Origin of the sequence: Burkholderia sp. WSM2232, from assembly GCF_000472545.1 — a bacterium.
Lineage (GTDB): Bacteria > Pseudomonadota > Gammaproteobacteria > Burkholderiales > Burkholderiaceae > Paraburkholderia.
On record NZ_AWZV01000014.1, the window covers coordinates 115343 to 172591 of the forward strand.

A 57249-nucleotide genomic window follows, 5' to 3' on the forward strand; every position below is an offset into this window, starting at 1 on the left:
TTCGGCATTGTCGGCGCGGCGGGCGCGCTCGCGGCGCCGCTTGCCGGCAAGTTCGCGGACCGGCGCGGACCGCGCGCCATCATTACGCTGTCGATTGTGCTGGTGGCAATCTCCTTCGTGATCTTCGGCGTCTCCGCCACCAGCATCACCGGGCTCGTGATTGGCGTGATCGTGCTGGACGTGGGCGTGCAGGCCGCACAGATTTCGAACCAATCGCGCATCTACGCGTTAAAGCCCGACGCGCGCAGCCGCGTGAATACCGTGTACATGGTCGCGTATTTCATTGGCGGCGCGCTCGGCTCGGGCGTGGGCGCAGCCGTGTGGCCGGTGTTCGGGTGGGTGGGCGTGAGCGTGGCGGGTCTGCTGTTCGCGGGCCTTGCCGCGTGGAATCATCTGGCGTTGCAGACGAACACGAAACAATAACGAGGCACGCGCCTAGCCGTGGCTTCGGGCATACGCGTACTCGTGCAGCGCGTCGATTACGCGGTCGAATTCGAACGACTTGTCGTAGAAGTGCCGCACGCCATACTGTTCGCAGCGTTCGCGATACGCCGGCAATGCGTGATTGGTGAGCACCGCCGCGAACACGGAGTCGATCAGCCCTTCGCGCTGCAGGTAAGCCAACACGGGCACGCCTGAACCGCGCTTGAGCTGCAGGTCGACGATGACCGCGTCGAATGCTTCGTCGCCGAGGAGCGCGATGGCTTCGTCGGCGGAATCGGCATACGCGGCCACGCGCAGCGAACCCGACGCGTCGATGGCTTCCACCAGGCTGCGGCGGATCAGCGGCGAATCTTCGATAAGCAGCACGCGCAACGGTGCGCGGCTGGCTGACTCGGCAAGGATGTTCGATTCGCTGTTCATCGGGATCTCTCGATCGTCCATTATTCGATCAAGCCGTTCTTGATCGCGTAGTAAGTGAGATCGGCATTGTTCGCCAACCGCATCTTCTCGAGCACGCGAGCCCGGTACGTGCTCACCGTTTTCACGGACAGGTGCAACTCCTCGGCGATCTGCGTGGGAATCTGCCCTGCGGCCAGCTTGCAGAAAATCTGGAACTCGCGCTCCGAGAGCGCCTCGTGCGGCCGCGCCGCCGCCGGTTTGTCAAGATTGTCGGCCAGCGTGTCGGCCACGGCCTCCGACAGATAACGATGCCCGCGCGCCACCGCACGAATCGCACGCACTATCTCGTCCGGCTCGCAGTCCTTGTTCAGATAACCGTTCGCGCCCGCGCGCAGCAGGTTGATTGCGTACTGGCTCTCCGGGTAGCCGGAGAGGATCAGCACGCCCTGCTCGGGGCGCACCTGCTTGATGACGCGCAGGGTGTCGATGCCGTTCTTGTCCGGCATCGCAATGTCGAGCAGCACGACGTCGAATGCCTGCTCGCGTACGAGGCTGATCGTCTCGTCGCCGGTCGCGGCTTCCGCCGCGACGCACATATCCGGCTCGTCGGCCACGAACTGTCTGAAACCCCCTCGGACGATCGCATGATCGTCAGCTATCAACACTCGAATCATCGGCTTAGTGTCCGTACGATGGCGTCGCCCCGAAGCAGACATTGTAATGTCGTCGCGGCGCATGTCGACGCGCCGCGGGTCCGCGCGCCGCCCCTCCCGTCCGTCCGGCCTGCAGACATCATCGCGGCCGCCGCTGCCGGCCGGCCGCTCGCCCTGCGGGGCATGCTCACTCGCGGCCCTCGAGCAGATCGGCCATGTCGTCCGCATGCTCTTCCTCGACCGCGAGGATCTCTTCGAACAGACGCCGCGTCGTGACGTCCTTCTCGCCCAGATAGCGGATGATCTCGCGATAGGTGTCGATTGCGATGCGCTCGGCGACCAGGTTCTCGCGAATCATGTCCGTCAGGTTCTCGCCTTCCTTGTACTCGGAATGCGCGCGCGTCTTCAGGCCGTCCGGCGCGAAGTCCGGCTCGCCGCCAAGCTGCACGATGCGCTCCGCAATGCGGTCGGCGTGCTCCTGCTCTTCCGCCGCGTGCTCCGCGAATTCGGCGGCCACGGCCTCGGAATTGATGCCCTTCGCCATGAAGTGATGCCGCTTGTAGCGCAGCGTGCAGACAATCTCGGTTGCGAGCGCGTCGTTGAGGAGTTTGAGCACCGTCTCGCGATTGGCGCCGTAGCTTTGCGTAACGGGACCGTCCGACATGTGCTTGCGGGCGTCGTCGCGAATCTTTTGAATGTCCATCACGAACGGGTCGCTCGAGCCGGATGCCGCGCCTTGCGCGCCAGGTGTATTCGCCATTGAGTTTCTCCTTTATCCGTATTGGGGGAATGGGCGCATCGCGAGCCGTGCCCGCGACGCGCCGTGAGGGTCACGCTCAGGTCTACGTTCGGAACACGCCGAGCAGCAGCGTGACCACGAACACGACGAGGAAGATGTAGAACAGAATCTTCGCGATTTCGGCCGCGCCTGCCGCGATGCCCGTGAAACCGAACACCGCTGCAATGATGGCGATGACGAAAAAGACGATGGCATAGTGAAGCATGGCAACTCTCCTTCTTGTTGGTATCGGCGTGAATTCTCGTACGCCTGCGTGGTGTCAGCACCGCCTCGCCCTGCCCTTGTCAGGGCGCCCGCTCAAGGCGAAAGCGAAAGGCAGAAGCGGCGCTAATCGACAATTTTTTTCGTCACCACGAAGCCGAGAACGAGGAACACCACGCACAGAATCACAAAGACGACGAACAGGAACTTCGCGATGGCCGCCGCGCCCGCAGCAATGCCGGTAAAGCCAAGAAGGCCGGCTATCACCGCGATGACGGCGAAAAACAACGCCCACTTCAGCATGATGGCTTCCTCCTGAAACAGTGAATGGGATCAGGGTTCATGCTATCCACGAGCGGCGCTGCGCGCATTCCGACGCGCTCCGGTTTTCGTGTGAGAATCCGCTTACATTGGATTACGGCAGCGTTACGCCGCGCGCATGAGCTGGGCGCCGCGCCCCCGGCCGGGCTCGCGCGAGCGCGGCGTCGAACGCTACACTGATGCCTGTCCAGGGAGCCGAACTTGTCAAACGTGCACAACGCACCTCACGCGCCCAACGCGCCCGATTTGCCGAACGACGCGCCGTATGAAATACCGCATGAAGCGGCGGGTGAGGCCGCGAGCCGTGCGCCCGGCGACGCGCCGCCGCGCCGCGCCGCCGCGCGGCTGAGCGCGTGGATGCGCACACGCAGCTGGGCCATCGCGATGACCGTGGCAATCGTGATCACGGTGGGCGGGCTCGTCATTCTGGAGACCGCGCGCGAGCGCATCGCCGCCGAGTACGAGACGGCGCTCGAAGCGCGCGACGTCACCGTGCAACTGAGCGCGCTGGCGAGCCAGCTTTCGCATTTGAGCGCGCAGCAAAGCGAGTTTCTTCTGACGAAGCGCGACGACGCCGCCCACGCGTTTTGCGCGACAGCCGCGCGCATCCGCGCAAGCGCAGAGCCGTTGCAGCGCTTTTACGTCAGTCCGAAGGCCGACAGCGCCGAGCTTGCGAGCTTCACGCAGATTCGCGCGCTGATCGACGCACGCATCGGCGCCGGCGCGGCGGCCTTGCAGCGCGCCGCGCCGCATCCGCTCGATCTCGCCGCATGCGGCAGCACGAGCGGCGCGCAAGCTGTCGACCCGGCGCTGGTCGACAGCACGCTCAGCCTGCTGCGCGACAACGAAGAGCGCCGCGCGCAGCATGCGCTCGCCGCGAGCCGCGCCGATCAGCGTATCTCCACACTGTGCGCGGCGGGACTCTCGGCGCTGAACATCGTGCTCTTCATTCTGCTGTTCCGTAACCTCGGCATTCAGATCGACAGGCAGGCACGCGTGCAGCGTCAATTGATCACGCAGCAAGGCGAACTCGATCAGCTCGTGAACGAACGCACCCGTCAACTGGAGGCGCTTGGCTGGCATTTGCAGGCCGTCAGCGAAAACGAAAAGACCCAGCTTGCGCGCGAACTGCATGACGAACTCGGGGCGATATTGACCGCGAGCAAGATGGATGTCGCGTGGGCGAACCGCAAGCTGAAGGACAGCGCCCCGGAAATCTCCGACAAACTGCGGCGCGCACTCGCCAATCTGGACCAGGGCATTGCGCTCAAGCGCCGCATCATCGAGGACATGCGTCCCACCGTGCTGGCGAACTTCGGTCTCGTGACCGCGCTGCGCACACTCGCCGACGAAGCCGCGCAGCGCAACAACTGGACACTGAACCTGCAGCTTCCCGCAGACGATATTCAACTCGACGAGCAGACGGAAATCGCGCTTTTCCGTGTCGCGCAGGAGTCGCTCACCAACGCCGCGAAATATGCCCGCGCGTCGCAGGTGTCGATTGGCCTGCGCGTCGGGGAAGGCCTCGTCACGCTCGACATTGCCGATAACGGCGTGGGCATCATGCCGGCCGATCTGAAGCGCACGCACACGCACGGGCTGCTCGGCATGCGCCAGCGCGTCGCCGCACATGGCGGGCGCTTCGACATCCGGCGCGGCGTGCCGAGCGGCACCGACATTCATGTCGTCATGCCGAGCACCAGCACCGCTGCACAGCCGGGCAGCGACGCGTCGCCCGCCACGCTGCGCACACCGATCTAGGCGTGCCGCAAAGGTGCCGGATGCGTCGCTGTAGGAGTGCGCCGACGCGAACACCAGAGCGCACCTACAACAAAATCGCAGCGCAGCCGACAGCGCCGCACACGCCCTTTTTTTACCATGCAATCAGACCGGATCGACTGGCGCAAGCCACGGTCGGCAGCTAGCAGAGCCGCTAGCGGGACACGTCAACCGATACCTTCTCGACAAGGAGAACTTCCATGAATCGACTGATCGCTTTGCTCCTCATCGCAGGCACGGCCGCGCTCGCCGGCTGCAACACGATGGCAGGTGCCGGCCAGGACATCTCCAAGGGTGGCGACGCCCTCACCAACCAGGCTGAAAAGGCAAAGTAAAGCGCCGCTGGTTGAAGCCCGTGCGCCTCGCAGGCGCAGGGCTGATCGCTGTGATGCATCATCGAGCCCGCTGCGGGAAATCGCAGCGGGCTTTTTGCTGGCCTTTTGCTGGCCTTTTGCTGGCCTTTTGCTGGCCTTTTGCTGGCCGTCTGCTGGCCGTCTGCTGGCCGTCTGCTGTGCGTCTGCTGGCCTTTTGCTGGCCTTTTGCTGGTTTGCGGCAGGCGAAGTAAGCGCGCTGGAGGTTGCCTCGAGGCGGCCTGCGCGTTGGCGATCAGCGCGCATTTCGAGAAACAGTCCGCAAAAACAAAGCGGCGACCCACTTGCGTGGATCGCCGCCCCGTCCTCCCCAGGACTTGCCGCTATGCCATGCGCTGCAATGCGCGCATGCTTGCTAGCGAACTTATGCGCCCGTCAGCGTATTCGAGAGTTCGACGCTCGGTGTGCTCGTATTGCCGTTCTGCACGATCAGCAGATGAATCTGCCCAACCGCGAGCTGACTCAACGCACCGCCGATCGGCACCGACGTAATGAGCCAGTCCGCGTTGTTCGACAATGTGAACGCCTGCGACTGGTAGATCGGCGTCTTGCTGCCCGCCGCCGTCGCGATCAGCACATACTGCCCGCCCGATACATAGATCGAATCCTGGCCGCTTGCCGGCACGGCGTTCTTGAACGCGACACCGGCCATGGTCGGCGAAACGTTGCTGATATTCGTGTTGCTGGCCTGCACGAGATAGAGGTCGAGATTCGGCGCATTGCCCGACGCATTGAAGCCGCGCACGCGTGCGCTATTGGACAACAGGCCCTTGTCGAACGGATCGTCGATCAGGCCGATGTCCGGCGTTGCCGTGCCCGGCAGCGCAAGCACCGTATATTCGTGACCCTTGGCGACGTTCGGGAAGTTGCCGCTCGCAAGCGGAGTCGTTGTGCCGGTTGCCGAGTAGGCGACGTTCGTCGAGCCAGTGTTGATGTTGGTGAAGTTCGTCACACCCTTATACGAAACATTCGTCTGTCCCGAGGGTGCGCTGCCGTTGACGAGAAAATCCACCGCGGGTCCGCCAGGAATCGCGTGTACGAAGTGGATTTGCGGATTGGTGAGGCCAAGCTCCTTGCCTATGTCGTCGGAGCCCCCGCCGCATGCGCTCAGCACGGATGCAACGGCGATCATGGCCGCCATGGTTCGAATCAGTTTCATTGTGATCACCTATCTCGATGTCGGGCTCTCGGCCCATTCATATACGGGCGCACGCTTTGGACCTCGCCATCAGAAACCGTGTTCGGCAATCGTTTGAACGGTCTCGTCGCGGCTGTCCTCGGCGTTGCATTCCCTCCTATCCCTGCGCTGCGCGGCCCTTATTCAAGGCGCGCCGCGGTCCATGTCGATGGACGCACCCAATGAGCAATGCGTGTGCCGCGACCATCGAATTGGCTTATGACGACGCGAGAATGTCTTGATGGACAATATTCCGCACGCATTAGAAGCTTTCCTCAGATGGTGGGCACGGCGACGCGGTGTATCGTTCGTGCGCACCCCATACTTACAACGGCAGCCTGTATGTCTTACCAACGCTTACTCGCTGAACTCGACCTCGGCTTTACCCGCTTGCGCAGTCGCGTGGTGATGGGCTCCATGCACACGGGCATGGAAGACCGCTTCTGGAATTATGCGAAGCTTGCCGAATACTTTCGCGAGCGCGCAAAGGGCGGCGTCGGCCTGATCATTACCGGCGGTATCTCGCCGAATCGCGAGGGTTGGCTGCTGCCGTTCGGCGGCACGCTGAACTCGGTGTTTGATCTGCGCAATCATCGGCGGCTCACGCAAGCGGTTCACGAAGAAGGCGGCAAGATCGCACTGCAGATCCTGCATGCAGGTCGCTACGGTTATCAGCCATTGGTTGTGTCCGCATCGGCTTTGAAGTCGCCCATCTCCAGGTTCAGGCCACGCGCGCTCAGTGTCAGCGGCATAGAGAAAACCGTGCGCGCTTACGCTCGCTGCGCGAGGCTCGTGCAGCGGGCAGGCTACGATGGCATCGAGATCATGGGCAGTGAAGGCTATCTGCTCAACCAGTTCCTCTGCCCGCGCACAAACCGGCGCACCGACCGTTACGGCGGCAGCATCGAGAACCGCATGCGCCTCGCGCGCGAGATCGTCGAGCGGGTGCGCGCTGTGTGCGGCGAGCGCTTCATTGTGGTGTACCGGCTCTCGCTGATCGATCTCGTGGAAGGCGGCAATACGTGGGATGAAACCGTGCAGGTTGCCCGCGCGCTCGAAGCAGCCGGCGTGACCCTGTTCAACACGGGAATCGGCTGGCATGAGGCGCGCATTCCCACCATCGTCACCTCAGTGCCGCGCGCCGCGTTCGCCGCATTGAGCGCGCGGCTCAAAGCCGCCGTCAACGTGCCGGTGATCGTGTCGAACCGCATCAATACGCCCGAGGTTGCGGAGGCGTTACTCGCCGACGGCGCGGGCGATCTGGTTTCGATGGCGAGGCCGCTGCTCGCCGATCCCGACTTCGTGCTGAAAGCCGCCGAGGGCCGCGCGCACGAAATCAACACATGTATTGCGTGCAACCAGGCTTGTCTGGACCACACATTCAGGAATCAGCGCGCGAGCTGCCTCGTCAATCCGCGCGCGGGACGCGAAACGGAACTGGTGTACCGGCCCGTTTCGAGTCCGCACAGGGTGCGCTCGGTCGCCGTGGTCGGGGCGGGGCCGGCGGGACTGTCGGCAGCCACCGTGGCGGCCTCGCGCGGGCATCGCGTGACGCTGTTCGATGTGGCCGCAACCATTGGCGGTCAGTTCAATCTTGCGATGCGTGTGCCGGGCAAGGAGGAGTTCAGCGAAACGATCCGTTATTTCCGCAGCCAGCTGGAGCGGCATGGTGTCGACGTACGGCTCGGCACGCGCGTGGACCCCGCGCTGCTCGCGGCCGGCGCCTACGACGACGTTGTGATTGCGACCGGCATCGTGCCGCGGCGGCCGGCGATTCCAGGTATCGACGCGCCCTATGTGCTGTCGTATGTCGATGTGCTGCGTGGCGCTCCGGTGGGGCGCCGCGTCGCGGTGATCGGCGCGGGCGGCATCGGCTTCGACGTGAGCGAGTTTCTGCTGCATCGCGCGGACGAGCCGCTCCCGGTGCCGCTCGACACGTGGCTCGACGAATGGGGCGTGGATCTGTCGGTGAGCGCGCGCGGCGGTCTCAAGGCACCCGCGCCCGCGCGGCCGCCGCGGCAGATCTGGCTTCTGCAGCGCAAGGCAGGCAAGCTCGGCGCGGGGCTCGGCAAGACCTCTGGTTGGGTGCATCGTGCGACGCTCGCAAGAAACGGCGTGACGATGCTCTCCGGCGTGTCCTACCTGATGATCGGGGCGACAAGCGTGGCGACAGGCGGGTCGACAAGCGGGGCGCGCGGTTTGAAGATTGCGCGCGGCGGTGTCGAAGAGTGGCTTGAAGTCGACAACATCGTGGTATGCGCGGGGCAGGAATCGCTGCGCGATCTGCATCCGGGTGAGTTTGTGCCGGGAAAATCCGCGGACCGGGGCGGCGCGCGCTACCACGTGATCGGCGGCGCGGCGCTCGCCACGGAACTGGACGCGAAACGCGCGATCCGCGAAGGCGCGGAGCTGGCAGCGCGGCTTTAGCGCGGGGGCCGTGAGCGCTCGTATGCGGACCGGGTTCTCCTGCCCGGAGAACCAGCCGCATCAGGCAAGCCCCTTCTTCCGATAGTCGAGCCAGAAAGACAGACCCACGCTCACGAGAATCACAACGGTCGCAATCACCGTGGAATGCGTGACCGGCTCGCCGAGCAGCAGCGCACCAAGCGCCACCGCCACGACCGGATTCACGTACATGCAACTGCTCGCGATGATCGGGCTCGTGTGCCGGATCAGGAAACCGTAGGCAACGTAGGCGGCCATCGTGCCTATCAGCATCAGGTAGATGAACGCCAGCACCGGCAGGAAATGCACTTCCAGCATGCGTTCGCCGGAGACCAACGCGACCATCGTCGACATAGCGCCGCCCAGGCCGATTTGCAGCGACGTGGAGAGAAACAGGTCGGACGGCAGTTTGAGGCGGCTCGCGAGATGGGCGCCGCCCGCCCAGAAGAGCGCGCCGCAGAGAATCGCGAGACTGCCCCCGGCCGATCCTGGCGCGCTGTCGCCGTGGCTCAGAATCGCGATGCCGACGAGCCCGAGCCCCACCGCGAACCACTCGCCTTTGCCGATCTTGCGCCCGGCCACCGCCGCAATCACCGTTGCAAAGAGCGGGACGGTGGCAACCATCACCGCCGCCGTACCGGTGCCGACGGTGCGCATGCCGTACGCCAGCATGCCGCTCGACAAACCGACCAGCATGGTGCCGACAAGCCCGGCATTGCGAATTTCCGCGAAGCTCGGCCATACCGGGTTGCGGCGCGCCGCGAACGCAAACAGACCCACACCCGCGAACAGATTGCGCAGGCCCGACATCAACAAAGGCGGAAACGAGCCGAGCGCGACGTGCACGGCGAGATACGTCGAGCCCCACACCAGATATACGACACCGAGCGCGAGCGCAATCTGGCCGTTGCGCGAGCGCGGCAAACGGATCGGGAAACCACGTGAAAACCAGCTTGAGAGTTCCTGCGACATACCGTCAACCCGCCCACGCCGTTCGGAATTCCCGCTGCGGGGACGGCGGACACCGCATCGGCGATGCGGTCAAACGGGCGAGGCTGGCGGACATGATGGTGGAGCGAAGGGCGATGGTTGGCTAACAGAGAAAGCCATACGGGACTGCGTAGCCGTGCCGGTCGTTGCGGCGGGTTCACGGCTCGCGCGCCGAAAATCCGCGGCGCGCAGCATCGCATTATGCAGTAGGCGCCCCTCGCGTCAGGCGAAAGAATCGTAACTTTTGGTGCGTATGCAACAAAAAGCCGGGGCCACTCCGGGCCCCGGCCTTGCACCTTCACGCGCGCCGCACCTGAAGGTCTATGCGGCGCGCATCCGGACAGGCGCGGCGCGGGGCTGGATGCCAGCTTGCCCGCGCCGCGCGCTGCCGCTGGGCTGCTTAATTGCTCATCGCGCCCGACGCCTCGTGCTTCATGCCCATCGCGTCGCCCTTTTTCATCTTGTCGTGCTTCATGGCGTCTTTTTTCATGTGGTCTTTGGACATCGCGTCTTTCGACATGCCGTCCTTCGACATCGCATCATGCGACATCGCGCCGTCGGACATGGCGCCGCTTGCCTGGGCGAATGCGCCTGCGCTGGTCAGAAATGCGAAGGCGACTGCTGCGATTGCAAACTTCTTCATGGGATCACTCCGTTTGTTGTGGATCAATTGAACCGGCTCGAGCCGGCATATTTCCGAAGCTCCTGCCATCCGGGATCGGCGAGGCGCGCGCGGCGCATGCGCGATCCGCGCGCGTCAGGAGCCTCCGAACCAGTTGTAACCCTGATCGACCCAATAGCCGCCAGGGTAGGTGTTGGTGACGAACATCTCGACGATGTGCTTGGGATTCTTGTAGCCGAGCTTGGTCGGCATGCGCAGTTTCATCGGGAAACCGTACTTCGCTGGCAGTTGCTCGCCGTCGTACGAAAAGGTGAGCAGCGTCTGCGGATGCAGCGCGGTGGGCATGTCGATGCTTTCGTAGTAGTCGTCCGCGCATTTGAAGCCGACGTATTTGGCGGTCGTATCAGCGCCGACGCGCCGCAAAAAGTCGCCGAACGGCGTGCCGCCCCAGCGGCCGATCGCGCTCCACCCTTCCACGCAGATGTGCCGCGTGATCTGCTCGGCGTGCGGCAGCGCGTACAGCTCGGGCAAAGTCCACACGCGCTGGCCGGTCACGAGGCCGCCGATCTTCAGCTTGTAGCCGGACGCGTCGACGTGCGGCACTTCGTCGATACCGTAGTACGCATTGAACGGGAATGGCCGCGTGATCTGCGCCTCCGTGTAAGTCGGCGCGAGCAGCTTCGGATCGAACAACGCAGCTTGCGCGCGATCGTTCAGGCGCGACACGGCGACGAGAAACTTGTTGACCGATTCGTCGTCGGTGAGCGAGCAGCCGGTCAGCAGCGACAGGCCGCCTAGCGACAGCAACTGCTTGCCGAACAGACGCCGCGACGGTATGGAAAGCTCGCGCCTTGCATCGATCAGAATCGACTCGCGGTCCAGCTTGCCGGCGTGCTCGCGCCGCGACGTGTCAGAGGGCTTCTTCATGATTCGGTATCCGTAATATTCGAACTTTGCGCTCGATGCGGCTCAACGTCCGCGCAACATGGCGAGCAGCGAGCGCGGCACGAGCGCGACCATCGCGAGATGCACGACAATGAACGCGGCCATCAGCGCCATCGCGCAGAAATGGACGATGCGTGCGTTGTCGTAGCCGCCCATCAGTTCGCGCAGCAGGGGGAACTGCACCGACTTCCAGATCGCGAGCCCGGATAGCACCAGCACGATCAGATCTAAAACGACGAACAGGTAGGCGAATTTCTGCACCGCGTTATAGAGCCGCAGATCGGCATGCGAGAGCTTGCCCGTCAACGCAGCGACGAAATCGCGCCACACCGCGCGCGGCGTGAGCGGCAGGAATTTGCGCACGAAGCGCCCGCTCGCGAGGTTCAGTGCAACATAGATCAAACCGTTGAACACCAGCAGCCACATTGCGGCAAAGTGCCATTGCAACGCGCCGCCGAGCCAGCCGCCGAGCGTGATTTGCGTCGGAAAACTAAACCAGGCGAAAACCGGCGACGCGTCGTAAATGCGCCAGCCGGACAGCATCATCACAATCGCGGCGAGTGCGTTCAGCCAATGCGTGATGCGCACCCATAGCGGATGAATCGCGCCGCTTGCAGGCGCGGCGGGCGGCGCGGCGCCGCGAACGATATGAGGCGTTGTCATGACAATCTCCTGTAATTCACGACGCGCTTACGGGCAGAAGGCCAGTTCGGCCACTTGCAGCACGTCGCCGGTTGCGGCGTTTTCAACGAACGCGACCACGCCGGCGCGCTCGGCATTAAGGCGGTGGTCGGCGGTATCCCCCGCATTTTCGAGGCGGATGTCGCGGCGAATCTGCGCCGTGCCGCCAACGAGCGGCACCGGCCCGATCCATTGCCGCGCGACCCTTTCGTGATGCAAGGTTGCGCCGCGGTTTTCTCCCGCGCCGACTTGCGAGCTCAGCGCGTTTTCGTACACCGCGACGTACGCATTGAGCGGGGTCGCGACGCCGGTCGCCGCGCTGTCGAAGCGAGCGGTGACATCGAATGCACCAATGCCCGGCCGCGGCTTGATAGCAAGTGCGACGTCGGCCTTTGCGGGCTCGGCAATCAGCTTGCCGACGCGACTCTGGAAACTGTCCGGCTGCGACCAGCTCCTCAACTCGCGGCCCGCCACGAAAACTTCGGGCGTGTAGACCGTGTGGCCGCCGGCAAAATTCGCAAGCATCTGCTGACGCTCGGTGAAACGGTGTTGCGAAAAGCGGTCGGTCCAACCGAGGCTGTTCCAGTAGTCGACGTGCAACGCGAGCGGCACGACGCTTTGCGTGGAACCGCTGTTTTTCCATTGGCCGAGCCACGCGTCGGCGGGCGGGCAGCTATTGCAGCCTTCGCTGCTGTAAAGCTCGACGAGCGCAACCCGATGTGCCGGGCTGTGCGCGCTGCACATGGCGCTGGCAGCGCTCGCGACACCGCTCGCACCCAGCAGCGTGAACGCGGTGACGAGTGCGGCAGCGCGCTGAAGCGGCCGGTGCCGCTGGTGCATGTGGCGCTTGCGCCGGGTGCGCGGCGTGTGTTGCGTGTGTTGCGTGTGTTGCGTGTGTTGCGTGTGTTGCGTGTGGTGCGTGTGGTGCGTGTGGTGCGTGTGGTGCGTGTGGTGCGTGTGGTGCGTGTGTTGCGTGTGCCGCGCGTACTGCGTGCAGTGCTTGAATACTGGTTGCATGGCGTGCTCCGCTCAGGATCTGCACGTTTGTCGAGGCACGCCGCCGGTTATGACACCGCTCTGCAAAATTTTTTTCGCCTCGCATTTGCCATCTGGCGCGGCGAGTGCTCGCGCTATCTCGCCGGTTTGAACCCACGTCAAAACCTACGACGGCGAAAGCTTCGCGAAGGCTGCCGAAAGACGCCGTGCTAACATGCATCTACCGTCCGCGCTGCTTCGCTATGTGGCTTCCATCATCCGGATTCGCGCGGCGCGTCGTTCACTCCATTCGATATCCAACTGCCCTTCATGCGTTTGCCGACCTCACGCTCGTTCACCCGCTTGCGCCCTTGCCGCGCAACCGGTTGCGCGCGCGTGCAGTTCGCGCCGCATGAAGCCGGCGAACGGTTGCGAACGCTTTCGCCGACAACGGCACCGCTTCCCGCCGCCCGGCACTCCGACTGACGCTGTTCGCTCTCCTGCCGAAGCCGCGTCGTCCCTCGAGGGACTGTCGGGGCGCCGGGCCGATCACATCAGCAGGATGTCCTCTCGTCGTAGAGATTGCAGCCGCCGTATAGCAGATTCGAACTGGAGTACCCGTCGTGAAAACCACCCGAAAAGCCAAGCAGTGTTACCTCACCGAACTCGACGTCGCCCGTCTTGAGAAGCACGCCGCCGCGCCGGGCGCGCCTGCCCGCTTCCAGGAAATGCTCGACGACGTGCTGGAGCGTGCCGTGATCGTCGACTCGCGCGAGATTCCCGCCAACGTGGTGACGATGAACTCGCAGGCCACGCTCGTCGACGAAGCGAGCGGCGAGCATATGACATGGACCGTCGTCTATCCGCCCGAAGCCGACTTCGCGCACGGCCGCCTGAATGTGTTTTCGCCGGTGGGCCTCGCGCTGCTAGGCGCAAAGCGCGGCGAGCACATCCGCTTCATGCCGCCAAGCGGCGACGAGAAAGTGTTGAAGCTCGAAAAAATTCTGTATCAGCCAGAAGCCGCCGAAGACTTCACGCGCTAGTCGTTCGTCGCCAACGCATGCGCCGCCCGTGCTGCACCGCGTCATGCGTGGCGGCCCGCGTCAATACAAGCATAGTCCGTAAGCGGCGCATGTAAGAGCGCTGCGCTCAAGCGGGATTCGGGCGCGCGGGCAAATCGCCGGGTCACGCCGCGCCACGCCCGCTGCGCCCGCACCGCATCGCGCATGGGTTGCCAAGCGGCGCCCGGCCGGTGTATCGTGTGCGCTGCTAACGCGGGGGTCCTGCGCAGCACGGGAGTTGGAGGTCCGTGCCATGTGGGTGAGAAATACCCTTTGAACCTGATCTGGATAATGCCAGCGCAGGGAAGCGTACGGATTTCGCACCGCAGCTCCAGGCCTTACTCCTCGCGAATTCCGACTACTTCCATCTCGTCTCCTGCTTAGCGGCCCCACATTGCATGGGACCGGACAAGGCGTGCTATCGCCCGCTCCGGGCCGACACATGGAGAACACGCATGAACGCCAATCCGAAGTTTCTTTCCGCCGACGCCCACGTCGACGAAGCCGCCGTCGCGCCGCTGCCGAATTCCCGCAAGGTCTACGTGACCGGCTCCCGTCCCGACATCCGCGTGCCGATGCGCGAAATCACCCAGGCCGATACGCCTGACAGCTTCGGCGGCGAGAAGAATCCGCCCGTCTACGTCTACGATACGTCGGGCCCGTATTCCGACCCGGACGCGAAGATCGACATTCGCGCCGGTTTGCCGGCGCTGCGTCAGCGCTGGATCGAGGAACGCGGCGACACCGAGGCGCTCACCGGCCTCACGAGCGAATACGGCCGCGAGCGCGCCGCCGACCCGGCCACCGCGGAACTGCGTTTCCAGGGCCTGCACCGTACGCCACGCCGCGCACTGCCCGGCAAGAACGTTTCGCAGATGCACTACGCGCGTAAAGGCATCATCACGCCGGAAATGGAGTACATCGCGATTCGCGAGAACCAGCGCCGCGCCGAATATCTGGAGAGCCTGAAGAAAAGCGGCCCGAACGGTGAAAAACTCGCCGCGATGATGGGCCGCCAGCATCCGGGCCAGGCGTTCGGTGCGAGCGCGTTCGGCCCGAATGGCGTGACCGAGATCACGCCCGAATTCGTGCGCGAAGAAGTGGCGCGCGGCCGCGCGATCATCCCGAACAATATCAATCACCCGGAAAGCGAGCCGATGATCATTGGCCGCAACTTCCTCGTGAAGGTGAACGCGAACATCGGCAACTCGGCGGTGACCTCTTCCATCGGCGAAGAAGTCGACAAGATGACCTGGGCGATCCGCTGGGGCGGCGACACGGTGATGGACCTGTCCACCGGCAAGCACATTCACGAAACGCGCGAGTGGATCATCCGCAATTCGCCGGTGCCGATCGGCACAGTGCCGATCTATCAGGCGCTCGAAAAGGTCAATGGCAAGGCCGAAGACCTGACGTGGGAAATTTTCCGCGACACGCTGATCGAACAGGCCGAGCAAGGCGTCGACTACTTCACGATTCACGCAGGCGTGCGTCTGCAATACGTGCCGCTCACCGCGAAGCGCATGACCGGCATTGTGTCGCGCGGCGGCTCGATCATGGCGAAGTGGTGCCTCGCGCATCACAAGGAAAGCTTCCTGTACGAGCATTTCGAAGACATCTGCGAAATCATGAAGGCGTATGACGTGGCCTTTTCGCTCGGCGACGGCCTGCGCCCCGGCTCGATCTACGACGCGAACGACGAAGCGCAGCTCGGCGAACTGAAGACGCTCGGCGAACTCACGCAGATTGCGTGGAAGCACGACGTGCAGACGATGATCGAAGGCCCCGGCCACGTGCCGATGCAACTGATCAAGGAGAACATGGACCTGCAGCTCGAATGGTGCGACGAAGCGCCCTTCTACACGCTCGGGCCGCTCACCACCGACATCGCGCCGGGCTACGACCACATCACGTCAGGGATCGGCGCGGCGATGATCGGCTGGTTCGGCACGGCCATGCTCTGCTACGTGACGCCGAAGGAGCACCTCGGCTTGCCGAACAAGGACGACGTGAAGACCGGCATCATCACGTACAAGCTCGCTGCGCATGCCGCCGACCTGGCCAAGGGTCATCCGGGCGCGCAGGTGCGCGACAACGCGCTCTCGAAGGCGCGCTTCGAGTTCCGCTGGGAAGACCAGTTCAACCTGGGCCTCGATCCGGACAAGGCGCGCGAATTCCACGACGAAACGCTGCCGAAGGATTCAGCCAAGGTCGCGCATTTCTGCTCGATGTGCGGACCGCACTTCTGCTCGATGAAGATTACCCAGGACGTGCGCGAGTTCGCCGCGCAACAGGGCGTCACCGACGACGAGGCGCTGAAAAAAGGCATGGAAGTGAAGTCGATCGAGTTCATGAAGAAGGGCGCAGAAATCTACCAGCGGCAATGATGGTGGCCGCGCACCGCGCCGGCTGCCACCGGGGTCGATGCGCGCACAACTTCCTCCCGCTCGAAGCCCGCCGCTACGGCGGGCTTTTTTTCGCCACCGGCCAGGCATGGCGCATGCTGCACCGAGAGAAACATTTGATTACGAAACCGTCAGTCTGCTGACAACCTCACACAACTCGATACTGGTTGCAGCGATAAGATCAAACCAACAATTGCATAACGACAGGCGGCTTCTAATCACAACAAAGGGAGTGAGTCATCATGAAATCGATCCGTAAAATGGGTTCGCTTGCGATGATCGTGGCGGTGGTTGCAAGCCTCTCGGCGTGCGAAGGTATGACCACGCGGCAGCGTGACACGGCAATCGGCGCAGGCGTCGGCGGCGCGGCGGGTGCGGTGATCGGCGGCAGCGCGCTGTCTACACTCGGCGGCGCGGCGGTGGGCGGCGTGATCGGCAATCAGGTCGGCAAGTAAGCCCTCGCGTATCACTTGTGTAGGCGGGCGCGGCTGCAAGACCGCGCCCGGTTTGCGGCGGTCAGGCTCAAGTTATGTGGCGTTCGTTACGTGAGGAAAACATCGCTGCATGAGAACTCGCGACGCGGCTCTAGCAGGGCTGCAATTTGGCCGCGAGTTGGCCGCGAGTTGGCCGCGAGTTGGCCGCGAGTTGGCTGCAACCCGGCTGCAACGCGGCGCAATGCGCCGTTACGGTTTTGCAATGTTTATCCCGCACCAGGGGCGTAAGCTCGTGCAATAACGTGCCGGCGAGGGCGTCGGCCACGTTGTTCGCAAATGGAGCGCGTCATGAAGTCCCGCGTCATCAATTCTCTTTTCACGAGGGGTATGCGCCTGCAGCGCATGCATTCTGCGCGATCTATCGGCCACAGCCGGCTCGTGCTGAGCGGCGTCGCGGGCGCGCTGCTGCTGTCGGGCTGCTACTACCCGTACGGCTACTATCCGGCTTACTACCCTTCCGCCTACCCGGCCTATTACGCGACGGTGCCAGCCAGCGCCGCCCAGCGCGAAGTGCCGCTCGGCACGGCAACCGATTCGTCCGGGGGGCCACAGTCAGGGTCGCAGTCGCAGCAGTCGCAGCAGTCGCCGCCGGTTCAACAAGCTCAGCAGGCTCAGCAAGCGCAGCCGCTGCCGGACGCCGCGCCACAGACGTATGTGGTCGCGCAGCCGCCAGTGCCGGTGTACGTGGCGCCCGCTTATCCCGTGTACTATCCGCGGCCAGTCTATCCGGCCTGGTACGGCTATGGCTATCCGGGCTGGTATGGCCCGGCGGTGTCCATCGGCTTCGGCTGGTCGTGGGGCGGTGGCGGGCGGGGGCGGCATCATTGAGGGGTCGAGCACGAGGCTGGTTGACTGTGCCGGTTTTTTTAGGTCGTTTTTGAAGCTCGGCTTCTCGGTAGCAGGTTTCTCGGCCCGGTTTCGTGAAGCCGACTTTCTCGGGCGGCGTCTCGGCCCGGTTTTCTGCAGCCGGTTTCCTCGGGCGGCTCCTCGGGCCGCTTTCCTGAAGCCGACTTCCTGGAAGCAGGCTTCTCAGACCCGGTCTTCTGAAGCCGACTTCCTGGGGCGGCTTCTTCAGGCCGGCATCTCCACCCCGGCTTCCTACAGTCAGCTTCCTGGCCGGCTCCCCAAGCCCCGCCTCTACGGACTGGGTTCGGCAACCAAGAGCTCGAAGCCTTTCCCTCGCGCCATCCGCCTGTCCCCTTCGGGCGCTTGCGCCCTCCTCCCGTACTTTCCCTTCTTGACGCGCGAGCCTCGCGCTCTATTCTTTGTTAGGCCTCACACAGTAAGCGCTTAAAAACCGGGCCGCCCGTTGTTTCCACCGGCGGCGCTCGTCCGTCCAGCACCAGCGACGCGTCCCGTCATTGGCAATTTCGCGTCGATTTCGAACAACAACGAAGGAGACGTGATGTTTCATCAACTGCTCACCCCTGTCGGCAATTCCCTGCCTGAGTCGTTTCTCGTCGCGGCATTGCCGATCATCGTCGTGCTGGTGCTGCTCGGCTGGGCGCGCCGGCCCGCGTGGCAGGCGTCGCTCGCGGGGCTCGTCGTCGGCCTCGCCGTCGCCATTGCCGGATGGAAGTTTCCGGTAGGGCTCGCGCTCGATTCTGTCGCGGCCGGCGCCGTGTTCGCGTGCTGGCCGGTCATGTGGATCGTGTTCACTGCGATCCTGCTCTACAACATCGCGCAGCGTTCGGGCCGCTTCGCCGCGTTTCGCACGTGGATGATCGACAACCTGCCGAACGACCGGCGCGTGGTACTGGTCGTGATCGGTTTCTCGTTCGGCGCGCTGCTCGAAGGTATTTCGGGCTTCGGCACGCCGGTCGCAATCACCAGTTCGCTGCTGATCCTGCTGGGTTTTCCGACGCTCGAGGCGCTCTCGTTCACGCTCATCTTCAACACCGCGCCGGTTGCGTTCGGCGCGCTCGGCGTGCCCATTACAGTGCTCGGTGCGGTCACGCATTTGCCGGCCGATTCGCTCGCCAAAATGGTGGGCCGCCAGTTGCCGTTTTTCGCGCTCCTTCTGCCCTTCTATGTGATCGCCGTCTACGCGGGCTTTCGCAACATGCTGCGCATCTGGCCGGTGTTGCTGGTGTCGGGCGCGAGTTTCGCGCTCACGCAGTTCGTCGCGTCGAACTACGTCAATTACAGTCTGACCGACGTGTTGTCGTCGATGGTTTCGCTGATCGTCACCATCGCGTTTCTGCGCGTATGGAAGCCGGCCGCCGACCCGGCGTTCGCGGTGAACATCGACCGGGTCAGCGACGAGCGCGGCAGAATCGGCGGCGGCCAGGGCTGGTATCCCTGGATCATTGTGTCGGTCGTCGTGATCGTCTGGACAGTGGCCAAGGTCTTTCTGATCGGCGACGTGAAAATTCCCTGGCCGGGGCTCGACAAGGCCGTGTTCATCACGTTGTACAACACGCCGTATGGCGCGATCTGGGACTTCCAGCCGCTCGCCACGGGCACCGCCATTCTGGTCGCGGCCGTCATCACCAGCCTCGTGGTCAGGCTCCGCGCGCGCGAATTCGGCGCCGCCATCGTCGATACGTGGGTGCAGACGCGCATTGCCATTCTGACGGTCGCGACCATCGTCGGACTGGCGTATCTGATGAATTACTCGGGCCTCACCTATACGCTCGGGCTCGGCGTTGCATCGGTCGGACCTTTCTTCCCGCTGGTGTCCGCGTTTCTCGGCTGGGTCGCGGTGTTTCTGTCAGGCAGCGACACATCGGGCAACGCGCTGTTCGGCAATCTGCAAGTAGTCGCGGCCCATCAGTTGAATCTCAACCCGGTGCTGATGGCAGCGACCAATTCGTCGGGCGGCGTGATGGGCAAGATGATCTCGCCGCAAAACATCTCCACGGGCGTGGCGACGACCGACCTCAAAGGCAAGGAAGGCGTGGTTTTCGCGAGAACCTTCAAGCACTCCATTCTGTTGACGGTGCTGCTCGGCATTCTCGTCTGGCTCCAGCAGAACGTGTTGCAAGGAATGATTCCACATTGAAGCCCCGGCGGCGGTGACGCGCGCGGCGGACTCGCGAGTCTGCCACGCCAGCCGTCGCGCTTCGCGGCTGCTCCGTCAGGAGTCGCAATTTTTCTCACATCAGCGTGAGAATTACTCGCTTTGCGCGTCCGACAGGGACGCTTACGATCACGTGTGTCAGACGTCCTCTCCCGGTACTTGCCGTTTCATTCGAACGTGAAACGTTTTGGGCTTTCGCGCTGTTACGATGCGCGTGGCGTCTCGACTCAACCGCGCGCGACGCCACCACAATGACCGCCAAAAACCTCTTTCAATTGTTGATTCTCGCTGCCCTATGGGGCGCGTCGTTTCTGTTTATCCGCGTGGGCGTGACCGACTTCGGCGTGGCTCCGCTGATGGCGCTGCGCGTCGGCATCGGCGCGCTATTTCTCATCGTCGTGCTCCTCGCGCGGCGTCCGTTGCAACAATCCGCGACGATTCTGCGCACACGAGCGTTTCCGCTGCTCGTAGTCGGCATTCTCAATTCGGCCGCGCCGTTCTGCCTGTTCGCTTATGCGGAAATAACGCTCTCCGCGGGCGTCACCTCGGTGATCAACGCGACCACGCCGCTGTGGGGCGGCCTGGTCGCGTTCGTCTGGCTGCGTGATCGGCTAAGCGGGCTGCGCACGCTCGGCCTCGCGATCGGTTTTCTCGGCGTGCTGATGCTGGTATGGGATCAGATCGCCGCGCCGAGCGGTTCCGGCGCCACGCCGCTCGGCACCGCTCTCGCCGCCGGCGCGGCGCTCGGTGCGACGCTGTTGTACGGCATCGCGGCAAACTATACGAAACGTTACCTGACCGGCGTCGATGCGCTCACCGTCGCCGCCGGCACCATGACCGGCGCGACTGTGGTGCTGCTGCCGCTTGCCGTGATCTACTGGCCCGCCGCGCCGGTGTCGCTGCATGCGTGGGGCGCCGTACTCGCGCTCGGCGTCGCATGCACGGGCATCGCCTACATGCTGTTCTTTCACCTGATCGCCGTAGCGGGCCCGGCGCGAGCCATCACGGTCACGTTCGTGATCCCGATCTTCGGCATTTTGTGGGGCGCGCTGTTTCTCGGCGAAGGCGTATCGGCGGGCATGCTCGAAGGCTGCGCAGTTATTCTCGTGGGTACGGCACTGGCGACCGGCGTCGTCAAGCGCTTGCCGTGGTTCGGCACGCGGCACGCAGATACCTGACCCGAGCCTGTGGCAGCCAGCGCGAAAAATAGCCCGCGCTCCAGCGGAGCGCGGGCAAAAAACCGTCGCCCTACGAGGATAGGCGACGGGGCCACCGGGCCCGCGCGTTGGACGCGTGGCCGTCGTTGGGCAGAGCATCGGCTTAATCACCGACGCTCGACTGGTTGAGCAACGTGCGCAAAAGGGGCGCTTGCGTCGGGGCTGCGGCAATCCGGCCCCTTCAAGCTAAAAGCACCTTGTATGCCAGTTATGTAAAAACCGCAGAATGTCGCGGCAACCTGTTGATCTGGCAGGGGATTGGACGGCGTGAGGAAGACTAGCGCAGGCGGCCTGCAGGGTCGCAGGAGAGTTACGTCACCCGGCGTAACGTCAGCGCAGTAACGTGACATCAAGCGGCTGCGGCCTGTGCTTTTCGCGAGACGCGCCGCGGCGCACGCCTTGCGCAGATGGATCGTGCGCAGGTGGAACGCTCTCGGGAAGGGTGCGGCCTCGAGCGAAGGCGAATCAGCGGCGGCCTGCTAGCGCGTGATTGAGCGCGGCCGGGCGGACGCCGGCAAAGGAAGGCCGGGCGTCTGCATAGGCACGCCGGGCGCCTGGGCAGGCAAGCCGCCAGGCAGCAAGCCGCAGGCGGCGCGGAGTCAACGCATCGGCCACTTCGAGCGCAGCACGCCCACCTGCCGGCCCCGCTCAAAACGCGGCTCACGCCGCTCGCGCGGTTGACGCGGGTTGAGTGCCGCGCCGCACACGAGCGCGAGAACCAGCAGGCTCGCCGCCCACATCCAGTAAGGGATCACGTCGAACATGGCCATCTCCGTCGAATGCCGGTTCGTGCCGGCATCCTGGTGACGAGCAAGACTCGTGCGCGGAATTCGCAAGCGAACGCCCGCTGCCCCGCGGTGCGAAAGCCATAAAAAAACCGCCCGGAACATCATGCTCCGGGCGGGTTCTCATACGGCCTGTCGCCGGTTTCCCAGCGACGCGCTCAGTGCAACTGGTCGGCCATCAGAGTCAGGATCTGCCTCGCCTGCGCGCTTTCGTCGATACCACCCTTGTCGTCGACCACCGCTACCCGCGTTTGATCCGGCGTGAGCGCACGCACGTTCACGCGGTACTGCTTCGCGACCTTCTCTTTCTTGCCGTGGAACACCTGGCTCCAGAAACCCTGCTCAGCCGACGACATATCCTTCGGGTCGACATAGCGCACGAAGTAGAGGCCGCGCGTCAGATCGCGGTCGTCGACAGTGAAGTTGCTGCGGTCCAGCGCGAGGCCCACCCGCAGCCAGGCGCGGTCGTAAGGTTCGCCCAGCGTCAGCTCGTTCGACGTTAGCTGCGCCGAGCCGCCCGCCGACTCGGGATCGCGCACGGGCTGCTGTGCCGCCAGCACGACGTTCTGCGCAGCCGTGGCCGCAGCCGCCGACTTCGCACCTGCGCTCGCTGCACCGGGTGCCGCCTGCGCACCCGCGGGCGAGAGCTCGGCGCTCTGCGCGCTGCCCGCCTTCGTGCGCGAATCGGCGAGTGCGAGCGCAGCCATCAGGCGCTTCAGATATTCCTGCTCGAGGCCGGGATCGTTCGGCTTGGGCTGCCACGTGCTCGAGTCGTTGTTCGTGCCGGTCAACGCTTCGCGCATGCCCTTCTGGCTGATGAACACATACGTGCCGCCGTTGGGCGCCGGCTCGAGGCGCGTGCGGTACTTGTTGCGCTCGGACGTGACGTAGCTGTTGCCCATCGCCTTCGACAACGTGCTGCGGATCAGGCCGTCGTTAATCTGCGCGTGCGTTTCGTTCCAGTCGGTCTCCATCACGCCCTTGTCGCGCTGGTCGACGACCAGCAGGAAACCCTGCTCCTGCCAGAACCGGCGAATCTGCGGCCAGGCCTGCGCCGGCGCCTTGTTGTCGATGACGAGCCAGCTTTCCGTGCCGTCGCGCTGAATGTGCATGCCGCTCACCGGCGGCACGACGGACACGGTGTTCGCCGCAGGCGCCTGCGCCTGCACCTGACGCAGCGTGGACAACGAGGTTTCGCCGCCTTGCGGGGGCAAGGAACGCTGATCGGCCGTCTCGTCGATCAGATTCGGCGGGACGGCAAGTGACACCTGCTTCGATTTCGAGTCGCTCTTGTAGTCGACCTTGGTCGGCGACGACGTGCCGCAGCCGGCGACCAGCCCGCCTGCCATCAGCATTACTGCGAACCGCTTGGTAAGACGAAGATCAGTCATGTTCGGGGAATCCTTCCGCTACGCCACGGCAAGTTTCCGTGGATCAACCCAACATTTTACCGATCCCGGCGAGCCCTGTGCAAAAACTGGGGTTTGCCCCGCCCGAGGCCCACTCTTGCGCGAGTCACTTTTAACAATCAACAACCATTCCTAATAGCTTGCCAGAGCGGCGCCAACCTCCTGTCAGGACATTGTTTTCAAAGGCTCTTTTTGAGATTCGACAGCCGCCGTTTTTGGGATGACGCAAACCCGCGAGATTGGCTCCTGGCGTGGTGAGCCAGCACGAGTGCTATCTTCAAAACGCCCTCGCAGTACGACCTGGGCGTCCTACGCAGGAGACAACGTCATGCCACAACCCGATCCTTCCCGCCTTCTGGCTGCCTCCGTAATGGCCGTCGCGACGCTATGCAGCAGCGCGAATGCTTGCGCGCAACTCGGCGCTGTGATGGTGCCCAAACCAGGCGCCAGCGCGCCGCAAAACGTGCTCAACGGCGCGCTGCGCGTGCGCACCTCGACGGATGCGGGCAACACGACCATCAACGAGTATGGGACGAGCAACGGCGAGATCGTCGCCTACACATGGCAAGGGCCGACCATGCCGGATCTGGCCGCGCTGCTCGGCAAGTACGCCGGCTCTTACCGGGCGGGCGCGGCGACTGTGGCGGCGACCGGCAATCTGCACACGTCGCGCGTCGCGCGGCCAGACGTGATCGTCGAATCGGGCGGGCCGATGCGCGGCTACGCGGGCCGCGCCTGGCTTCCCGCCGCGTTGCCGCCGGGCGTGTCGGCGGACGACCTGCACTGAGCGTCGTTCGCACCCGGCGACGCTTGTCGCGGACGCCCGCGGCGCAAGCCGCGCCCGAAGCTCCGACGCCCGCGCCGCGTTCCGCTAGCGCGCATGTCCCGGACAACCACAAAAACTATCGCCCACTGATGCCATGAAACCAAACGCCCTCCTTTGCGCCCTCTTCCTTGTCTGTGCCGCGCTCGCCGCTTGCGGCGGCGGAGGCGGCAGCGCACCGGCCGCCGCCACTGGCGCGAGCGCCCCAGGCGGCGCAGCCAGCGCCCCCGCAGCCTCCGCACCGCTTGCCGCTTCCACGCCCGGCAGCACGAGCGTCGCCCAGTCGAATACGCCAAACGTTCAGCCGATCGTCGTGCACGCCGCACCGCATCTCACGCGCAACATGCTGACCACGAGCGTCACGCTGTGTCAGCCAGGCACCGATAATTGCGCGACCATCGACAACATTCAGGTCGACACCGGCTCGCACGGCCTGCGCATTCTTGCCTCGGCGCTGCCGGCCAGCCTGCCGCTCGCCGCAGTGCCCTCGGGCGGCGGCGTGTCGGGCGAGTGCGCGGTGTTCGGCGGCGGCTACGCGTGGGGCGCCGTACGCAGCGCCGACGTGCGCATGGCCGGACAACTCGCCGCGGCGATTCCGATCCAGCTGATCGCAGATCCTTCCGTGCCGTCGGTGCCCTCGGACTGCGCGGGCTCCGGCCCGTCGATGCTCACGCTCGACACATTGCGCGCCAATGGTATTCTCGGCGTCGGCGTGTTCGCGGCCGACTGCGGCGGCGCCTGCGCGAATGCTGCCTTGCCCCGCTGGTACTACAGCTGCGACGCGAGCGGAGCTTGCCAGCCGAGCGCGCAGCCGCTCGCGCAGCAGGTGGTCAATCCCGTCAGCCGCTTCCCGCTCGACAACAACGGCGTGGTGATCGATCTGCCAGCCATCCCTGACGACGGCGCGCTTACCGTGTCCGGTTCGATGATCTTCGGCATCGGCACACAGGCGAACAACACGCTCGGCGGCGCGGGCGTACTCAAAGGCAGTCCGCAAACCGGCTACGTCAGCACGACGCAGAACGGGCAGCTCTACACGCAAAGCTATCTGGACACGGGCTCGAACGGTGTCTTCTATCGCGACACGCAACTGCCGCAGTGCGGCTACTGGTATTGCCCCGCTTCCACGCAAACAGAGAGCGCGACGATCACCGGAGCGAACGGCGCTTTTAACACGGTGACATTCAATGTCGGCAACTCGCGCGAGCTGTTTGCGTCGGCAAATAATGCTTTCAACAATCTGGCGGGACCTGCCGCGAGCAGTTTCGGCTGGGGTTTGCCGTTCTTTTTCGGCCGGCGCGTGTACACGGCGATTGCCTCGCGCATGACGTCTGCGGGACCGGGGCCGTACTACGCCTTCTGAAGGCAAGACCGCATTTGGCGTGCCGAAAATTCACAAACTCACGCATTGCGTGAATTCGATATTGGGTGGCTGCGATAATGGCCGTTCGCGGCTAACGCTTTCAGCACGATAGTTAGTCATGCGTAACTACCAACCGCCACCCAATGCAAGACGCCACCTTTTCCCTCGACGATTTCGAGCAACTGGTTTATACGCGGCAGCATAACCGCGCAACCATCCAGTTGCTCTGCGCACTTGCGCTGCTGCAGAACAAGCGCGGCCTGCTCGACGAGAGCTTCCTCGCGTCGGGCATGATCGGCCTCACGCCTGCCGAGCAACATCAGCGCTTCTGCACGCGGCTCGCCAGCGGGGCTTCCACACTATTTGCCGATCCGGCATTCACGCCGCCGGCCGAATGTTTCAAACTTTTCTTGACGTTGCACGAATGGGTTGGCTTGCTGTTTTCCGTCACACCGTTGGGCAATGCGGACCATGTGGCGCGCCACCTCAACCCGCGCGGCCCGCAAGACCGGCAGTTTCTCCCCGGCGACAGCTTTGTTGGAAAGCTCTGCATACTCTATTCGACGGAGTCCGAGTTCGAACTGGAGTTTGCTGCGCTGTGGGCGTACGACAAAGTGCTTGCCGCCTGCCTCGCGCTTGTCCTGTTCGCACCGGTTTTCAAGGGTTCGGCGAACGCCCACGTGAAGCGCGAGGCGTTGATCGAATGGCTGCCTGGCAAACTGCAAGAGATCGAAGACCTCGACGATCTGCCCACGGCCTTGCTGCATAACGCCTATATGTTCTGCAGCTACGCGCAGTCGCCTCGCCGGCATGAGATCAAGCGCGATATCAACGTGCTGGTGCGGCGCAAGCTCGCGCAACTCGGTCTGAGCGACCTGCCGGCGGCGCCTGCGCCCGGCGTGGCGAAAGCGAAGGCAAACTCAAAGACCAAGGCGAAGCGGCGCAAGAAGCCGCTCATGCTGGTGGTGCTCGAATGGTTCGGCGGCGCGCATTCTATCTACCGGACGCACTCGCGCACGCTGGAAGCTGCGCGCGAGCATTTCGAAGTGGTGGCCTTCGGCTTCGGCTATGCGCTCGACGACATTGGCCGAGCCGTCTTTGACCGTTTTATCGAACTCGAGGAGCCGGAGTACATTGGCGAATGTCTGCGCACTATTCGCGAGTTTGCCGAGCGGGAAAAGCCGGACGTGCTGTACATGCCGAGCGTCGGCATGTTCGTGATGACCATCTTCATGTCGAATCTGCGGGTCGCGCCGCTGCAGATTGCGGGGCTCGGGCACCCGGCCACCACGCATTCGGACAAAATCGACTACATCAGCGTCGAGGAAGACTATCTGGGCGATCCGGCCTGCTTCAGCGAGCGCATCATGAAGCTGCCGAAAGACGGGCAGCCGTACCGGCCCTCCGTTGCGCTGCCAGCCATTGTCCCGGCTGTCGTTCCTGGGGTCGTTCCTACTGTCGTCGCGTCCAGGGGGGCGCAGCGCGCCACGCTGCAAGTGGTCATTACCGCGAGCGCGATGAAGCTCAACCCCGCGTTTCTCGATGCATGCCGGGAAATCGGGGAGCGCGCCACATCGCCTGTCGAGTTTCATTTCATGAGCGGCGTACACCCCGGTCTGCCGCTCGACCATATGCGCGAGGTAATTGGCCGCGCGTTGCCTGGCTCCGTCGTGCATGGGTTCCATCAGTATCCGAGCTACATGGAGCGGGTCAATAGCTCGGATCTGTTCCTCAGCCCGTTTCCGTTCGGCAATACCAATGGCATCGTCGACGCGCTCACACTCGGCCTGCCTGGCGTGTGCATGCGCGGGCGCGAGGTGTTCGAGCGTATTGATAGCGCGCTCTTCCAGCGCGTGGGCATGCCGCCGTGGACAACGGCAGACGACACAGCGGGCTATATTGCGGCAGCCGTCCGCATGATCGACGGGCATGACGAACGCATAGCGTTGCGGCAGCGGTTGCTCGATACACAAGCGGTCGAGCGTTGCTTTGAAGGCCGCCCGGAAGCGTTTCCCGAAAGCGTCCTCGCCCTGATGAAAAAAACGCATAGCCGGCGTGAGGTCGAGGTAACGAGTTGAGCGTTGGGCGGCTAACAGTTGCCTGAGGGCCGACGCAGCCGTCGGCCAATTACGCTGGGTGTGGCGCCGCCGGTGCAACCGGTACTGGCGTGCGTGAGTCTGTGTTCTCGCATGGCATGGCCACGGCGGCGGCGCTCAGCCGTGGCTTCAGCCGTGACTCGCTTCGCGAGCGCGGATAATCGTTGCGTGGTGGAGCTTTGTTCGCCCGCTTTATTCGCCCGCTTTGTTCGCCCGCTTTGTTCGCCCGCTTTGTTCGCCCGCTTTGTTCGCCCGCTTTGTTCGCCCGCTTTGTTCGCCCGCTTTATTTGTCCGCTTTACTCGTCCGCTTTACTCGTCCGCTTTACTCGTCCGCTTTACTCGTCCGCTTTACTCGTCCGCTTTACTCGTCCGCTTCGCTCTCGTCTTGCCCCGACGGCGCAGCCAGCTTTGCCGGCGCAAGCCAGCTAAACGTACCGAGAACGGGGCCATGAAAGGTGCATTCGGCGGCCGCGGCTTGAACGACCTTTTTCGGCTTGTCCGACTTGGGCGCTTGCGCAGCCGCTCGGGCCTCGGAAGCCGCTGACGGCGAAGACGAAAGCGCAGAGTCCGGCTCATGCGACCCGTAAGCTCCGGAACTCGCCGTTGCTCCGGGTCTGGTTCCGGCCGATGCTTGCGTCAAAGTTCCCGCCGAATTTCCCGCCGAGCCTTCCGTCCGCGATTGCGCCGCGGTCCCCGACATTTTTCTGGCTGTCGTTGCGGCCGTTGCTCCGGCTTCGGACCCCGCCATCGTCCGCGCCGCAACGGCCGAAGCGGCACGCGCCGCCGCAACTTCGGACGCCGTCATCACATGTTCGATCGACCCCTCCACCACCACGCGCGAACCGTCGATACCAGCGCCTGTATGGCGGATCTTCAGCGTATCGGACGATGTCTCCGCCAGCTTGCTGCGCATTAACTGCTCGCACGCGTCGGAGTTCTTGTAGACAGCGGTGCAGGCCGCGAGCAGTACCGCAGCGCTCGAGACGCACGCGAGAGTGAGAATCCGAATCTTCATTGACGTTCCGTTTGTCAAACCGTCGGGAATTGTAGCCTGGGCGCGTGCACGAGCCCGTGCTTGACGCCGTCCCAATAATATGTTCCCATTGCGCACTATGTACCGCGCCCAGACCACCCTCTCGCTACTACTAGCCCGCTCTACCGGGCTAGGTCTGCTGCTGCGCGCTTCCAACTGAATCACCCGAAGCACCGCATAATTTCCCAGTAACTGACCAGCCCCGGTTCCCGACCGGCGGCCCTGCTTTACGTTTTTGTCGTCCGGTCGACTACCTGCCTGTCGAATCCACGGACGATGAAAATGTTGAAAAACCCTGCCACCAAGTACCGCTCGTTCAAGCCCATCAATTTGACGGACCGCCAGTGGCCGTCGCGCACCATTACGCGCGCACCCATCTGGATGAGCACCGACCTGCGCGACGGCAACCAGGCACTGTTCGAGCCGATGAACAGCGAGCGCAAGATGCGCATGTTCAAGACGCTGGTGCAGATCGGCTTCAAGGAAATCGAGGTCGCGTTCCCGTCGGCGTCGCAAACCGATTTCAATTTCGTGCGCGAGCTGATCGAGGGCGGCCACATTCCCGACGACGTCACGATCGAAGTGTTGACGCAGGCTCGCGACGACCTGATCGAACGCACCTTCGAATCGTTGCGTGGTGCGCCGCGCGCGATCGTCCACCTGTACAACGCAACGGCGCCGGAATTCCGCAAGATCGTGTTCGGCCTCGATCAGAACGGCGTAAAGGAACTCGCGCAAAAAGCCGCGCGCACCATGAAGCGTCTTGCCGACGCCGCGCCGCAAACGCACTTCACGCTGCAGTACAGTCCGGAAGTGTTCAGCGGCACCGAACTCGAATTCGCCAAGGAAGTCTGCGACGCCGTATTCGACATCTGGCAACCGACGCCTGAGCACAAGGCCATCGTCAACCTGCCGGCCACCGTCGAAATGGCCACCCCGAATGTGTACGCCGACCAGATCGAATGGATGCACCGCAACCTCGCCCGGCGCGATTCGCTGATCGTCTCCGTGCATCCGCATAACGACCGCGGCACGGCTGTCGCCGCCGCGGAACTCGCGGTGATGGCCGGTGCGGACCGCATCGAAGGGTGCCTGTTCGGCAACGGCGAACGCACTGGCAACGTGGACCTCGTCACGCTGGCGTTGAATCTGTATACGCAGGGCGTCGACCCGGGGCTCGACTTTTCGAACATCAACGAAGTCGCGCGCACCGCCGAAGAATGCACGCAGTTGCCGGTGCACCCCCGTCATCCATATGTCGGCGACCTGGTGTTCACGGCGTTCTCCGGCTCGCACCAGGACGCGATCAAGAAGGGCTTTGCCGCGCAGAAGCCGGACGCGCTGTGGGAAGTGCCTTATATGCCGATCGATCCGAACGACCTGGGCCGCACATACGACTCCGTGATTCGCGTGAACAGCCAGTCGGGCAAGGGCGGCATTGCGTATCTGCTCGAGCAGAGCTACGGCGTCGTGTTGCCGCGCCGCCTGCAGGTGGATTTCAGCTCGGCCGTGCAGCGCTTTACCGATACGAGCGGACAGGAAGTCACCTCGCCGCAGATCTGGGAATTGTTCCAGCAGGAATATGTGCGCACCGCCGCGCCGGTTCATTACGTCGGCCACAGCCTGTCCGAGCAGGATGGACGCGAGCGCATCAAGCTGACCGTCGACATCAACGGCGCGCGCCGCGTGTTGCACGGTGAAGGCAACGGTCCGCTGGACGCCCTCATGCACGCGCTCGACGTGCCGGTGCGCGTCCAGCACTACGAGGAGCGCGCGTTGACGCAAGGCGCGGATGCCCGCGCGGTGGCCGTCGCTGAAATGGCCGGCGCAGACGTGACCGGCAGCGCGTTCGGCGTGGGTATCGACGCCAATCTGGTGACGGCGTCGATTCGCGCGGTAATCAGCGGTGTGAACCGCGCTTATGCGCGTGCCAGCGAGGAAGCGAAGCAACGCTTCTTCGACACGGCGCTGAGCGACGAAGCAGAGCGCGCGGAAGCATGAGCCGCGGCTAGCCGGGCGGCGATGACCAGACTCGCAAAAGGGCGCTCAGTCTGAGCCACTGCGCCGCGAGTTCGAGGAAACGGTGAAACACCCCGAAAGGCTGGACCTGTGTCCGACTTCTGGGGTGCAGTTTTTTTGGCTCGCAGCATTCTTTGCTCTTTACAGCCAACCCGAGCGGCACACCTGCGCAGACGTGCCGCACGACCGACCCGGCCTTCTACTCAGTCCACGCATCAGGCAAGCTGTGCGTGAGCGTCGACACGAAACGCGCGGTCTCCTCCTGCTTCGGCCGCATGAAGACATCGCGCGACGGCCCCGACTCCACGACCACGCCATTGTTCAGAAACACCACGTCGCGCGCGATCGTCGCCGCGAGCCGCAAGTCGTGCGTCGCCATCAGCATGGTCATGCCTTCGCTCGCGAGCTGCTTGAGCACTTCCACCACTTCGGCGGCAAGGCCCGGATCGAGCGCGGAGGTCGGTTCGTCGCACAGCAACACTTCGGGCGACGGCGCCAACGCGCGCGCAATCGCCACGCGTTGCTGTTGCCCGCCCGAGAGGGTGACGGGCCACGCGTCGCCCTTATGAGCGATACCGACTTTTTCCAGTAGTTCGTCGGCGCGGGCGCGCGCTTTTTCCTTGTCCCACTTGAGCACGGTCAGCAGCCCTTCCATCACGTTCTGACGCACCGTCAGATGCGGAAACAGCTGGAAGTTCTGAAACACCATGCCGGTACGGCGCCGAATGGTGAGCACTGTTTCGCGCGACGGCCTCTCGTCCTGAGTGAAGGTGAGTTTCTGATCGCCGATTTCCAGCGAACCGGCTTCGGGAATCTCGAGCAGATTCACGCAGCGCAGCAGCGTACTTTTGCCGCTGCCCGACGGACCGATGAGCGCAGTTACGTTGCCCTGCGCCAGATGCAGATCGACCGAATCGAGCACACGGTGTCCGCTAAAGTACTTGTCGATTTTTTCCAGTCGGATCATCAGTTGCCCGCCTGAAAGAGTGCGTGACGGCCGAACTTGCGCTCGAGCCTCACCTGCGCCGACGACAGCACCGAGCTGAACAGCAGATACACGAGCGCGGCCTCGGTATACAGAATCAACGGTTCGTAGGTCACCGAAGCAATTCGCTGCGCGGCCTGGAACACCTCGGGCACGGTCAGCACGGCCGCGAGCGAGGTGTCCTTCACGAGCGCGATAAACGAGTTGGATAGCGGGGGCAGCGCGACGCGCGCCGCTTGCGGAAGAATCGCGCGGCGCAGCGCCTGCTCGCGCGTCATGCCCATCGAATACGCGGCTTCCCACTGCCCTTTCGGGATCGACTCGATCACGCCGCGTATCACCTCGGAGTTGTACGCGCCCACGTTCAGCGAAAATCCGATAATCGCCGCGGTCAACGGATCGAGCACGATGCCGACGTTCGGCAAGCCGTAGAAGATCACGAATAGTTGCACGAGCAACGGCGAGCCGCGAAAGAGCCACACGTAAAAGCGCACCGCCGCCACCGCCCACTTCGGCCCGAACAGCCGCACGAGCGCGACGATAAACGCGAGCGCAAGCCCGATAGCGAACGACGCCAGCGTGAGCGGCACCGTGAACACGAGCCCCGCATACAGCAGGGGCCACAGCGACTGCGCCATCAGATGCAACCATGCCGGCATGATTCAGACTCGCAAAAGGCGTTTACTGGGAGACGTCCTTGCCGAAGTACTTCTGCGAAATCTTCGCGTACGTGCCGTCTTTCTTCATATCCGCGAGCGCCTTGTTGATGGCCGCGACGAGCTCCGGGCTGCCCTTGCGGATCAGCACAGCGGACTTGTCGCTGCTCTCGCCCGACGTATCCAGCGCGGCGATCTTCACCTTCGCATTCGGCTTGTGCTTCTTGAAGTCGAGGAACGACAGTGAATCGTTGACGGTTGCGTCCACCCGGCCGGCGGTCAACAGGTCGATCGATTCGTTAAAGCCCTGCACCGGGATCACTTCCGCGCCGTGGGCCACCGCGATCTTGCCGAAGTTGCTGGTGAGCGTATTGGCCGACTTCTTGCCCTTCAGGTCGCCGAAGGTTTTGATGGTGGTGTTGTCCGAGCGCACGATCAGCACCGCGTGCGACGTGATGTATGGGTCCGAGAAATCGTACTTCGCCTTGCGCGCGTCCGTGACCGCGACTTCATTGATCACCGCGTCGTAGCGGTTCACGTCGAGCCCCGCGATCAGGCCGTCCCATTTGCCTTCGACGAATTGCGGCTTGACGCCCAGGCGCTGCGCGATCTGCGTGCCGATCTCCACGTCGAAGCCGGTGAGCTTGCCCGATTCATCGTGGTACGTGAACGGCGCATAAGTGCCTTCGGTGCCGATCCTGAACACGCCCGAGGACTTGATCTGCGCGAATTCATCGGCTGCGAAGACGGGGCTCGCGGCGACCGCAAGCAGCGCAACCAGAAGGATGGAACGAATCGACTTCATGAGAGGCTCCCTAAAGTGGCCAGGCCGAATGCCTGGTGTGGCCAGGCCGTATGCCTGGTCTTGTGTCGGCAGTTCCGCAGACGAGCTCGCCCGGCGGAGTGGGCGGACTGTAGCAAACGGCTTGCCTTTTTACAAAGGATCAGGTTTCCAATTCATATGCACATGCGTGCTAAGCCGCAGCCGCGGCGTTCGCCATCGCGCGAGTTTCAACTCTACAGCAGATACGAATGCGCGGCATGCATCGCAACATGGAACGTGGGCGCGGCGCCATCGGGGAAAACGCGAGACGGTTGTGCCGCGGCGAATGCGCGGCAGCGGGGCAAACGCGGCGCGGGCGTGGCCCGCCCGCGCCGCCGGTCATGCTGGCGAGACCTCTACCGCTCCACCGGATGCGGCTCTTTCAGCCTGTTGGACACCCGGATCGCATCGAAGTATGCCGGGTTGGGCGGACGCTTCTGATAACGGCCCGCGCCACGCGCTGCGCGCAACTCGCCATCGGTCCAGGCAAGCGCGCCGCGCGTGAGCGTATGCATGGCCACGCCCTGCACGGTCATTCCTTCGAAGACGTTGAAGTCCACGTTCTGATGATGCGTCTTCACCGAAATGGTCTTGCTTGCCTGCGGGTCCCACACGACGATGTCCGCATCGGCGCCCACGCGTATCGCGCCTTTGCGCGGATACAGGTTGAAGATTTGCGCGGCATTGGTGGACGTGATGCGCACGAACTCATTGGGCGTGAGACGCCCCGAGTTCACGCCGTGATGCCATAGCACGGCCATGCGGTCTTCCACACCGCCGCAGCCGTTCGGGATCTTCGTGAAGTCTTCGCGGCCCATTGCCTTCTGCGATGCGCAAAAGACGCAGTGATCGGTGGCCGTGGTATGCAGTTGCCCGGCCTGCAAGCCGCGCCAGAGTGCTTCGCGATGCTCGACTGAGCGAAACGGCGGGCTCATCACATGAGCGGCCGCGCGCGTCCAGTCGGGATCGCGATATACCGCTTCGTCTATCACCAGGTGGCCCGGCAGCACTTCGCCGAATACGCGCAGACCTTCGCTGCGCGCGCGGGAGATCGCGTCGACCGCGTCTTTAGCAGACACGTGCACGATATACACCGGCACGCCAAGCACCTGGGCAATGCGAATCGCGCGGTTGGCGGCCTCGCCTTCCACCTCCGGCGGCCGCGATAGCGGGTGAGCTTCCGGACCAGTAAAGCCCTTTGCGAGCAACTGACGCTGCAGCTGAAACACCAGCTCGCCGTTTTCCGCATGCACGGTAGGCAGCGCGCCGAGTTCCAGCGAACGCGAGAAGCTGTTCACCAGCACTTCGTCGTCGGCCATGATCGCGTTCTTGTAGGCCATGAAGTGCTTGAAGCTCGACACACCGTGCTCATGCACGAGCGTGCCCATGTCGCGGTACACCGAATCGTCCCACCAGGTAACGGCCACATGAAAGCCATAATCTGCCGACGCCTTCTCGGCCCAGCCGCGCCACTCGTTGAACGCTTCCATCAGGCTTTGTTTAGGACTCGGAATCACGAAGTCGATGATGCTCGTCGTGCCGCCCGACAATCCGGCCGCCGTGCCGGTGTAGAAATCGTCGCTCGCCGTGGTGCCCATGAACGGCAGCTCCATGTGCGTGTGCGGGTCGATGCCGCCCGGCATCACATACTGGCCGCCCGCATCGACTATCGCCGCGCCCGCCGGGGCCGCGAGGTCCGCGCCGATCTGCAGGATCGTGCCGCCGTCCTGCGGATCGGCACATAACACGTCGGCACGGTAGGTGTTTTCCGCATCGACGATCGTGCCGCCGCGAATCAGGGTCGTCATGTTCCGCCTCCTTGTGAACTTGCTTATATCGCTGCCGCCAGCGTTGTTGTCTACGCGCTCGCCACGCGCGCACTCGGTCCCTTGCTGAACTTCATCCATGCGCTATAGACGACCGACGCCAATGCAAGCCCGACAAACCATGCATACGTATAGAGCGTATTGAAGATCGACGGCACGTTGGCAAACGAAGCCGGAAAGGCGGTGTGCAGGAAACCGGGCAGATTCGGCAACACGCCAATCACGAGCGCGACCACCGCGCCAATGTTCCATCCGCCTGTATAGCTATATTCGCCGCGCTCGTCGAAGAGCTCGCGCGTATCGAGGCGCGTGCCGCGAATCAGGAAGTAGTCGACCATCAGAATGCCGGCCACCGGACCCAGCAGCGCCGAATAGCCGACGAGCCACGTGAAGATATAGCCCTGCGTGGTCGCGAGAATCTTCCACGGCATCATCACGATCGCAATGGTCGCGGTGATCATGCCGCCCGCGCGATACGAAATGCCTTTGGGCCACAGGCTCGAAAAATCATAAGCGGGGCCGACGAGATTCGCGGCCAGATTGCAGCACATGGTGTCGAGCGTGAGAATGACGAGCGCCAGCCCAACGCCGATACCAGTCATCCGGCTCGTCAGGTCGATCGGGTCCCAGATCGCCTTGCCGTAGATCACCACGGTCGCCGAAGTCACGACCACGGAGATGACCGAGAGCAAAGCCATCGGCACCGGCAAGCCGATCGACTGTCCGACCATCTGGTCGCGCTGTGTTCTCGCAAAGCGTGTGAAGTCGGGAATGTTCAGCGCAAGCGTGGCCCAGAAGCCCACCATCGCAGTGAGGCTCGGCCAGAACGTGAACCAGAACATCCCCTCTTTTTTGCCTCCCGGCACGAACTGCGACGGTGCGGAAAGCATCGAGCCGAGGCCACCCGCCTTCGAGGTCGCCCACCACACGAGCGCCACGCACATCACGATCTTGATAGGCGCCGACCAGCTTTCGAGCCAGCGGATCGAATCTGTGCCGTGCACGATGAAGTAAATCTGCAGCGCCCAGAAGAGGAGAAAACAGGCGAGCTGTCCAATGGAAATGTCGATGAACGGCAAGGCCGCGCCATGCAGCGCGTTGCCGGTCAGAATATTCAGTAGCGTATAGATCGCGCTGCCGCCCAGCCACGTCTGGATACCGTACCAGCCGCACGCCACGATGGCGCGCAGCATTGCAGGCAGCTTGGCGCCCTGGGTGCCGAACGACGAGCGCACCAGCACCGCATACGGGATGCCGTGCTTCGCGCCCGCGTGACCGATCAGCAGCATCGGCACAAGCACGATCATGTTGCCGAGCAAGACCGTCATTACCGCCTGCCACGGCGACATGCCCTGTTCGGTCAAGCCGGCGGCTAGCATGTATGACGCAATGTTCATCACCATGCCCACCCACAGCGCGGCGAAGTGATACCAGCGCCAAGTGCGCTGCGCGGTGCCGGTCGGCGCGAGGTCGTCGTTGTAAAGACTGCTGCTGTGCGCGCCGGCCGCGAATTGCGGGTCGGCGGGTTGCGCGGTCTGCTTCATCGAAAGATCTCCACTTGATCGTTGCAGCCCGCGCGGCTTCTTGCGGTGCGTCGGGCGTTAAGGAAAACACGGCTCCTGCACAAGCGCTGTGCAATGAAAAAGTGCCCTGTTTCAGGCGGCTTTTGCCGCGTGCGCCGGCTCCGTGTCTGCTTCGTGCGCTTCGCTCTGTGCCACGTCCACGCGGGCCGGATTGTTCGGATGGGTGGTCCAGTTCGCGTACTCGCCGTTATCCACGCGCTCCATCGTGATGCATTGCTCGACGGGGCACACGTGCATGCACAGATTGCAGCCCACACATTCGGAGTCCATCACTTCAAAATGCCGCACGCCAGCTTTTTCTTTTGTGATCGCCTGGTGCGCAGTGTCTTCGCACGCGATATGACATAGCCCGCATTGAATGCACTTGTCCTGATCGATGCGCGCCTTGATGCTGTAGTTGAGGTTCAGATACTTCCAGTCAGTGACGTTGGGCACCGCCCGCCCGCGGATGTCGTCGAGCGTCGCGTAGCCCTTTTCATCCATCCAGTTCGAGAGGCCGTCCGCGAGATCCGTCACGATGCGAAAGCCGTAGTGCATGGCCGCCGTGCAAACCTGCACGCTGCCGGCGCCCAGCACCATGAATTCCGCCGCATCGCGCCACGTGGAAATGCCGCCTATGCCCGAGATCGGCAGGTTCGGCGTTTGTTCGTCGCGCGCGATTTCGGCCACCATGTTGAGCGCGATCGGCTTGACCGCCGGGCCGCAGTAGCCTCCATGCGTGCCCTTGCCGTCGACCATCGGCAATGGCGACATCGCGTCGAGATCGACGGCGACAATCGAGTTGATCGTGTTGATCAACGAAACGCCGTCCGCGCCGCCCTTGTATGCCGCGCGCGACCCGAGGCGAATGTCGCTAATGTTTGGGGTGAGCTTCACGAGGCACGGCAGGCGCGTGCCTTCCTTGACCCAGCGCGTAACCATTTCGATGTATTCGGGCACCTGACCGACCGCCGAGCCCATGCCTCGTTCGCTCATGCCGTGCGGACAGCCGAAATTCAATTCCACCGCATCGGCGCCGGTGTCTTCCACTAGCGGCAATATCCATTTCCAGTCGCGCTCATTGCACGGCACCATCAGCGACACGATCATCGCCCGCTCGGGCCAGTCGCGTTTGACCTGCGCGATCTCTCGCAGATTCACTTCCAGCGGACGATCCGTAATCAGCTCGATGTTGTTGAGCCCCGCGATACGCTGACCGTTCCATTGCACGGCGCCGTAGCGCGAACTCACGTTGACCACGTGCGGGTCGAGGCCGAGCGTCTTCCACACCACGCCGCCCCAGCCTGCCTCGAACGCGCGGTTCACGTTATAGGCTTTGTCGGTCGGCGGCGCGGAAGCGAGCCAGAAGGGATTCGGCGATGAGATGCCGGCAATCGTACAGCGCAGATCGGCCATATTGGGCTCCTTGGGGACGGCTGTTTTTGTGTGACCCGTTTTATGCGACCCGCCTCTCGGGTCTTTCGCGCTACGCGGCCTTGATGCCGGTGCGTGCCAACTGCGCATGAATGGCGTCGGCTGCGAGCTTGCCGTCCTGCACCGCCTGCACCGTCAGATCGATGCCGCCGCCGGCCGCGCAATCGCCTCCGGCCCATACACCGGCGAGCGAGGTCTGCCCGTTCGCATCTACAGCGATGCGGCTGCCGTCGAGCGTCAGCAGTTCGCGATCGAGTCCGACAGTCACGAGCGTCTGCCCGATTGCCTTCAGCACCATGTCCGCTTCAATGACGAAGCGCTCCGCGTCGCCCGTGCTCATCGTTCGCTCGAACTCCACCCCCGTCACCACGCCGCCCTCTCCAAGCAGACGCACCGGCGTTGCGTGCGTGACGAGCGTGACGCCGTTGGTCTGCGCGAACCCGCGCTCCGCCCACGTCGCGCTCATCGATTCGACGCCGCGCCGGTATACCATCGTCACCGCAGTCGCGCCGAGCTTGCGGCTTTGCACCGCGGCGTCCACTGCCGTATTGCCTCCGCCTATCACGACGACGCGGCGGCCAACCGGGACGCTGCCCAGGTCGCGCGCGCTGCGAATCGCTTCGATAAAGTCCACTGCGTTCATCACGCCGGCCAGATCCTCGCCAGCCGCGCCAAGCTCACGTACCCCGGCGAGGCCGATCGCGAGAAACACCGCGTCGTATTGCTTGCGCAGCGCATCCAGTTCGACGTCGCGACCGAGCGCCGTACCGTGCCTGATCTCGATGCCGCCGACCGAGCACAGCCATTGCACTTCGCGCTGCGCGAAATCGTCGACGGTCTTATAGGCCGCAATGCCGTATTCGTTGAGCCCGCCGGCTTTCTCGTGCGGGTCGTAAATCGTCACTTCGTGGCCGCACAGCGCGAGGCGATGCGCGCAGGAAAGGCCTGCCGGGCCCGCGCCGAGCACGGCAACCCGCCGGCCGGTTGCGGGCGCGCGCGTAAAGAGCGCTTCGCCGCGCGCCATCGCCCAATCGGTTGCATGGCGTTGCAGCGCGCCAATGGCTACCGGCTTCGCATCCTGATGGTTGCGCACGCAAGCACCTTCGCAAAGAATCTCGGTGGGACACACCCGCGCGCACATGCCGCCAAGCGGATTCGCCGACAGAATGTCCACCGCTGCGCCCTTCAGATTGCCGTTGCCGATCTTGCGGATAAAGCTGGGAATGTCGATCTGCGTCGGACACGCGTTCACGCACGGTGCGTCGTAGCAGTAGTGGCAGCGGCTCGCCGCCGCCGCTGCGGCGCTCGCGTCGAGCAACGGCGCAATGTCGGAGAACTCGCAGGCAAGCTGCTCTGGCGACAGGCGCTGCGCGGCGATGTCGCCGGTTTGCTTGATGGCCATACACGTTCCTTCTGTCGATGTGAGGACGCAGCCGCGCTGGTCGGCGCTCGCGTGAACGAGGCCCGCACGGCATTTTTCTGGCACTGCGATTACTACGTCACTGCGGTAAAACGGCTAAAGCACTAACGTACCAAAGCACCAAAGCAACCGAAGAAGTACCCACTATGAAACCGGCTCGCACGCCCGCTCCAGCATAGCGTGCAGCAGGACGTTCGCGCCCGCCTCGATCCATTCGAAAGTGGCATCCTCGATTTCGTTGTGACTGATACCGTCCACGCAGGGCACGAACACCATCGACGTCGGCGCGACCTGCGCTAGGTAACACGCGTCGTGTCCCGCGCCCGACACCATGTCGCGGTGCGAATAACCGAAGCGTTCAGCCGCCGCGCGCACGGACCTCACGCAGGCTTCGTCGAACGCAACAGGAGCGTAGTAAAAGATCTGTTCGAGTTCCGTTTCGAGCCCAATGCCGCCCGCAATGCGGGCAACGCCCTCGCGCAATGCGGCATCCATTTTCGCGAGCACGGCGTCGTCGGGGTGACGGAAGTCGACGGTAAAGAACACGCGGCCCGGAATCACATTGCGCGAGTTCGGATGCACCTGCATCATGCCGACCGTCGCGCATGCGAGCGGCGCATGGTCGAGCCCAATGCGATTGACAAGATCGACAACGCGCGAGGCGCCCAGCAACGCATCGCGCCGACGCGGCATGGGTGTCGGCCCCGCATGCGCTTCCTGGCCCGTCAACGTGACCTCGTACCAGCGCTGGCCTTGCGCATCGGTGACCACGCCAATGGTTTTCTGCTCGGCTTCAAGAATCGGCCCCTGCTCGATATGCAGTTCGAACGCCGCATGCAACTGACGGCCGCCGCATGGCACATCACCCGCATAGCCAATGCGCTGCAATTCCTCGCCGATGGTCTTGCCGTCTACGTCCTTGCGCGACAAACCATACTCGAGGGAAAACACCCCCGCAAATACGCCGGACGCGACCATGGCGGGCGCAAAGCGCGAGCCTTCCTCATTGGTCCAGATCACGACTTCTATGGGATGCTCTGTTTCTATGCCGTGATCGTTCAGGCTGCGAATTACTTCCAGACCGCCCAGGACACCGTAGATGCCGTCGAAGCGGCCACCCGTCGGCTGCGAATCGGCATGCGAGCCGGTCATGACGGGCAGCGCGTCCGGGTTGCGCCCAGCGCGGCGCATGAAGACGTTGCCCATCTGGTCGATGCTGACCGTGCAGCCGGCTTCCTTCGCCCAGCTAACTATCAGGTCGCGCCCTTGCTTATCCAGGTCGGTCAGCGCGAGGCGGCATACGCCGCCTTTGGGCGTCGCGCCGATTTTCGCCATTGTCATGAGGCTGTCCCACAGCCGCCTGCCGTCGACCCGGACCGACGCCGCGTCGTCCGCACCCGCCACGAGAGCCCCCTTCGACGCGCTCTTCAGCGCTTCAGTAACCGCGTTCATTCGTCTCGCTCCTTTCGGTGAACCGACATGAAACTGGTGCATGGGCGGCGGTTGTGGGGCGTGTCCGCACGGTCGCGGTGCAAGCTCGATGCACGCGGCTGCCGCTGATACAAAGGGCAAACCCTGATGCATGTCCCGCTCTGTCAATCCTGTCCAGTTGGACAGGTTGTAGACGATTCACACCGCCAAATCAATGCTTTTCGTACGAGATGAATCAGAGCGAGAAGCGTGCCATTGCATTGCAGCACGGCCGTGGGAGACCTGAGAAATACGCGTGTGAGCGCGGCGTCCAGCGGCTAGAATGAAGCGCGACGCGGCACTCATGCCGGCGAAGGCGAACATGAGAGACGAAGACGTAGCGGCACGCATCACCGACCACGACGAAACCCGCGCGCCTTTGCGGCGGCGCAAGGCGCACATTCGCGAGTCGAACGAAGCGCACCTTCTGGCATGCGCCGAGGCGGTTTTTGCGGAACGCGGGCTGGACGGCGCGAGCACCGCGATGATCGCCGAGCGCGCAGGTCTACCGAAAGCCAACGTGCATTACTACTTCCCTACCAAACTCGCGCTCTACCGCCGCGTGCTCGAAGACCTGTTCGAAGACTGGCATCGCGCGGCCGATACCTTTGAATGCAGCGACGACCCCGTTGAGGCAATCGGCGGCTATGTGCGGGCCAAAATGGAATTGTCGCGGCGGCGTCCGCTCGGCTCGAAAGTATGGGCGAGCGAGATCATCCACGGCGCCGAGCATATGGAAGACATCCTCACAGGCCGGGTCAAGCCGTGGCTCGACAGCCGCGTGAAAGTAATCGACAGCTGGATTGCACGCGGGCTGCTCGCCCCGGTGAACCCGCGCACGTTGATGTACATGATCTGGGCCACCACCCAGCACTACGCGGACTTCGACGCGCAGATCCGCGCGCTCAAAGGCAAGCGCGCGCTCACGCAAAAGTCGTTCGAGGCGACGACCGAAGAAGTCGTGCGACTCGTGATTCGCGCGTGCGGCGCGGTCTCGCCAGCACAGAGCGAGGAAGGCGCGGACCCTGCGCGCTAGGGGTTTTCGCGCGGCGGCGCTGCTTCAGTAGGTTTCCAGATGCAGGCGCCCTTCCTTCCTCAACCTCGCCCACAGTGCATCCCAATCCATCTGATGCTGCTCGCCTATTTCCTTGAGCGCTTGCAGCACGCCGTCTTCCATGCCCTTTAACCCGCACACGTAGATATGCGTGTTGTCGTCTTGCAGCATATGCGCGACGTCGACCGCACGCTCGCGCATGGCGTCCTGCACATAGCGCCTCGGCTGACCCGGCGTGCGTGAAAATGCCAGATTGGTATCGATAAAATCTTTCGGCAGATTAGTTAGCGGCCCGAAGTATGGCAATTCCTCCTTGGTTCGCGCGCCGAAAAACAGCATCAGCTTGCCCGTCGCACCTTTGAGCCGGCGCCGCCGCCGATACTCGGTCATCGCACGCATCGGCGCGGAGCCGGTGCCGGTGCAGATCATCAGCAGATGGGAGTTCGGGTGGTTCGGCATCAGGAAGGTGCCGCCAAACGGGCCGATTACGGTTACTACGTCGCCCTTCTTCAGGTCGCACAGATAGTTGGAGCAGACGCCGTCGAGCGAGTCTCCATGTCGTTGCGAGACGCGCTTCACCGTTAGCGAGACGTTGTTGTAGCCGGGCCGCTCGCCGTCGCGGGGGCTCGCAATCGAATACTGGCGCGCGTGGTGCGCCCGTCCGTCGGCGGTAACGCCTGGGGGCAGCACGCCTATCGACTGGCCCTCCAGCACGGGGAACGGCATCGAGCCGAAATCCAGCACGATGTGATGGATATCGCTTTGCGTTGACGCGTCGGTCAGCCGGTAATTGCCGACCACGGTCGCCGTGGTCGGTGCCTTGTGCGTATAGAGATTGACGTACGGTTTTGCCGCTGACCACGGCGGCACGACGGAGCCGCGCACGGTATCGACGTCTATCCCGCTGGCGGGCGCCGCTTCGTCGCGCGTCGTGTCCGCAACGGGCGATTCGTCCACCGGGGGGACGGCCATGGTGTTCTGCTCAGGCAGTACGTCCCATGTGAACTGCTCTTCGACCGGATACGCGTCGGCCTTCAGCACGGTGCGCCAGTTGTCGATCGCGCCTGTCGGGCACGGCGGCACGCACGCCATGCAGCCGTTGCAGACATCCGCCTTCACGACGTAATTGTTCTCGTCGTGCGTGATCGCGTCGATCGGACAGGTCTCTTCGCACGTGTTGCAGCGAATGCAGATTTCCGGATCGATCAGATGTTGCCTGAGTACCTCGACCGACACTGGGCCGTTCATGATTGCCTCCACCCTGTAGTGCTGAAAAAGCGTGCCGCGCTTTTTCGCGTGCGTTCAGTTAAAGCGCACGTATTCGAAATCGACCGGCTGACGGTTCACGCCCATTGCAGGCGGCGCAATCCAGTTCGCGAACTTGCCCGGCTCCACCACGCGTCCCATCAGCGAGGCGACGAATGCGCGGTCTTCGGGTGTGGCGAGCCACCTGGCTTCGTTGGCGGCCCACTCCGCTTCGCTGACCACGCGGCCCTCCGGCGAGACGCGCGTGCCCGCGAAGGTGCCGATCTGCCGGTTGAATGCCTTGTGCGGCACAGTCATGCGAAAGTCGATGCCGGCCTTTTCGAGCACCTTGTTCCAGCGCCCCACGCCTGCCACCGAATCCTTGATGTAGTCGTCGCGCAGCACCTCGTTCATTGCATTGAGCATGGGCACTTCGCGCTCCACGAGCTTGCCGTCCTGCACGTCGAGCAATTTGTAGCTCTGCCCGTTCAGTTGATGATCGTCGTCGCGCTTGCTTTCCTCATAGCGGCCTTTGAGTCCCGAACTGTAGAAGGTGGCGGCGTTCGACGAATGATCCGCGCCGAACAGGTCGATCGTCACCGAGTAATGGAAGTTCAGATAGCGCTGGATGGTCGGCAAGTCGATCACGCCGGCTGCGCGAATCCTGGCGACGTCGTCGGTGCCGAGTTCGTTCATCACCTGCGCGGTGCGCTGAATCACGCGCGACACACCCGATTCGCCGACGAACATATGGTGCGCTTCTTCGGTCAGCATGAACTTCGTGGTGCGCGCAAGCGGATCGAAGCCCGATTCCGCGAGCGCGGAGAGCTGGAACTTGCCGTCGCGGTCCGTGAAGTACGTGAACATGTAGAACGCGAGCCAGTCCGGCGTTTTCTCGTTGAACGCGCCGAGAATGCGGGGATTGTCGTCGTCGCCCGAACGGCGGCCCAGCAATGCTTCGGCTTCCTCACGACCGTCGCGTCCAAAATAGCGATGCAGCAGATAGACCATCGCCCACAGGTGCCGGCCCTCTTCCACGTTGACCTGGAACAGGTTGCGCAGGTCATACATGGACGGCGCGGTCAGGCCGAGGTGGCGTTGCTGTTCGACGGAAGCCGGCTCCGTATCGCCCTGTGTGACGATGATGCGGCGCAGATTCGCACGATGTTCGCCGGGCACGTCCTGCCACGCGGCCTCGCCCTTGTGCTCGCCGAAATGAATCTTGCGGTCCTGCTCGCCGGGCGTGAGAAAAATGCCCCAGCGATAGTCCGGCATCTTCACGTGATCGAAATGCGCCCAGCCGCCGGCATCCACGCTCACGGCCGTGCGCAGGTATACGTCGTAGCCGTGCGAGCCTTCCGGTCCCATGTCGCCCCACCAGGACAGAAAGTTGGGTTGCCATTGTTCGAGCGCGCGTTGCAGCGCGCGGTCGTCGGCGAGATTGACGTTGTTCGGAATCTTTTCGCTGTAATTGATGGTCGACATGGTCGGTTCCTTGCAATGCTCAAGATGAGAGGCGCGCGAATAAAGCGCAGATCGCGTGGCGGCGCGCGTCAGACGCGCGAAACGTCGAATTGCGCCTTGCTGCCCTTGCCGTACACCTTGAGCGCGCCCTTCTCGCCTACAGCGTTCGGCCGGTTGAAGATCCAGTTCTGCCATGCAGTGAGACGGCCGAAGATGCGCGTCTCCATCGTTTCAGGCCCGTTGAAGCGCAGATTCGCTTCGAGCCCCGTGAGCGCGTCCGGCGACATGGCCGCGCGCTCCTCCAGTGCAATGCGGATTTCGTCGGCCCAGTCGATATCGTCCGGCGCCGCGGTCACGAGGCCGAGACGCTCCGCTTCCACCGGCTTGATCTGCTGGCCGATGAGCGAACGAACGTCGTCGAGCGCTTGCGTTTCCTCATAGAAGCGGCGCGCGAGCCGCGACTGATGCGTGACCATCGGATAAAGCCCGAAGTTGACTTCCGACAGCGTGATGGCCGGCTCTTCTTCCTCGTTGCCCGGCAACGCGGCCATGTACGAGCGGTCCGCGGCGAATGCCAGTTCGGCGAACGTGCCGGCAAAACATGAGCCGGGCTCGATCAACGCAAACAGGGACCGCGACGATACGTCGATGCGTGCGAACGTGCGGCGCAACATGCCGATCGTTTCGCGCACGAACCAGTGGTCCTTGTGCTGCATGAGCATCGCATCCACGGCGAGCAGGTTGCGCGCGTCGCCTTCGGTGCGAAACACCCAGGTGCCCACTTCGAGTTCGTTGGTGCGCAGCGAGAGGATCGCGTCGTCGAGTTCGCGCGCGAATTGCAGCGGCCACCAGTTGGCGCCTGCGGCGACAATCGCCTCGACCGTCGTGGGCTGTGCTGCCTGCGGCGCGCGGGCGTTGAAGGTGGCAAGGCGCCTCGCGCGGTCGATGCTCACTTCGAGCGTGTGGTACGTCAGGCCGTCATCGCGGTCAGTGCGTTCTATGCGGGTCAGCTTCACGCCTTGCGCGTCCGCAGGACGGTCGCTCTGCGCAGCGAGTTCGAGCGCGCGAGCCTGAATAGCCGCGTCGAACTGGTTTGGCTTCACGACTTCATCGACAAGACGCCACGCCTTCGCGCGCTCGCCGCGAATGCCCTCGACCACAGTGCAAAAGATGTCGGCGCGGTCATGGCGCACCCGGCGCTTGTCGGTCACGCGCGTGAGTCCTCCGGTGCCGGGCAGCACGCCGAGCAGCGGCACTTCCGGCAGCGACACGGACGACGAACGGTCGTCGATCAGATAGATCTCGTCGCAGGCGAGCGCGAGTTCGTAGCCGCCGCCCGCACATGCGCCGTTCACCGCCGCCAGAAACTTGAGCCCGGAATGACGCGACGAGTCTTCGAGGCCGTTGCGCGTTTCGTTGGTGAACTTGCAGAAGTTGACCTTCCACGCATGCGACGAAACCCCCAGCATGAAGATGTTCGCGCCCGAGCAGAACACGCGGTCCTTCAGGCTCGTCACCACGACGGTTCGCACTTCCGGATGCTCGAAGCGGATGCGCTGGATCGCATCGTGAAGTTCGATGTCTACGCCGAGGTCATACGAATTGAGCTTCAGCTTGTAGCCGTCGCGAATGCCGCCGTCTTCCGCGATGTCGATGCCGAGCGTCGCAACCGGCCCATTGAAACTCAGTTTCCAATGCTTGTACTGGGAAGGATCGGTGCGGTAATCGACCGGCGCAATGGCGGTTTCTGCTGTGGACATGGGCGTCTCCTGACTGGACGATGCAAGTTGTTGATCGAACAATAGTGCATCGTCCTGCCCATGTAAAGCATTTTAATGCATGTTAACGCGTTAACCCTGACTCTCCAGTGCAGGTTACGCGGCCGGCGCTTCGTCGGGAGACTCGGCAGCCAGTCTTGCCGCAAGGCGGTCCCGCAGTTGCAGATAGGCGTCGGCCAAGGTCTTTTCGCTGGTGTCGAAAGTCATGTCGGCGCGGCGGTACAGCTCACTGCGCCCGGCCAGAATGCGCTTCAGATCGTCCATCGCCTCCTTGTTGCCGGACATGGGACGCAAATCGCCCTGCGCGACCACCCGCCGCATGTGCTCCTCCGGCGCCGCCTGCAGCCACACGGTAAAGCAGTGCGACAGCAGCGCGTTGAACGTGCCCGACTCCGACACGAGCCCGCCGGGCGACGCGATCACCGCGCGCTCGTGCTCCTTGATGACCGCCTCCAGCGCGCGGTGTTCGTAACGCCGGTAAGCGCTCGCTCCGTATAGCGAGTGAATCTCCGAGGGCGGGCAGCCGGCCAGTTGCTCGATCACCCGCGTCAGTTCGACGAACGGCACCTTGCGCTCCTGCGCGAGCATCCGGCCGAGCGTCGACTTGCCCGCGCCGCGCAGGCCAATCAGCGCGATCCGATCCTTGCGGTGCGGGTCGCGCGGCGCCTGCGCGAACATCTCGGCAAGCGTCATGCGCGCCCGCTGCAGCGCGGCCTGATCGCGCCCGTGCAGCAGCTCGCGAATCAGCAGCCATTCCGCCGACGCTGTGGTTTCGTCGCCGATCACTTCGGCAAGCGGGCAGTTCAAGGTGGCCGCAATCTGCCGCAACACCAGCACCGAAGCATTGCCGACACCCGACTCGAGATTTGCCAGATGCCGCTCGGACAAGCCAGTCTCCGCGGCGAGCGTCTTGCGCGTCATGCCCCGCCGCGCGCGCAACAGACGCACGCGTTCCCCCATCGCGGTGAGAAACGGATCACGCTCCTCGCGTTCGCCGGCACGCTCGGCGCGCTCCGGGCGAACGGCTTCGTCATCGGCGGCGGAGGGCGACGGCGCGTCCGGCGGCGTTCCGGCGTAATTCTGCTTCATGTTTTATCCCTCACAAACCTCGTTACATGTACTATAGTGCTTGACACACACCCCGTGAACGGTTAATTTTCGCCCAACCTTGATCCATGTACAAAGACTGCCGCGATATTTCGCGCGGCGTCACGGAGACCGCGCAACGCGTCACATGCAATGACGTGCATGCGCACAGTCCGGAGGCTTGCATGTCCCCATCCGAATTCCAGCGGCTGATTGCCCAGGTTACCGCGCAACTGGCCGGCCGGCCGCTGAACGCCGACCTCGCAGACTGGCTGAACCGCGCGTATCCCGCCGACAGCCCCACCTTCCGCGAAATCGCCGATGCGTGCCGCGCCGGAGTCGCCGAAGGCTGGCTGTGCAACCGCGAAGCCGGCGGGCTGCGTTACGGCCGTATTTTCAAGGCGCTGCCCGACACGCACGGTTTCTCTGTCGACGTGGTCGAGATGAAGGACATGGCCGGGCCGCATCACGTTCATCCGCATGGAGAGATCGATCTCATCATGCCGCTCACCGAAGGCGCGACCTTCGACGGCCACCCCGCCGGCTGGTGCGTGTATGAGCCCGGCTCCGCGCATCGCCCGACGGTGGCGAAAGGCGCCGCGCTCGTGCTTTATCTCCTGCCGCAAGGCGCCATTGAATTCACCGCGGCCTGAGTGCCGCCACGAGTGCCGCCATGATCGAACTATTGAAGAATTACGTCGCGGGCGAATGGGTTGCGGGCGCGGGAGAAGGCGTCACGCTGAGCGACCCGGTGACGGGCGAAGCGCTTGTGCGCGTCTCGAGCAAAGGGCTCGATCTGCCGAACGCATTCCGTTATGCCCGCCACGAGGCAGGTGGCGCGCTGCGTGCGCTCACCTACGCGCAGCGTGCAGCGCGCCTTGCCGACATCGCCAAGGTGCTGCAGGCCAGGCGCGACGATTACTACGCCATCGCACTCGCGAACTCCGGCACCACACGCAACGATTCAGCAGTCGATATAGACGGCGGCATTTTCACGTTGTCGTATTACGCGAAACTCGGCGCTTCGCTCGGCGATGTACATATGCTGCGCGACGGCACTGCGAGCGCACTGAGCAAGGACCAGTCGTTTAGCGTCCAGCACGTGCTGACGCCCACGCGCGGCGTCGCGCTCTTTATCAACGCATTCAATTTCCCGTCGTGGGGCTTGTGGGAAAAAGCGGCGCCCGCGCTGCTCTCCGGCGTGCCTGTCATCGTCAAGCCCGCAACAGCGACCGCATGGCTCACGCAACGCATGGTCGCCGATGTGGTCGACGCCGGCATTCTGCCGCGCGGCTCGCTGTCGGTGATTTGCGGCAGCTCCGCGGGGCTGCTCGATCAGGTTCAGGCATTCGATGTGGTGTCGTTCACCGGCTCGGCCGAAACGGCCGCGACCTTGCGCGCCCATCCGGCTTTCGTCGCACGCGGCGCACGGCTGAACGTCGAGGCGGACAGTTTGAACAGCGCGATTCTCTGCGCGGATGCGGCGCCCGACACGCCGGCGTTCGAGCTCTTCATTAACGAAGTCGTGCGCGAAATGACCGTGAAGTCCGGGCAAAAGTGCACCGCGATCCGGCGCGCCTTCGTGCCGGAAGCCATGCTCGAAGCGGTGATCGATGCGCTGACAACTAAACTGGCGAAGGTTACCGTGGGTAATCCGCGCAACGACACCGTACGCATGGGCTCGCTTGTGAACCGCGCGCAATACGCGAATGTGCTGGCGGGTATCGCCGCTTTGCGCGAGGAAGGCGTGCTCGCGTATGACGGTTCGTCCACGTCTCCTCTCGACGCGGACCCGGCCATCGCGGCGTGCGTGGCGCCGCATCTCTTTGTCGTCAACGATCCGGACGGCGCGACGCTCTTGCATAACGTCGAGGTGTTCGGTCCGGTGGCGAGCGTGGCGCCGTATCGCGTTGCGCGCCACGCCGAAGAATTACCCGAAGCGCATGCCGTCGCCCTCGCACGTCGCGGCGAGGGCTCGCTAGTCGCGTCGATCTATTCGAACGACGACGCGCATCTCGCCACGCTCGCAGTCGAACTCGCCGATTCCCACGGCCGCGTGCATGCCGTGTCGCCTTCGGTGCAACACAGCCAGACCGGCCACGGCAATGTGATGCCCATGTCGCTGCACGGCGGACCGGGACGCGCGGGCGGCGGCGAAGAACTCGGCGGCCTGCGCGCCCTCGGCTTCTATCACCGGCGCTCGGCGATTCAAGCGTCCGCAACGGCAATCGACGCACTCGCGCAACTCGCTCATCTGCCCGCGCCCTGACGGCCTGGCGCACGGCATACATGACGCAAGAGGCAAACACCCTGCAACGCAGTAGCGCATGCAAGCATTCAGCGGATCATGAGCACATAACAGCCGGACCGCCCCCACTGGATGGAGGAGACACATGGAAGCCTTGTTCGAACCGGCTGCAAGCCAGCCCGCCGCGACGGTCGAGCCGCCGCCCGCGCGCTTCAATTTCGCCGCTCATCTGTTCGAGCTGAATGCGTCGCGCGCCGCCAAGACCGCGTATATCGACGACAACGGCAGGACCAGCTATGGCGAACTGGACGAACGCGCGCGGCGCTTTGCGACCGCGTTGCGCAGTCTGGGTGTGCATCCCGAAGAACGGGTGCTGCTGGTGATGCTGGACAGCGTGGCCTTGTCCGTCGCATTTCTTGGCGCGCTCTACGCAGGCGTGGTGCCGGTGGTGGCGAACACGCTGCTCACGCCAGCGGACTATGTGTATATGCTCACGCACAGTCATGCACGCGCGGTAATTGCGTCCAGCGCACTTGCCGCAAATGTCACGCAGGCGATGGAGTCGGCCGAACACGACGGCTGCCAGTTGATCGTTTCGACGCGCGCGTCCGCAGCGCCCGAGAGCACGCCGCTCGCGGCGCCCGTATTCGAAAATCTCGTCGAGGCGGCGGCGCCTGCTGTGAAGCACGCGGCAACCGTTTGCGACGACATCGCCTTCTGGCTTTATTCGTCGGGCTCGACCGGCAAACCCAAAGGCACCGTGCATACCCATGCGAATCTTTACTGGACCGCGGAGCTGTATGCAAAGCCGGTGCTTGGCATTGTCGAGAGCGACGTGGTGTTTTCCGCGGCGAAGCTCTTCTTTGCTTACGGCCTCGGCAACGCGCTGACCTTTCCGCTGTCGGTGGGCGCGACCACCGTGCTGATGGCGGAGCGCCCCACGGCCGATGCCGTGTTCGACCGCCTCACGCGTCATCGTCCGACCGTTTTCTACGGCGTGCCCACGCTCTATGCAAGCATGCTCGTATCGCCGAAGCTGCCCGCGCGCGAAGAGGTCGCGATGCGCGTGTGTACGTCGGCCGGCGAAGCATTGCCGCGCGAAATCGGCGAGCGCTTTACGAAACACTTCGGTTGCGAAATACTCGACGGCATTGGCTCGACCGAAATGCTTCACATTTTTCTCTCGAACCGCGCGGGCGCAGTCGAGTACGGCACCACGGGGCGCCCCGTGCCCGGCTATGAAGTCGAACTGCGCGACGAGCGCGGCCATCCGGTCGGCGACGGCGAAGTGGGCGACCTCTACATCAAAGGACCCAGCGCAGCGCTCATGTACTGGTGCAACCGCGAGAAATCGCGCGCCACGTTTCTCGGCGAGTGGATTCGCAGCGGCGACAAGTACTGTCGTTTGCCGAACGGCTGCTATGTGTACGCAGGCCGCAGCGACGACATGCTGAAAGTCAGCGGCCAATATGTGTCGCCGGTCGAAGTGGAAATGGTGCTGGTGCAGCACGATGCAGTGCTCGAAGCGGCGGTGGTCGGCGTAGACCACGGCGGCCTCGTGAAGACCCGTGCGTTCGTCGTATTGAAGAGCGAGTTTGCAGCGTCTGAGATACTGGCGGACGAACTCAAGGCGTTCGTGAAGGACAGGCTCGCGCCGCATAAATACCCGCGCGACATCGTATTCGTCGACGACTTGCCGAAAACCGCAACCGGCAAGATTCAGCGCTTCAAACTGCGAGAACTATCATAAGGTGATACATGCAGAACCCCGCTTTCGAGACGCCGGCGACTCATTTTGCCGACCTGCCTGGTGGCGCGTCGCATGGGCCATTGCGCATCGAATATCGCTGGTTGAACGATGCAGCGGGCGATGCGCCGCTCGCAGTCTTTCTGCACGAAGGGCTGGGCTCCGTCGCGATGTGGCGCGACTGGCCGCAAACATTGTGCGAGCGACTCGGCATGCGCGGACTCGTCTACTCGCGGCCGGGCTACGGATTGTCGACGCCGCGCGAGCATCACGTCAAATGGCCGGTCGATTTCATGACGCGCGAGGCGCGCGATGTCCTGCCGGCGCTGCTCGACGCACTGCGCGTCGACCTGCACCAACGCCGGCGTATGTGGGTAATCGGCCATAGCGACGGCGGCTCGATTGCGTTGCTCTATGCTGCGCTGTTTCCGCACGCGCTTGCCGGCACGATAGCCATTGCACCTCATGTGTTCGTTGAAGACCTGTCCGTGCAAAGCATTGCGCAGACCAAGGTGCTCTATGAAACCACCGACCTACGCGGCAAGCTCGCGCGCTATCACGCGGACGTCGACTCCGCATTCTACGGATGGAACGATATCTGGTTGAATCCGGCGTTCCGGCAATGGTCGATCACGCAGCAACTCGCGTCGATAGCCACACCACTACTCGCCGTGCAAGGCCATGACGACAACTACGGCACGATGGAGCAGATCGACACCATTGCAGAGCACGTGCCGCACGCGCAGCTCGCCCGACTCGACGCGTGCGGGCACTCGCCGCATCGCGACGCCCCGGACCGGCTCAACGACGTCATTGCAGCGTTCGTGTCCCGGCACCGGTAGTTGCGATTGCACAATTCTCAACAAATCCTCAAATTTCCAAAACTTCACAAAACTTACACAGGTAAGCGGATATTCTTTTCTCACCGCTGACCTGGGCATGCCGATGCCCGCGCGTTCCCCGTGCCGGAGACATCGCCATGTTCTTTGTGTGGAAGCCCTGCATTGCCCTGCATGTCAAACGTTTGGCAATGGCGCTCGTGGTGCTGCCGCTCGTCGCGCTGATCGGCGCATGCGGCAACGACGACAGCAAAACCCCGGATCCGGGCGCAGCTAGCTCCACCAGCAACGACAGCGGCAACGGCAACGCCGCCGTGCTGTCGGCCAATCCGGCCGCCGTGTTGCCCTCGTCTGCCGCTGTGACGATTCAAAGTCCTGCATTACCCGCATCAAGCGCAGACCCGGCATTGTCCGCCGCCGCGTCGGCGCCGCTCGCCACACCCGTTATTCATAGCGTTGATTGAGTCCCGCACTTCACGCGGCGCGCGGCTTACGCTTGCGCGCCGCGCGAAGCGTTCCCCACTGAAGACACAAAGGCTCATACCATGACCTCAAAAAATCGCCGCGATTTTCTCCGCTCGGCTGCGCAGGCGGCAGGCTCGTTCACTGCCCTGAGCATGCTGCCGGCCGGCATCCGCAATGCGCTCGCCATTCCGGCCAATAACAGAACAGGCACGATTCGCGACGTCGAGCACATTGTCGTGCTGATGCAGGAAAACCGCTCCTTCGACCACTACTTCGGCACGCTGCGCGGCGTGCGGGGCTTTGGCGACACGCGTGCGGTGAATCTGCCGAACGGCAAGCCTGTGTGGTATCAACCGCTTGCCGCCGATCTCGGCTACGTGCTGCCGTTTCGCCCGACCGCGCCGAATCTCGGCCTGCAATTCCTGCAAGACCTCGCACACGACTGGAACACCACGCATGCTGCGTGGAACGGCGGCCGCTACGATCAATGGGTGCCCGCCAAGAGCGCGACGACCATGGCCTACCTCACGCGCGAGGACATTCCGTTTCACTATCAACTCGCGGATGCGTTCACCATCTGCGACGCGTATTACTGCTCGCTGATGGGCCCCACCGACCCGAACCGCTACTACATGTGGGCGGGCGGCGTGGGCAACGACGGCACGGGCGGCGGTCCGGTGATCGACAATTCCGAACTCGGCTATGGCTGGTCGACCTACCCGGAAGTGCTGCAGAACGCCGGCATAACGTGGAAGATCTATCAGGACATCGGCACCGGTCTCGACGCAAAAGGCTCGTGGGGCTGGACGCAAAACGCGTACATCGGCAATTACGGCGACAACTCGCTGCTCTACTTTAACCAGTACCGCAACGCGCAGCCGGGCAACCCGCTGTACGACAACGCGCGCACCGGCACGAATGCATTGAAGGGCGACAGCTATTTCGACATACTCAAGCGTGACGTGCAGAACAACGCATTGCCGCAAGTGTCGTGGATCGTCGCGCCTGAAGCGTATTCCGAGCACCCGAACTGGCCCGCGAATTATGGCGCGTGGTACATCGACCAGGTGCTGCAGATTCTCACGTCGAATCCCGAGGTGTGGAGCAAGACCGTGCTTCTCATCAATTACGACGAGAACGACGGCTTCTTCGATCACATGGTGCCGCCGTGCGCGCCGAGCTCGAGCGCGAACGGTCTTTCCACTGTCGACACCGTCAACGAAATCTATCCGGGCGATGCGAAAAACGTTGCCGCGCCATACGGTCTCGGCCCGCGCGTGCCGATGCTCGTGGTCTCGCCGTGGTCCAAGGGCGGTTATGTGTGTTCGCAGGTGTTCGACCATACCTCGGTGATCCGTTTCATCGAACAACGCTTTGGCGAACAGCACAACCTCACCGAGTCGAACATCTCGCCGTGGCGTCGCGCGGTGTGCGGCGATCTGACATCGGCGTTCAACTTCAGCAATCCGAACGATACGTTCCCGACGTTGCCAGCCACGAGCGGCTATGTGCCGGCGGACCAGAACCGTCACCCCGATTACGTGCCCCTGCCGCCGGCAATTCAGGCGGTGCCGCGTCAGGAGTCGGGGGTGCGTCCCGCTCGCGCGCTGCCGTATGAGCTCTTCGTGCGCGTGCACGGCGAAGGCGCGGAGAAAACGCTGACCATGCGCTTCGTCAACACGGGCAGCGTGGGCGCGGTATTTCAGGTGTACCGCGCAAACAGCCTCGAGGCGCCGCGCACCTACACAGTGGAAGCGGGCAAGCGCTTGCAGGATCACTTCGCGCTGAACGTGGACGGCACCTACGATCTCACCGTGCATGGTCCGAACGGTTTCCTGCGCCGCTTCGCGGGCCGCCCCGTTGCGCGCAGCTGGTGGGACGGCTCGGACATTGCGCGCCCGGAAGTGCTCGAAGGTTACGACGTGGCGAACGGCAATCTGCAATTGCGCCTTGAAAACGTGGGTAGCGCGCATTGCAAGTTCACGATCGTGAATGCATACGACCCGAAGCACTCGATCAAGCGCGTGGTGCGCGGCGGCGATACCGACGAGCTGTACCTCGATCTTCGCAACGCGCATGGCTGGTACGACCTTGCGATTACCGTCGACACCGACCCGCTGTTCACGCGCCGTTTTGCGGGCCACGTGGAAACAGGCAGGAGCAGCATGAGCGATCCTGCACTGGGCGCATGATCGCGAACTGAATCGAACAGGCACGAACGGCCGCTGCGCTTGCAACGCTGCGGCCGTTTTTTTCTTCTCGTATCGCTTGTGCTTTATCGTGCGATTCATCAATCATCAGACGTATCGCGACACGGCGACGCCTATCGCGCTACGCGTAAACACCGCCGACACCTCCTCAAGTCTTGATGCGTGCAAGCCGTATACAGCGTATGAGGCGCCCGCCTCATCGTCCACGACTCACTGCAAGCCGAAAGACTCCATGATGTTTTCCTCCATTCGCGCGCGGATCGTTGCGCTGTGCGTCGCCATCGTTGTCGTTGCACTCGCAGCGAATGCGGTTCTCAACTATCTCGTCGCCAACTCGTATAACGCCGATGCCATCGACAGCAGTCTGACTGCTGTCGAAAGCGGCCATGCGGCCGGTATCAGCGACTGGGTCGCCGTCAACAGCCAGATGATCAACTCGCTGCAGGACGCGGTGTTGCAGCCGGACCCGTCGCCCGCGCTCAAGCAGATTGCGACCGCCGGCAAGTTCACGAATGTCTACGTGGGCTACGCGGACAAGACGGCAAAGTTTTCCGACCCGACGGGCATTCCCGCTGGCTACGATCCGACCGGACGTCCCTGGTACAAGCAGGCTGCGGCCGCCGGCAAGCCGGTGGCAACGCCGCCTTACGTCGACGTGGGCACGGGCAAGCTGGTGGTGGCGTTCGCCGCGCCGGTGGTACGCGACGGCGCCGTCAAGGGCGTGGTTTCCGGCGACGTCGCGATGGACAGCGTGATCGCCAACGTGAAGTCGATTCATCCGACGCCCGCGAGTTTCGGCATGCTGATCGACGCAAGCGGCCAGATCGTCGCGCATCCGGATGCGAAACTCACCTTGAAACCCGCCTCTGACCTCGTGCCCGGACTCGCGGGCGACCAGCTCGCGACACTCTTTCGCGCGCAACGCCCGGTGCAGATGAACGTGAGCGGCAGCGCCAAGCTGTTGCGCGCGCAACCCATTGCGGGCACCGACTGGTATCTGATCGTCGCGCTGGACAAAGCAGAAGCGACCGCCGGCATGCGTTCGCTGCTGACCGCCTCGGTCATCGCACTGGTGGTGATCGCGGTTATTGCGGCGGCAATTGTCGCGGCTGTCACTGCGGTGTCGTTCCAGCGTCTGTCGAAAGTGCGCGACGCGATGGACGATATTGGTTCCGGCGAAGGCGACCTGACACAACGCTTGCCCGCCGTCGGCAACGATGAAGTTGCGCAAATTGCCCGTTCGTTCAACACCTTTATCGACAAGCTCAGCCACGTGATGCGTCAGATTCGCGACGCAAGCGAATCGGTGCGCATAGCCTCGAATGAAATCGCCGCAGGCAACGTCGATCTGTCAGGCCGCACCGAGTCTGCTGCGGCGAGCCTGCAGCAGACCGCTGCGTCGATGGAAGAGATTACCTCGACCGTCACGCAGTCGGCGAGTGCCGCGAAGCAGGCGGACTCCACCGCGGGGTCGGCGTCGCAAGTCGCTTCGCGCGGCGGCGCTGTCATTTCCGAGGTGATTACGACGATGGCCGAGATTCAGCAGGCGTCAGTGAAGGTCTCGGACATCATCGGGGTGATCGACGGCATTGCTTTCCAGACCAATATTCTGGCGTTGAATGCCGCGGTGGAAGCGGCGCGCGCCGGCGAACAGGGCCGTGGCTTCGCGGTGGTGGCGGGCGAGGTGCGCAGTCTCGCGCAACGCAGCGCGCAGGCGGCAAAGGAAATCAAGGCGCTGATCGAAGCCACCGTCGCGAGCGTGACGTCGGGCTCGAGCCAGGTGCGCCAGGCCGGCGAAACGATGACGGAGATCGTGAGCAACGTCGCGAATGTAAGCACCATCATCTCGGAGATCACGCAAGCCGCCAACGAGCAGACGCGCGGCATTCAGGAAGTGAACCGCGCGGTCAGCCAGCTTGATGAAATGGTGCAGCAGAACGCGGCTCTGGTGGAACAGTCCACGGCAGCCGCCGCTGCCTTGCAAACGCAGGCGGTGAGCCTCGCGGGCGCGGTCACGCAGTTCAAGCTGGACTAGACGCAGGCTGACAAGCCGGTGGTGCAGCGAAGCAGCGGGCTCACGACTCGAAGTCGAGCCCGCCGATGAGCGCCTCGGGCTCGGCTTGCGTATGCGACGAAAAATCGAGCTCGCGCGCGTTACGCCATGCCGCGAGCTTGCGCGGCAACGCGGCGAGATAGCGGGCAAAGCGCGCTTGCCCTTCGTCTTTCATGAGCCGCTCGATCTCGTCGCTGTCCCACGTCAGGTACAGATTCAGCGGATGCGCGTATTGAGCGATATGTTCGAGCGGCGCCGCATGCACGCGCACTCGCGTGGGGTGACCGGGACCGCCGTACGGCATCACTTCGGTGTGCACAGTGGTGGCAAAGCAGGTCCCGATGGCCTCGGCAAT

Annotated in this window: 49 protein-coding genes and 1 riboswitch (2 of these 50 only partly in view); of the genes, 22 read left to right on the forward strand and 27 right to left on the reverse strand. The window is 63.5% G+C overall.

Annotated elements, in window-relative coordinates; translation table 11 throughout:
* Nucleotides 1-423: the 3' end of an MFS transporter gene (locus tag F757_RS0114915; RefSeq protein WP_027212094.1), read on the forward strand. It extends 777 nt beyond the left edge of the window; 423 of the gene's 1200 nt are visible here — the last part of the coding sequence; the start codon falls outside the window, past its left edge; its stop codon occupies nucleotides 421-423.
* Between the two features lie 12 nt (nucleotides 424-435).
* On the opposite strand, the gene F757_RS0114920 is transcribed toward F757_RS0114915, so the two are convergent.
* From F757_RS0114920 to F757_RS35190, 5 genes are all read right to left on the reverse strand, one after another.
* On the reverse strand, nucleotides 436-864 hold the full coding sequence (locus F757_RS0114920) for a response regulator (RefSeq protein WP_027212095.1): 429 nt from the start codon (nucleotides 862-864) through the stop codon (nucleotides 436-438).
* Nucleotides 865-884: 20 nt separating this feature from the next.
* Nucleotides 885-1517 (reverse strand): response regulator, encoded by a 633-nt coding sequence (locus F757_RS0114925; RefSeq protein ID WP_013338705.1) that lies wholly within the window; start codon nucleotides 1515-1517, stop codon nucleotides 885-887.
* Between the two features lie 166 nt (nucleotides 1518-1683).
* On the reverse strand, nucleotides 1684-2256 hold the full coding sequence (locus F757_RS0114930; RefSeq protein WP_013338704.1) for a ferritin-like domain-containing protein: 573 nt from the start codon (nucleotides 2254-2256) through the stop codon (nucleotides 1684-1686).
* Nucleotides 2257-2338: 82 nt separating this feature from the next.
* Nucleotides 2339-2500 carry a DUF1328 domain-containing protein gene (locus F757_RS35185; protein ID WP_006052455.1) on the reverse strand — a complete coding sequence of 54 codons (162 nt, stop codon included), beginning with the start codon at nucleotides 2498-2500 and terminating at the stop codon, nucleotides 2339-2341.
* A 122-nt stretch (nucleotides 2501-2622) separates the two neighbouring features.
* Nucleotides 2623-2799, reverse strand: a complete 177-nt coding sequence (locus tag F757_RS35190; protein WP_013338703.1) for a DUF1328 domain-containing protein — start codon at nucleotides 2797-2799, stop codon at nucleotides 2623-2625.
* A gap of 288 nt (nucleotides 2800-3087) precedes the next feature.
* Between F757_RS35190 and F757_RS0114945 the strand changes: the two genes are divergently transcribed.
* Nucleotides 3088-4578, forward strand: a complete 1491-nt coding sequence (locus F757_RS0114945) for a sensor histidine kinase (RefSeq protein ID WP_442856646.1) — start codon at nucleotides 3088-3090, stop codon at nucleotides 4576-4578.
* A gap of 218 nt (nucleotides 4579-4796) precedes the next feature.
* Nucleotides 4797-4931 (forward strand): entericidin A/B family lipoprotein, encoded by a 135-nt coding sequence (locus tag F757_RS0114950; protein ID WP_006052452.1) that lies wholly within the window; start codon nucleotides 4797-4799, stop codon nucleotides 4929-4931.
* Nucleotides 4932-5331: 400 nt separating this feature from the next.
* Here the strand turns inward: F757_RS0114950 and F757_RS0114955 are convergent, their stop codons facing one another.
* Complete coding sequence (locus F757_RS0114955) at nucleotides 5332-6126, reverse strand: DUF4397 domain-containing protein (protein ID WP_027212097.1); 795 nt, start codon at nucleotides 6124-6126, stop codon at nucleotides 5332-5334.
* A 360-nt stretch (nucleotides 6127-6486) separates the two neighbouring features.
* Between F757_RS0114955 and F757_RS0114960 the strand changes: the two genes are divergently transcribed.
* Nucleotides 6487-8571 carry an NADPH-dependent 2,4-dienoyl-CoA reductase gene (locus tag F757_RS0114960; protein WP_027212098.1) on the forward strand — a complete coding sequence of 695 codons (2085 nt, stop codon included), beginning with the start codon at nucleotides 6487-6489 and terminating at the stop codon, nucleotides 8569-8571.
* A gap of 60 nt (nucleotides 8572-8631) precedes the next feature.
* Here the strand turns inward: F757_RS0114960 and F757_RS0114965 are convergent, their stop codons facing one another.
* From F757_RS0114965 to F757_RS0114985, 5 genes are all read right to left on the reverse strand, one after another.
* Nucleotides 8632-9561 carry an EamA family transporter gene (locus F757_RS0114965; protein ID WP_027212099.1) on the reverse strand — a complete coding sequence of 310 codons (930 nt, stop codon included), beginning with the start codon at nucleotides 9559-9561 and terminating at the stop codon, nucleotides 8632-8634.
* A 418-nt stretch (nucleotides 9562-9979) separates the two neighbouring features.
* Nucleotides 9980-10222, reverse strand: a complete 243-nt coding sequence (locus tag F757_RS0114970) for a pentapeptide MXKDX repeat protein (RefSeq protein WP_027212100.1) — start codon at nucleotides 10220-10222, stop codon at nucleotides 9980-9982.
* Nucleotides 10223-10336: 114 nt separating this feature from the next.
* Entirely contained in the window at nucleotides 10337-11128 is a 792-nt protein-coding gene (locus tag F757_RS0114975) for a molybdopterin-dependent oxidoreductase (RefSeq protein ID WP_027212101.1), read from the reverse strand.
* A 42-nt stretch (nucleotides 11129-11170) separates the two neighbouring features.
* Nucleotides 11171-11809 (reverse strand): cytochrome b/b6 domain-containing protein, encoded by a 639-nt coding sequence (locus tag F757_RS0114980; RefSeq protein ID WP_027212102.1) that lies wholly within the window; start codon nucleotides 11807-11809, stop codon nucleotides 11171-11173.
* Nucleotides 11810-11836: 27 nt separating this feature from the next.
* On the reverse strand, nucleotides 11837-12667 hold the full coding sequence (locus tag F757_RS0114985; RefSeq protein WP_027212103.1) for a DUF1223 domain-containing protein: 831 nt from the start codon (nucleotides 12665-12667) through the stop codon (nucleotides 11837-11839).
* 758 nt (nucleotides 12668-13425) lie between these two features.
* Here F757_RS0114985 and F757_RS0114995 point away from each other — a divergent pair.
* From F757_RS0114995 to F757_RS0115030, 6 genes are all read left to right on the forward strand, one after another.
* Entirely contained in the window at nucleotides 13426-13845 is a 420-nt protein-coding gene (locus tag F757_RS0114995; protein ID WP_027212105.1) for a GreA/GreB family elongation factor, read from the forward strand.
* Nucleotides 13846-14068: 223 nt separating this feature from the next.
* Nucleotides 14069-14187: riboswitch (TPP riboswitch) on the forward strand.
* A gap of 131 nt (nucleotides 14188-14318) precedes the next feature.
* Complete coding sequence (thiC, locus tag F757_RS0115000) at nucleotides 14319-16250, forward strand: phosphomethylpyrimidine synthase ThiC (protein WP_013338692.1); 1932 nt, start codon at nucleotides 14319-14321, stop codon at nucleotides 16248-16250.
* 260 nt (nucleotides 16251-16510) lie between these two features.
* Nucleotides 16511-16723 carry a glycine zipper 2TM domain-containing protein gene (locus F757_RS0115010; RefSeq protein WP_013338691.1) on the forward strand — a complete coding sequence of 71 codons (213 nt, stop codon included), beginning with the start codon at nucleotides 16511-16513 and terminating at the stop codon, nucleotides 16721-16723.
* Nucleotides 16724-17050: 327 nt separating this feature from the next.
* On the forward strand, nucleotides 17051-17590 hold the full coding sequence (locus F757_RS0115015; RefSeq protein WP_027212106.1) for a hypothetical protein: 540 nt from the start codon (nucleotides 17051-17053) through the stop codon (nucleotides 17588-17590).
* Between the two features lie 577 nt (nucleotides 17591-18167).
* A complete protein-coding gene (locus F757_RS0115025; RefSeq protein WP_027212108.1) occupies nucleotides 18168-19766 on the forward strand; it encodes an L-lactate permease in 1599 nt (532 codons plus the stop codon).
* A 269-nt stretch (nucleotides 19767-20035) separates the two neighbouring features.
* Nucleotides 20036-20962 (forward strand): DMT family transporter, encoded by a 927-nt coding sequence (locus tag F757_RS0115030; protein WP_027212109.1) that lies wholly within the window; start codon nucleotides 20036-20038, stop codon nucleotides 20960-20962.
* Nucleotides 20963-21600: 638 nt separating this feature from the next.
* On the opposite strand, the gene F757_RS36205 is transcribed toward F757_RS0115030, so the two are convergent.
* Nucleotides 21601-21765, reverse strand: coding sequence for a hypothetical protein (locus F757_RS36205; protein ID WP_198021401.1), 165 nt, complete (start codon nucleotides 21763-21765; stop codon nucleotides 21601-21603).
* A 179-nt stretch (nucleotides 21766-21944) separates the two neighbouring features.
* On the reverse strand, nucleotides 21945-23177 hold the full coding sequence (gene bamC, locus F757_RS0115040; protein ID WP_027212110.1) for an outer membrane protein assembly factor BamC: 1233 nt from the start codon (nucleotides 23175-23177) through the stop codon (nucleotides 21945-21947).
* 346 nt (nucleotides 23178-23523) lie between these two features.
* On the opposite strand from bamC, the gene F757_RS0115045 reads away from it, so the two are divergent.
* From F757_RS0115045 to F757_RS0115055, 3 genes are all read left to right on the forward strand, one after another.
* Nucleotides 23524-23982, forward strand: coding sequence for a DUF2844 domain-containing protein (locus tag F757_RS0115045; RefSeq protein WP_027212111.1), 459 nt, complete (start codon nucleotides 23524-23526; stop codon nucleotides 23980-23982).
* Nucleotides 23983-24115: 133 nt separating this feature from the next.
* The gene (locus F757_RS0115050; RefSeq protein ID WP_027212112.1) at nucleotides 24116-25381 is read left to right on the forward strand and encodes a DUF3443 domain-containing protein; all 1266 of its coding nucleotides are present in this window, start codon (nucleotides 24116-24118) and stop codon (nucleotides 25379-25381) included.
* A gap of 143 nt (nucleotides 25382-25524) precedes the next feature.
* Nucleotides 25525-27459 (forward strand): hypothetical protein, encoded by a 1935-nt coding sequence (locus F757_RS0115055; RefSeq protein ID WP_027212113.1) that lies wholly within the window; start codon nucleotides 25525-25527, stop codon nucleotides 27457-27459.
* A gap of 379 nt (nucleotides 27460-27838) precedes the next feature.
* On the opposite strand, the gene F757_RS0115060 is transcribed toward F757_RS0115055, so the two are convergent.
* On the reverse strand, nucleotides 27839-28492 hold the full coding sequence (locus F757_RS0115060; protein ID WP_027212114.1) for a hypothetical protein: 654 nt from the start codon (nucleotides 28490-28492) through the stop codon (nucleotides 27839-27841).
* 300 nt (nucleotides 28493-28792) lie between these two features.
* On the opposite strand from F757_RS0115060, the gene leuA reads away from it, so the two are divergent.
* A complete protein-coding gene (gene leuA, locus F757_RS0115065; protein ID WP_027212115.1) occupies nucleotides 28793-30511 on the forward strand; it encodes a 2-isopropylmalate synthase in 1719 nt (572 codons plus the stop codon).
* A 217-nt stretch (nucleotides 30512-30728) separates the two neighbouring features.
* On the opposite strand, the gene F757_RS0115070 is transcribed toward leuA, so the two are convergent.
* The 8 genes from F757_RS0115070 to F757_RS0115105 form a co-directional block, all read right to left on the reverse strand.
* On the reverse strand, nucleotides 30729-31496 hold the full coding sequence (locus F757_RS0115070; RefSeq protein WP_027212116.1) for an amino acid ABC transporter ATP-binding protein: 768 nt from the start codon (nucleotides 31494-31496) through the stop codon (nucleotides 30729-30731).
* Nucleotides 31496-32173 carry an amino acid ABC transporter permease gene (locus F757_RS0115075; RefSeq protein ID WP_013338679.1) on the reverse strand — a complete coding sequence of 226 codons (678 nt, stop codon included), beginning with the start codon at nucleotides 32171-32173 and terminating at the stop codon, nucleotides 31496-31498. Before F757_RS0115075 ends, F757_RS0115070 begins: the two co-directional genes overlap by 1 nt.
* Nucleotides 32174-32195: 22 nt before the next feature.
* Nucleotides 32196-32975 (reverse strand): amino acid ABC transporter substrate-binding protein, encoded by a 780-nt coding sequence (locus F757_RS0115080; protein ID WP_027212117.1) that lies wholly within the window; start codon nucleotides 32973-32975, stop codon nucleotides 32196-32198.
* A gap of 374 nt (nucleotides 32976-33349) precedes the next feature.
* Nucleotides 33350-34801 (reverse strand): dihydropyrimidinase, encoded by a 1452-nt coding sequence (gene hydA / locus F757_RS0115085; RefSeq protein ID WP_027212118.1) that lies wholly within the window; start codon nucleotides 34799-34801, stop codon nucleotides 33350-33352.
* Nucleotides 34802-34851: 50 nt separating this feature from the next.
* Nucleotides 34852-36363, reverse strand: coding sequence for an NCS1 family nucleobase:cation symporter-1 (locus F757_RS0115090; protein WP_027212119.1), 1512 nt, complete (start codon nucleotides 36361-36363; stop codon nucleotides 34852-34854).
* Nucleotides 36364-36474: 111 nt separating this feature from the next.
* Nucleotides 36475-37797, reverse strand: coding sequence for an NAD-dependent dihydropyrimidine dehydrogenase subunit PreA (preA, locus tag F757_RS0115095; protein ID WP_027212120.1), 1323 nt, complete (start codon nucleotides 37795-37797; stop codon nucleotides 36475-36477).
* Between the two features lie 70 nt (nucleotides 37798-37867).
* A complete protein-coding gene (locus F757_RS0115100) occupies nucleotides 37868-39217 on the reverse strand; it encodes an NAD(P)-dependent oxidoreductase (RefSeq protein ID WP_027212121.1) in 1350 nt (449 codons plus the stop codon).
* Between the two features lie 162 nt (nucleotides 39218-39379).
* Nucleotides 39380-40687, reverse strand: a complete 1308-nt coding sequence (locus F757_RS0115105) for a Zn-dependent hydrolase (RefSeq protein WP_027212122.1) — start codon at nucleotides 40685-40687, stop codon at nucleotides 39380-39382.
* Nucleotides 40688-41027: 340 nt separating this feature from the next.
* Between F757_RS0115105 and F757_RS0115110 the strand changes: the two genes are divergently transcribed.
* Complete coding sequence (locus F757_RS0115110; protein ID WP_051376773.1) at nucleotides 41028-41741, forward strand: TetR/AcrR family transcriptional regulator; 714 nt, start codon at nucleotides 41028-41030, stop codon at nucleotides 41739-41741.
* Between the two features lie 24 nt (nucleotides 41742-41765).
* On the opposite strand, the gene boxA is transcribed toward F757_RS0115110, so the two are convergent.
* From boxA to F757_RS0115130, 4 genes are all read right to left on the reverse strand, one after another.
* Entirely contained in the window at nucleotides 41766-43007 is a 1242-nt protein-coding gene (boxA, locus tag F757_RS0115115) for a benzoyl-CoA 2,3-epoxidase subunit BoxA (protein ID WP_027212124.1), read from the reverse strand.
* A gap of 54 nt (nucleotides 43008-43061) precedes the next feature.
* Nucleotides 43062-44489: a benzoyl-CoA 2,3-epoxidase subunit BoxB gene (gene boxB, locus F757_RS0115120; protein WP_027212125.1), complete on the reverse strand. Its 1428-nt coding sequence runs from the start codon at nucleotides 44487-44489 to the stop codon at nucleotides 43062-43064.
* 68 nt (nucleotides 44490-44557) lie between these two features.
* On the reverse strand, nucleotides 44558-46228 hold the full coding sequence (boxC, locus tag F757_RS0115125; protein WP_027212126.1) for a 2,3-epoxybenzoyl-CoA dihydrolase: 1671 nt from the start codon (nucleotides 46226-46228) through the stop codon (nucleotides 44558-44560).
* A gap of 114 nt (nucleotides 46229-46342) precedes the next feature.
* Nucleotides 46343-47335 (reverse strand): helix-turn-helix transcriptional regulator, encoded by a 993-nt coding sequence (locus tag F757_RS0115130; protein ID WP_027212127.1) that lies wholly within the window; start codon nucleotides 47333-47335, stop codon nucleotides 46343-46345.
* A 182-nt stretch (nucleotides 47336-47517) separates the two neighbouring features.
* Between F757_RS0115130 and F757_RS0115135 the strand changes: the two genes are divergently transcribed.
* The 7 genes from F757_RS0115135 to F757_RS0115165 all read left to right on the forward strand — a co-directional run bounded on the left by F757_RS0115135 (nucleotide 47518) and on the right by F757_RS0115165 (nucleotide 56876).
* Complete coding sequence (locus F757_RS0115135; RefSeq protein WP_027212128.1) at nucleotides 47518-47985, forward strand: DUF4863 family protein; 468 nt, start codon at nucleotides 47518-47520, stop codon at nucleotides 47983-47985.
* A 20-nt stretch (nucleotides 47986-48005) separates the two neighbouring features.
* Nucleotides 48006-49601, forward strand: coding sequence for a 3,4-dehydroadipyl-CoA semialdehyde dehydrogenase (locus F757_RS0115140; RefSeq protein ID WP_027212129.1), 1596 nt, complete (start codon nucleotides 48006-48008; stop codon nucleotides 49599-49601).
* Nucleotides 49602-49725: 124 nt separating this feature from the next.
* Nucleotides 49726-51330 (forward strand): benzoate-CoA ligase family protein, encoded by a 1605-nt coding sequence (locus tag F757_RS0115145; protein WP_027212130.1) that lies wholly within the window; start codon nucleotides 49726-49728, stop codon nucleotides 51328-51330.
* Nucleotides 51331-51338: 8 nt separating this feature from the next.
* Nucleotides 51339-52169 carry an alpha/beta fold hydrolase gene (locus tag F757_RS0115150; protein WP_027212131.1) on the forward strand — a complete coding sequence of 277 codons (831 nt, stop codon included), beginning with the start codon at nucleotides 51339-51341 and terminating at the stop codon, nucleotides 52167-52169.
* Nucleotides 52170-52306: 137 nt separating this feature from the next.
* Nucleotides 52307-52630 carry a hypothetical protein gene (locus tag F757_RS0115155; RefSeq protein ID WP_027212132.1) on the forward strand — a complete coding sequence of 108 codons (324 nt, stop codon included), beginning with the start codon at nucleotides 52307-52309 and terminating at the stop codon, nucleotides 52628-52630.
* A gap of 81 nt (nucleotides 52631-52711) precedes the next feature.
* Complete coding sequence (locus F757_RS0115160) at nucleotides 52712-54823, forward strand: phosphocholine-specific phospholipase C (protein ID WP_027212133.1); 2112 nt, start codon at nucleotides 52712-52714, stop codon at nucleotides 54821-54823.
* Nucleotides 54824-55076: 253 nt separating this feature from the next.
* Nucleotides 55077-56876 carry a methyl-accepting chemotaxis protein gene (locus F757_RS0115165; RefSeq protein ID WP_027212134.1) on the forward strand — a complete coding sequence of 600 codons (1800 nt, stop codon included), beginning with the start codon at nucleotides 55077-55079 and terminating at the stop codon, nucleotides 56874-56876.
* A gap of 40 nt (nucleotides 56877-56916) precedes the next feature.
* Here the strand turns inward: F757_RS0115165 and F757_RS0115170 are convergent, their stop codons facing one another.
* Nucleotides 56917-57249: the 3' portion of a DUF5594 family protein gene (locus tag F757_RS0115170; protein ID WP_027212135.1), read on the reverse strand. The gene runs 48 nt beyond the window's last position; 333 of the gene's 381 nt are visible here — the last part of the coding sequence; its start codon lies off the right edge, out of view — the gene reads right to left on this strand; the stop codon is at nucleotides 56917-56919.

Excerpts from the sequence above, each read along its gene's own strand:
- F757_RS0115080 (WP_027212117.1), bottom strand. The coding sequence starts at position 32,975 with ATGAAGTCGATTCGTTCCATCCTTCTGGTTGCGCTGCTTGCGGTCGCC.
- boxA (WP_027212124.1), bottom strand. The coding sequence starts at position 43,007 with ATGAACGGCCCAGTGTCGGTCGAGGTACTCAGGCAACATCTGATCGAT.
- hydA (WP_027212118.1), bottom strand. The coding sequence starts at position 34,801 with ATGACGACCCTGATTCGCGGCGGCACGATCGTCGATGCGGAAAACACC.
- F757_RS0115155 (WP_027212132.1), top strand. The coding sequence starts at position 52,307 with ATGTTCTTTGTGTGGAAGCCCTGCATTGCCCTGCATGTCAAACGTTTG.
- F757_RS0115075 (WP_013338679.1), bottom strand. The coding sequence starts at position 32,173 with ATGCCGGCATGGTTGCATCTGATGGCGCAGTCGCTGTGGCCCCTGCTG.
- F757_RS0114920 (WP_027212095.1), bottom strand. The coding sequence starts at position 864 with ATGAACAGCGAATCGAACATCCTTGCCGAGTCAGCCAGCCGCGCACCG.
- leuA (WP_027212115.1), top strand. The coding sequence starts at position 28,793 with ATGTTGAAAAACCCTGCCACCAAGTACCGCTCGTTCAAGCCCATCAAT.
- F757_RS0115135 (WP_027212128.1), top strand. The coding sequence starts at position 47,518 with ATGTCCCCATCCGAATTCCAGCGGCTGATTGCCCAGGTTACCGCGCAA.
- F757_RS0115025 (WP_027212108.1), top strand. The coding sequence starts at position 18,168 with ATGTTTCATCAACTGCTCACCCCTGTCGGCAATTCCCTGCCTGAGTCG.
- F757_RS0114985 (WP_027212103.1), bottom strand. The coding sequence starts at position 12,667 with ATGCACCAGCGGCACCGGCCGCTTCAGCGCGCTGCCGCACTCGTCACC.
- F757_RS0114930 (WP_013338704.1), bottom strand. The coding sequence starts at position 2,256 with ATGGCGAATACACCTGGCGCGCAAGGCGCGGCATCCGGCTCGAGCGAC.
- F757_RS35190 (WP_013338703.1), bottom strand. The coding sequence starts at position 2,799 with ATGCTGAAGTGGGCGTTGTTTTTCGCCGTCATCGCGGTGATAGCCGGC.
- F757_RS0114975 (WP_027212101.1), bottom strand. The coding sequence starts at position 11,128 with ATGAAGAAGCCCTCTGACACGTCGCGGCGCGAGCACGCCGGCAAGCTG.
- F757_RS0114970 (WP_027212100.1), bottom strand. The coding sequence starts at position 10,222 with ATGAAGAAGTTTGCAATCGCAGCAGTCGCCTTCGCATTTCTGACCAGC.
- bamC (WP_027212110.1), bottom strand. The coding sequence starts at position 23,177 with ATGACTGATCTTCGTCTTACCAAGCGGTTCGCAGTAATGCTGATGGCA.
- F757_RS0114965 (WP_027212099.1), bottom strand. The coding sequence starts at position 9,561 with ATGTCGCAGGAACTCTCAAGCTGGTTTTCACGTGGTTTCCCGATCCGT.
- F757_RS0115165 (WP_027212134.1), top strand. The coding sequence starts at position 55,077 with ATGTTTTCCTCCATTCGCGCGCGGATCGTTGCGCTGTGCGTCGCCATC.
- preA (WP_027212120.1), bottom strand. The coding sequence starts at position 37,797 with ATGGCCGATCTGCGCTGTACGATTGCCGGCATCTCATCGCCGAATCCC.
- F757_RS35185 (WP_006052455.1), bottom strand. The coding sequence starts at position 2,500 with ATGCTTCACTATGCCATCGTCTTTTTCGTCATCGCCATCATTGCAGCG.
- boxC (WP_027212126.1), bottom strand. The coding sequence starts at position 46,228 with ATGTCCACAGCAGAAACCGCCATTGCGCCGGTCGATTACCGCACCGAT.
- F757_RS0115030 (WP_027212109.1), top strand. The coding sequence starts at position 20,036 with ATGACCGCCAAAAACCTCTTTCAATTGTTGATTCTCGCTGCCCTATGG.
- F757_RS0115105 (WP_027212122.1), bottom strand. The coding sequence starts at position 40,687 with ATGAACGCGGTTACTGAAGCGCTGAAGAGCGCGTCGAAGGGGGCTCTC.
- F757_RS0114925 (WP_013338705.1), bottom strand. The coding sequence starts at position 1,517 with ATGATTCGAGTGTTGATAGCTGACGATCATGCGATCGTCCGAGGGGGT.
- F757_RS0115090 (WP_027212119.1), bottom strand. The coding sequence starts at position 36,363 with ATGAAGCAGACCGCGCAACCCGCCGACCCGCAATTCGCGGCCGGCGCG.
- thiC (WP_013338692.1), top strand. The coding sequence starts at position 14,319 with ATGAACGCCAATCCGAAGTTTCTTTCCGCCGACGCCCACGTCGACGAA.
- F757_RS0114980 (WP_027212102.1), bottom strand. The coding sequence starts at position 11,809 with ATGACAACGCCTCATATCGTTCGCGGCGCCGCGCCGCCCGCCGCGCCT.
- F757_RS0115140 (WP_027212129.1), top strand. The coding sequence starts at position 48,006 with ATGATCGAACTATTGAAGAATTACGTCGCGGGCGAATGGGTTGCGGGC.
- F757_RS0115110 (WP_051376773.1), top strand. The coding sequence starts at position 41,028 with ATGAGAGACGAAGACGTAGCGGCACGCATCACCGACCACGACGAAACC.
- F757_RS0115050 (WP_027212112.1), top strand. The coding sequence starts at position 24,116 with ATGAAACCAAACGCCCTCCTTTGCGCCCTCTTCCTTGTCTGTGCCGCG.
- F757_RS0115060 (WP_027212114.1), bottom strand. The coding sequence starts at position 28,492 with ATGAAGATTCGGATTCTCACTCTCGCGTGCGTCTCGAGCGCTGCGGTA.
- F757_RS0115070 (WP_027212116.1), bottom strand. The coding sequence starts at position 31,496 with ATGATCCGACTGGAAAAAATCGACAAGTACTTTAGCGGACACCGTGTG.
- F757_RS0114960 (WP_027212098.1), top strand. The coding sequence starts at position 6,487 with ATGTCTTACCAACGCTTACTCGCTGAACTCGACCTCGGCTTTACCCGC.
- F757_RS36205 (WP_198021401.1), bottom strand. The coding sequence starts at position 21,765 with ATGTTCGACGTGATCCCTTACTGGATGTGGGCGGCGAGCCTGCTGGTT.
- F757_RS0114955 (WP_027212097.1), bottom strand. The coding sequence starts at position 6,126 with ATGAAACTGATTCGAACCATGGCGGCCATGATCGCCGTTGCATCCGTG.
- F757_RS0115145 (WP_027212130.1), top strand. The coding sequence starts at position 49,726 with ATGGAAGCCTTGTTCGAACCGGCTGCAAGCCAGCCCGCCGCGACGGTC.
- F757_RS0115055 (WP_027212113.1), top strand. The coding sequence starts at position 25,525 with ATGCAAGACGCCACCTTTTCCCTCGACGATTTCGAGCAACTGGTTTAT.
- F757_RS0115010 (WP_013338691.1), top strand. The coding sequence starts at position 16,511 with ATGAAATCGATCCGTAAAATGGGTTCGCTTGCGATGATCGTGGCGGTG.
- F757_RS0114950 (WP_006052452.1), top strand. The coding sequence starts at position 4,797 with ATGAATCGACTGATCGCTTTGCTCCTCATCGCAGGCACGGCCGCGCTC.
- boxB (WP_027212125.1), bottom strand. The coding sequence starts at position 44,489 with ATGTCGACCATCAATTACAGCGAAAAGATTCCGAACAACGTCAATCTC.
- F757_RS0115160 (WP_027212133.1), top strand. The coding sequence starts at position 52,712 with ATGACCTCAAAAAATCGCCGCGATTTTCTCCGCTCGGCTGCGCAGGCG.
- F757_RS0115150 (WP_027212131.1), top strand. The coding sequence starts at position 51,339 with ATGCAGAACCCCGCTTTCGAGACGCCGGCGACTCATTTTGCCGACCTG.
- F757_RS0115130 (WP_027212127.1), bottom strand. The coding sequence starts at position 47,335 with ATGAAGCAGAATTACGCCGGAACGCCGCCGGACGCGCCGTCGCCCTCC.
- F757_RS0115015 (WP_027212106.1), top strand. The coding sequence starts at position 17,051 with ATGAAGTCCCGCGTCATCAATTCTCTTTTCACGAGGGGTATGCGCCTG.
- F757_RS0115045 (WP_027212111.1), top strand. The coding sequence starts at position 23,524 with ATGCCACAACCCGATCCTTCCCGCCTTCTGGCTGCCTCCGTAATGGCC.
- F757_RS0115100 (WP_027212121.1), bottom strand. The coding sequence starts at position 39,217 with ATGGCCATCAAGCAAACCGGCGACATCGCCGCGCAGCGCCTGTCGCCA.